The sequence below is a fragment of the Mesorhizobium sp. LSJC285A00 genome (assembly GCF_000503155.1).
Lineage (GTDB): Bacteria > Pseudomonadota > Alphaproteobacteria > Rhizobiales > Rhizobiaceae > Mesorhizobium.
On record NZ_AYVK01000013.1, the window covers coordinates 1 to 54917 of the forward strand.

The window sequence follows — 54917 nt, forward strand, 5'->3', positions numbered from 1 at the left end:
CGGGCTGCTGCCCGTCTACCAGGAGCCGTCGCTGATCCCCGATCTCGACGTTCTCTCCAATCTCAGGCTCACCGGCACGCCGGTCGAGCCGTTCCGCGCCTGGGTGCGCGAGCTCGGCATTGCCGACCTCGATCTGCGCGACACCGCGCGCGACATCCCGCTCGCCGTGCTGCGCGTGCTCGACCTGGCGCGGGCGCTCGCCGTCGAGCCCGACGTGCTGCTGCTTGACGAGATGACGGCGGCCCTGCCCGCCAACCTTGCCGAAAAGGTGCTGGAAGTGGTGCGCCGCCAAGGCGATTCGGGCCGCGCCGTGATCTTCATCTCGCACCGCTTCGTCGAAATCTCGGCGCTGTGCGACCGCGCCACCGTGCTGCGGGACGGCGAGACCGTCGGCGTCGTCGACATCGTGCCGGGCGTGGAAGAAAAGATCGTCGAGCTGATGCTCGGCACCCGCATCGTCAAAACCCATGTCGCGGCCCGCAGCGCTGCCGAGAAGGCCGCGCCCGCGACCACCCGGCCGCGCATTTCGGTGCGAAACCTGCGCGTCGGCGCCAAGCTCAGCGATGTCTCCTTCGATCTCGCCGACGGCGAAGTCGCCGGCGTCGTCGCGCTCGAAGGCCAGGGCCAGGACGAGTTGTTCGCCGCCCTTGCCGGCTCGATCCGGCCCTCCGGCGGCACAATCGAAGTCGATGGCCAGCCGGTGAAATTCTCGCATCCGATCGACGCCATCCGCGCCGGCATTGCCTATGTGCCGGGCGACCGCTCGGAAGCGCTCGCCATGCAGCGCTCGGTGCGCGAAAACATCGCGCTGCCTTTCAGCGCTGCCTTGCGCAACTGGGGTCCGATCAACATGCGCCGCGAACGCGCGACCGTGCTCAGCGCCATCGAGCGGCTGCAGATCGACACCCGTGCGCAAGGCGAGGTGCAGCGCCTGTCCGGCGGCAACCAGCAGAAGGTGACCATCGCCCGCTGGATCGCGGCGGATGCCCGCACCATCCTGTGCTTCGACCCGACGCGCGGCATCGATGTCGGCACCAAGCAGGAGATCTACAAGCTGCTGCGCGAACTCGCCGGCAACAGCAAGTCGGTGCTGTTCTACACCTCGGAACTCGAAGAGGTGCAGCGCGTCTGCGACCGCGTCATCGTCATCTTCGGCGGCCGCCTCGTCGACATTTTTCCGGTCGAGGAGGCCGACGAGCCGGCGCTGATGCGCGCCGCCTACGGCCTGCCGCGCGGCGCCAAGGCCGATATCGGCATATTGGCTGATCCGACCGCGAACACTTCGGCTTCGCCGGAGGCCGCGCCATGAGCCATTTCCTGCGCCGCCAAGGCTGGGTCGTCGGCCTGTTCGCCCTGCTCATCGTCCTGTTCATCGCCACCAGGATCATCCAGCCGGCCTATGGCAGCAATGATTTCGGCTCGCTCGCCCGAGCCGTTCTGCCCTATGCCTTCGCAGTCGCCGCGCAGACCGTCGTCGTCATCGCCGGCGGCATTGACCTGTCGGTCGCCGCCATGATGGCGCTGACCAGCGTCACCGCGGCGTCGATGATGAATGGCGCGAGCGAGGAATACGCGCTGTTCGTGGTGCCCTTCGTGCTGGCCATGGGTTTCGTGCTCGGCGCACTCAACGGCCTGCTCATCGTCGTCACCCGCGTGCCCGACATTGTCGTGACGCTGGCCATGCTGTTCGTGCTGCAGGGTGCAGCCCTGCTGGTACTCGACGCGCCGGGCGGCGGCATCGCCGAATGGCTGAAGGCGCTGATCTCTGGCACCGTACCGATCCCCGGCCTGCCCGACGCCATAGACGCCTGGCTGCCCAAGGCGCTGCTGGTGCTGATCGTGTGCCTCTGCGTCATCTGGATACCGCTGCGGCGCTCGCGCCTCGGCCTCTCCATCTACGCCATCGGCTCTAGCGAACTGGCGGCGTTCCGCTCCGGCGTGCCGGTCAAGCGCACTCGCATCATCGCCTATGCGCTGTCCGGCCTGTTCGCCGCCTTTGGCGGCCTGGCGCTGACCATGAGCACCGGCATCGGCGCCCCCATCCCCGGCCCCTATCTGCTCGCCAGCGTCGCCGCCGTGGTGCTGGGCGGCGTCGCGCTCGGCGGCGGCAAGGGCGGCCTGCTCGGCCCGATCGTCGCCGTCTTCGTGTTGCGCCTGGTGCGCACGGATTTGACGCTGCTTGCCATCGACCCGAATGTCACCGCCATCATCGAGGGGCTGATCATGGTGGCGGTGGTGATGTTCGGGGCGTTTATCACGATGCGGGGGCGGCAATGATGGGTGTGCTGTCGCAGAGAGACGTCGGCGTTCCTTCGCGCCCCCCTCTGTCCTGCCGGACATCTCCCCCACAAGGGGGGAGATTGGATGTCGCGACGACCTTCGCCAATCTCCAACCTTGCAAGAATGAGCGAGGCGCTGAAGCTGCCAATCTCCCCACAAGTGGGGGAGATGGCCGGCAGGCCAGAGGGGGGCGCCGTAGAGCACTGTCCTCGCCAACTTGCCGCACCTTGCAAACCTCATCGCGAGCAAGAGCCGCCCCATGAGCACCACCGCCATCACCCCGGTCCCCTTCGGCCGCCGCATAAAGCGCTTCATGGCCGATCGCCCGCTCATCCCGCTGATCGTCCTGCTCGCCATCCTGGTTATAATCCTGCAGGTCCTGCGCCCCGGCATCGTCAACGAGCGCTGGATCGCCAACACCATCAAATTCGCCATCCCGCTGGCGATCCTCGCGGGATGCCAGACCATGACCATGCTGACCGGCGGCATCGACCTGTCGGTCGGCACGGTGGCAACGATGAGCGCCTTCATCATGGCGACGCAAGTGGTCAACCAGGACCCGGCGGTGGCGTTCCTGCTGGCGATGATGCCGGCGGTGCTGATCGGCCTCGTCAACGGCATCGGCGTCGGTGTCTTCCGCGTCCACCCGCTGATCATGACGCTGGGCACCAGCCTGATCGGCACCGGCTGCCTGCAGGTCTACCAGCGCACGGTGATCGCGTCGGGCGCAAAAATCCCCGACTTCTTGGCTTGGCTCGGCACCGGCGTGACATGGGGCTTCCCCAACGCGCTGCTTTTGTTCGTGCCGCTCGCCGCCCTCATCGTCTTCACGCTCGCCCGGACCGGCTTCGGCCGCCTGCTCTACGCCGTCGGCGACAATGAGCGCGCGACCCGCCTGTCGGGCGTGCAATACTGGCAGGTCATCACCGCGCTCTACGTCACCTCCAGCGCGCTCGCCGGCATCACCGGCCTGCTCTATATCGGCCTGATCAAGGCCCCCTCGCTGTCGCTCGCCGAACCGCTGGTGCTGCCCTCGGTCGCCGCCGCCGTCATCGGCGGCACCTCCATCTTCGGCGGCCGCGGCGGCTACACCGGCACCATCATCGGCGCCCTGATCCTGACCGTGCTGACAACACTGCTGACCATCCTGCAGATGCCGGAGGGGGCACGGCGGATCTTGTTCGGGCTGATCGTGCTGTTCGTGACGGCGGCGTATTTGCGGATTGTGGAGGAGCGGTAGGGGGCTGGCGGCAGTAGTGCCGCCGGTCCGGCGCTGCAAGCCAGGCTTACCCGTCAGAAGCGCAAGGCTATCGCCTACGGCAGCGCCAGCCCCCACTCCGTCTCGGCTTCGCCGAGCCACCTCTACCCCCACGTCCGTGGGGGAGAGGAAATGCCAAGCTTTCATAGGAAGGAAATCCAAGTTTTTCTTGAGGCAGAACCTAAGCCTTTGAAGCCGCGACTTCCAAAATTAGCGTTTCCTCTCCCCCACGAAAGTGGGGGTAGAGGTGGCTCGGCGAAGCCGAGACGGAGTGGGGGACCGACCTACTGATTGCCACCATCCTGGGCGACCTTGCCCACCCAGACGCAACGCCCCTTACTTCAACGAAATCGCCATCCCGCTCAGATCCGCATTCACCTGCAGCCCCACCTGCCGGCCCGTAAGCTCGAGCTGGGCGCCCTTGTCGTTGGTCATGACGATCACCTGCGCGCCCTTGCCGAGCGCGCCGCCACCGCCGGCCGCGCCATAAACCCCGGTCGCATCGCGGACCCTGCGGATGTGCCGCACGGTGCCCCGGAAATACGTCTTGGAAACGCCAAAGGCGAGGCCGCCCGAGACGCCGCCGATCGAGATCGGATAGGTGCGGCCATGGAAGGTAAGCGTGCCCTCGCCGCCCGAGCCGCCGACGAAGAAGGCCGCCTTGTAGACGGCAAAGCGGATCGTGCCGCTATCGGCATGCGCGGCGCTGGCAGCGCTGACGGACACAGTTGTGATGGCCGCAACCGCGAGCGAACGAAAGCTGGACGAGATGGTCATGGTGGGAGCTCCTCAAGTGCGCCGCTCACCCAACCGGCAGGGCTCGTCGGCGTCGTAACCAACTTGAACAGTTTAGGCTTGGATTTGGTTCCAGGGAGAGCCCTCGGTGGGTCAAGGCGCAAAGCTGGTGGGGAGAGCGGAGGAGCGCTTCATACAGAGCTGGCAATGCCAATGCCTCGGGGCAAGGGCTATCGCATATGAGCTTGTACGAAGAGGACCACCACTCTAACTTGCCGGGGCGAGCCAGGGTTTCGCCCGTCCTTCGGACCCTCACAAGGCGGAGGGAACGCTGCCGCACGCCCAGCCCTTTTTTAAGTCGACTTAGACGGTTTTGCGGAAATCAGCGCCAACCTAGTCTCCCTCCCCCTTGTTGGGAGGGATTGAGGGCGGGGGTATTCGTAGGGCGCAAGCCTCCGCTATGGTCCCTGTGCAAACCAATCCCAGCCCTACGGATATTTCCCCGGCTTTGGTGCGTAGATTTGCGGATCGAAGTCCAAATCCTTCGGCAGCGGCAGGCTCGAGCACTGCAGATGCATCTGGCGCGCCAACAGCCTTCGCTGCTGCTGCTCATGCTCCTTGATCGCCGCCACGAGACCCATGCTGTAGGGCCCCAGCACGACGCCGGCGGCCCATCCCGGATGCTCCTTCTCGCGCCGGTCGTAGTTCAAGGCATCCGTGCGGGCCTGCTGGCATTCCGGCGTCGCCCATTTCGGGTCCTGCGGCGAGAGCGAGGCTCCATACTGGACCGGAGACGATACGCACCCTGCCACTGTCGCAGTCAACGCGACGACCATTGCAATTCTCATCCGCAAGCCCCTCCTAATGTAGGAGGCGACTACAAGACGATTCCAGCGGGAAAAAGGCAGCTTCAGGATGCGGATTTTGCAGGGCCGCTCACCCCAGCAGGTTGCGCGCCGTGCGCATGAAGATCTTCGAGCCGATCGGGATCAGATCGTCGGGAAAATCATAGTCGGGATTGTGCAATGACGGGGTGCGCTCGCCCGCGCCGAGGAAGAACATCGCCGACTTCGCCTTGTGGCCGAAAATGCCGAAATCCTCCGAGGCGCGCATCGGCAGGGCTTCCTCGCTGCGCGGCACACCCTCTTCGTCCAACGCGCGGTTGAGATGCTCCACCGCATCGGGCGCGTTGACGCTGGCGACGAAAATCTCATGATAATCGCAGTGCACGGAAAGACGGTGCTCGGCCGCGATCCTGGTGGCCAACGCTTCCGCCGCCGCGACCAGTTCCGCCATGCGCTCGTCGCGCCTTGTACGCAGCGTCGCCCACACCTCGGCGTAGCCGGGCGCGATGCCGAACACGGCCTCGCCCATCGTCGCATGGGTGACGGTGACCATGCTGAAATCATCGTCGGCAAAGGTGCCGCGTCCGAGCGCCGGCAGCAGCGGCATGAGCTCGCTCACCGCCAGCATCGGCGATACGCCGGTTTCGGGCATGGACGAATGCGCGGTCTTGCCGTCCAGCACGATGCGGATGCCGCGCGAGGCGCAGTTGACCACGCCGGGCTTGAGGCGAACCTCGCCGAACGGCACGCCCGGCAGATTGTGCAGGGAGAAAGCAAAATCCGGCGCGATCTCGTCAAAGCGCGCATCGGCGACGACGCCGGCCGCGCCATTGCCGGTCTCTTCCGCCGGCTGGAACATCAAGACGACGCGGCCGCGCGCCGGCCGTTCACGCCCGAGCTGACGGCCGAGTGCGGCCAGGATCGCGGTATGGCCGTCATGGCCGCACATATGCGATTTGCCCGGCACCTGCGAGGCATGGTCGACGCCCGAAAGCTCCTCGATCGGCAGCGCATCGATTTCCGAGCGGAACAGCACCGTAGGCCCTGCCTTGCCGCTGTCATACACCGCTGCCACACCATGGCCGCCAAGCCCGGTCACCACCTTGTCCGGCCCGGTATCGGCGAGAAAGTCGACAACCTCCTTGGCGGTCTTTTCCTCTTCGTTGGAGATTTCCGGCTGCTGGTGCAGCTTGCGGCGCCATGCCGTCAGCTCGATGATATCGCGATTGGTCAGGGTCATGGCTTGGGCTCCGCTTTGGTGCTGCAGGTTACACAAACACGATAGGGTTTTTCTCACGCCGTGCCATACTGATCAATTCCACTAGTCCATCGGCAAATTCCCGAACCCATGGGTCGGTGCTGGATTCGATCAGTCGCAATTCGCGCTCAAGCTCGCCGAAGCTCGGCTCCTCGATGACGTCTCCAACACCGCTGGCTGAAAGGAGGACCATCCGTTCCAGCGCTGACCCTTCGCCGAGAAGACCGGCAATCAGCTCCCCGAGCGCCGCAATGTGGGCTATGTTTCCGACACGCCAGTCACGCGTTATGACATCGTCCCAGGTGAGAGTCACGTCTTCGGGATGGATCACCTCGCATTCGCCGTTTTCCGGATCCCGCTGAAAGCGATAGCCGGGGAATTCCCGCTCCATGGTCGAAACGCTTTTAAAAACCGCCAAGTCGAGACCCATGCTCCCTCCCGCCTAACCGAAGATCATCCTTACATTCGGCTCCAACAATCGGTCAAAGCTCTTTTGGACCTATTCTCGAAACATTGGAGAAGAGATGGCCGACCGGTTGCACACTAAGGTCGTCAATCTCATCTCCGACATCTGGCGGCCAATCCTGAGGGGCATGGTGCTCGAGTCCGTGCCAATCTTCAGCAACTAGGCTCCATCCACCCGAAGGAACGGTTTCGGAGCAACAATGGCCAGGCGGTTTGCGTTTCTCTTGGTTCGCGACTTCACGCTGTCGCCGCTGTCGCTGTTCATCGACACGCTGCGGCTGGCCGGCGATGAAGGCGACCGCAGCCGCCGGATCGAGTTCGACTGGGAGATCGTCGGCGAGCGTGGCCTGCCGATCCGGGCGAGTTGCGGTGTCGAGTTGCTGCCGACCAAGGCGATCGGCAATCCGCAGGAGTTCGACAATGTCGTCGTGGTCGGCCTGCTCGACACCAACCGCAGCCTCAGCTCCGAAAAGGAGGCCTTCCTGTTGCGGGCGGCCGAAAAGGGCGTGCCGCTGACGGCACTCTGCACCGGCAGCTTCGTGCTCGCGCGCTACGGTCTGCTCGATGGCTACAGTGCTGCCGTCAGCTGGTTTCACATCAAGGATTTCCGCAGCCAATTCCCTGATGTGAACGCCCATGCCGACAGCCTGTTTTCCGTCGATAGGGGCCGCTCCGACCTGCGCCGGAGGCACGGGTGCGGCCGACCTTGCCGGCCATTTCGTGTCGCAGTTCATCGGCCGCAAGGCTGCGGAAAAAGCCGCCAAGATCCTCGTGCTCGACCGCATCCGCTCGAGCCTGGATGTGCAGCCCGTCGGCGATCTCTTTCCGGCCGCGTCGAGCCGAGCGGTGAAACGGGCGCTGCTTCTGATGGAAAGCAATCTCCAGGAGACGCTGTCGGTCGCCGAGATCGCGGGCCGGTTGCATTTATCCCGGCGCCAGCTTGAGCGGCTGTTCGGCGCCGAGCTCGGCATCGGCCCGATGGCCGCCTATCTTGCGCTGCGCGTACATCAGGCCAAGTCGCTGCTGGAGGGGAGCGACTTGGCAATCGGCGACATCGCCTACCGCTGCGGTTTTCCCAATGCCGGCCATTTCAGCCGTGTCTTCCGCCATCAGACCGGTATCACGCCGACCCATCTCAGGCATCCGAACCGAATGTCCGGTGTCTTTGCCGACGGCAAGGGGAGCGGTCCCTAAGCCTATATTGGGGCGTGCGATCTCGCCGTTGGTATGATAATATCATACCAACCTGATAGGAGGGATCCATGTCCGCCACCGAAAAACGCACCTTCAGCCTGCCGGCCGAGCAGGCTGCTTTCATCGACCAGCTCGTTCGGTCCGGCACATACGCGACCAGCAGTGAAGTGATCCGCGCCGGTCTTCGCGCATTGCAGGAACGCGACGCCGCCGTGGAGCGCTGGCTGCGTGAGGAGGTCGCGCCGACCTATGATAGGTGGAAGGCAGACCCCTCCCAGGCCATCCCGGCCGACAAGTCTTTTGACAGCATTCGCGCACATCACGCAGCTCGCCTCAAGGGGAACGTGTGAAGCGCCGGCATGTTGTCCTTTTGCCGGAAGCCCAGACGGACCTGTTATGGATATACGATACGGTCGCTCACGCATCCGGCAACCTCACCGCCCTTCGCTACATCGAGCGGATCGAGCGATTTTGCCTGGGTCTCGACTATGCCTCGGAACGCGGAACCCTAAGGGATGATGTGCGGCCGGGGCTTCGCATCGTTGGCTTCGAGCGCCGCCTGACTGTGGCCTTCACCGTAGAAGGCGACCAGGTGGTGATTCTCAGGGTGTTCTACGGCGGCGTCAACTGGGAGGACGAGTTGGCGCCTATCGCTCCGTGAACGCGCGCGCGAACGAGTCCAGCATCGGCCGCGCCAGATATTCGAGGAAGGTTCGGTCGCCGGTGCTGATAAACGCCTCGACCGGCGTTCCCGGGTAAAGCTGCTCGGCTTTCACGCCCTGCGGCAGCGTGTCGGTGATCTTCAGCCTGGCGCGGAAATACGCCTCATGCGTGGTTTCATCGATCAGCCTGTCGGCGGAAATTTGCGTCACCGTAGCCGGGACCTCAGGGGTGAGGCGCGCGTTCAGGGCGGACAGCCTGAGCTTCGCCGGCTGGCCGACGCGAACCAGGTCCACGTCCTTCGGCCGCAGCTTCGCGTCGACGATGAGGCCCGACGCGGTGGGCAGGATCTCCATGATCTTCTGCCCCGGCGCAATCACGCTGCCTTTGGAGTTGTAGATCGAGGATACCACGATGCCGGCTGCCGGCGCCTTGATCGTCGTGCGCCCCAGCACCGCCTCGGCTGCGGTGATCTGTTCGCCGATGTCGGCCAGGCTGGTGCGAACCTCGTCGAGCTTGGTCAGCGCGTCCTCGACGCGCTGCGTGGTCGCGCGCTCGACCTGCGCCTGGGCTTCGACGATCTGCGTCTTGGTCGCTGCGATATCCGCCTCCAGCGCGCCGGCCTGGCCGACCAGATCGGCCTCGCTGCGCAGAAGCTGCGAATATTCGCTGCGGTTGGTGAGACCCTTGTCGAGCAGGCCGGTCTTGATGCCGAGTTCCTTCTTCACGATCTCGGCCTGTTGCTGGATGGCGAGTTTCTGCGCCTCCAGGCCCAGCGCCGACTCACGATGCATGGCGACGCGCTGCGCCAGGATCGACTGCTCGGAGCGGAACCGGGCGAGCCTGGCCTCGAACTCCTTCTGCTGTTCGTGCACCAGATTGTCGAAATCGCGCTGGAACGGCGCGGGTGCTGCTTCGGCGATCGGCGCCAGCCTGTCCGATCCGTCGCGCTCGGCCTCAAGTCGCGCGGCACTTGCCCTGAGCGCGATCGTCTGTCTGGTCAGCCGGTTGAGGTCGGTCTCGGCCGCCCTGCGGTCGAGCAGGACCAGCGGTTCGCCTTTTTGCACGCGGTCGCCTTCATGCACCAGCAATTGCTCGATGATGCCGCCCTCGGGGTGCTGGATGAGGATGTTGCCGCCCGTCGCCGAGATCGTGCCGGAGGTGATCACCGCGCCGGAGAGCGGCGCGTTCGCCGCCCAATAACCGAAGCAGCCGACGAAGAGCGCTATGGCCACGTAGCCGACGACGGCCATGCGGCGGAAGTCGGTGCGCGGTCGACCTTCGAAGGCGAGGCTCTGCTGCATCATCGTCTATGACCCGAAGCGGACGCTGTGCGGGCGCACGGTCGGCACGAACGAGCCTGTCACCACCGCGCTCCCGGCCTTGCCGGCCGCCGGTTGCCTCAGCACCTCGCTCGCAGGGCCGAAAGCTTCGACCATGCCGTTGCGCAGGACCATGACGCGGTCGCAGGCCGCGGCGATCGAAGGGCGATGCGTGATGACGACTGTCGTGACGCTTACACTTCGCGCGGCCGAAAGCATCCCTTCGAGCGCCGCCTCCCCACTGCCGTCGAGATGGGCGTTGGGCTCGTCCAGCACCAGCATGCGTGGCTTGCCGTAGAAGGCGCGCGCCAGCCCTATCCGCTGGCGCTCGCCGCCCGATAGCACGGTATGCGACGGGCCTATCATGGTCTGATAGCCGTCGCGCAGCGTGAGAATCAGCTCATGCGCCTCGGCGCGCCTGGCCGCTTCGACGATCGCGGCGTCATCGGCGTCGGGTTCGAAGCGGGCGACATTTTGCGCGATCGATCCCGGGAAAAGCTCCACCTCCTGCGCGAGATAGCCGATATGCCTGCCAAGCTGGGTTTCGTCCCAGCTCCTCAGGTCGGCGCCGTCGACCCTGACCGCGCCGCCGGTCGGCTGCAGCGCGCCCACAAGCAATTTCGCCAGCGTCGATTTGCCGGCCCCGCTCGGGCCGACGATCGCCACCGCTTCGCCGGCGCCGATGGCAAAATTCAACCGCTTGAGGATGGGCTCCGTGCCGAAAGCCGCAGTCGGCGCGATGAAGAACAGATCCTGCACCGAAATCGCGCCCAATGGATCGGGCAGTGCGAGCTTGCGCCCCTGCGCTGGTTGCGCCGCAAGGGCGGTGTCCAGCCGCTTCCAGCATCGCTTGGCGTCGACGATCTGCCGCCAGGATCCGATCAGCTGGTCGAGCGGCTGCAGCGCGCGCGACGACACCAGCGACGAAGCGAAGATCATGCCGGCGGTCATCTGCCCTTGTAGCACCAGCCACGCGCCGGCGCCGAGGATCGCCAGTTGCAGCATCATGCGCAGCGCCCGCGACGTCGCGCTGAAGATCGCATTGGCGCTTCCGGAACGGTCATGCAGGGTCAGCGCCTCAGCAACGTGCTGTCCCCAGACCGCGGCGGCATTTTGCACCATGCCCATGGCGCGCAGCGTGTCGGTGTTGCGGGCGAAGGCCTGCTCCGCCTGGCTGGCCACCGCCGAGCGTTCCGCCGACATGGCATCGTTCCTGCCGATGGCAAGCTGGTTGGCCACGACCAAGAGAAACAGCAGCACGGCGCCGGCGAGCGTCAGCCAGAACAGGACGGGATGGATGAAATAGAGCAAGGCCAGGAAGACGGGCGCAAACGGCAGGTCGAACAACACCGCCACGCCGCGCGACCTGATGAAGGCGCAAGTCGTGGCAAGGTCGTTCAGCGGCGACAGCCCGCTGCCGGCATGTCTGGCGCCAAGCGAGGCGGCGAATGTCCGCGCGCCCAGTTTCTGGTCGACGGTGGCCGCAACACGTTGCGCGTAGATGGCGCGGACCGCGTCCAGCAGGCCGAGGAAGGCGAGCGCGAGGACCGCCATGGCCGAGAGATAAAGCAGCGTCTCGACGCTGGAGGACGGCAACACCCGGTCATAGACCTGCAGCAGATAGAGCGGGATCACCAGGAGCAGGATGTTGATCAGCAACGAAAAGATGCCGATGTCGGCGATGCCACGCAGGAAGACCGGGCGCAGGCCGATGGCCGCATCGCTGATTGGCGCGCGGTCTCGCGACATCTAGACCGCGTGCTCGGCTGTCGTGCTCAGATGGCTCTGCTGCAAATCGTTCAGCGTATAGGCGTGGATATAGTCGATCTTCATTTGCGCGGGCGTCGCCAGATGGTCGGGCGGCGCGCCGGCTTGACCGCCGACCGCAAGGTCGACCAGCATATACATGGGCTTGTTCATATCGGACGGCGTCGCCGCTTCCGCGACCTGGACGCCATCATAGGTCCAGACCAGCTTGTCCGGCGTCCACAACAGGCCATAGGTGTGATAGCCGTCGGTGTTGGAGACATTCACCGTCGACCCGACCGTGGTGTGGGTTCCCGTCTCATTTGTGTGCGCGGTCATGAGAAGCGCATTCGGGTTCTGCCCATACATTTCGATCACGTCGAGTTCCGGGGGCCATGAACCGTCTTCGGGCAGAAGCCAGAAGGCCGGCCACGCGCCGGCATTTTCCGGGAGATCGGCCCGCATTTCGAAATAGCCATAGGTCTGCGAGAAGGTGTCGTGCGTCGTCAGTATGCCGGAAGTGTATTCGTAATTGTTGATCAGCGGCTTGATGTCGTCGGGCGCATGCGCCGCGGTTATGGTGAGCACGCCGCTTGCGACGCTGAACGGATGGACCGAGCTGGTCGGCGCATAATTGGCGTCGATATACCATTGCAGCTCGCCGTTCTGGGGCTGCGAGCTGCCGTTCTGCGCCCCCCACCAGAAATTGGAATCCCAGATGCCGCTCTGGCCGTTCCACAGGCTCAGCGTGTTGAAATCGTCGTTGAAGGACAGCGTCATGCCGGTCTTGTCGATCGGCAGCTCGAACTGGCCGGGCTGAAATTTGTCGATCGTGGTGTTGTGGAACACCAGCACCTCGCTCGAGCCGAGGTTCAGCTGCACGTTCGATCCCACCTGGACCATATTGGCGTGGACGGCCTCGAACGAGGTGAAGGCATAGCCGTTGAGGCGCACCGTGTCGGTCGCGCCGAAATCGGAGATAAGGTCGCTGCCATTGCCCTTGGTGATGATAAAGGTGTCGGCGCCGGCGCCGCCGATCAGCACGTCATTGCCCTTGCCGCCGTCCAGCGTCTGGCTGCCAGCGCCGCCCGTTATGATGTTGTCCTGAGCATTGCCGAAGGCATAGTGGCCGTCGCCGGTGACGACGAGGTTCTCGAAATTGGCGGGCAGCTTGTAGCTCATCCAGGTATCGATCGTGTCGACGCCCGCGCCGTAGTTCTCGACCGCTTTGTTGATCGTCGAATAGAGATGGTAATAGTCGTCGCCCGCGCCGCCATACATGGTGACCTTGACGTTGGTGTCGCCCCAGAAGGAATCGTTGCCCGAGGTGCCGTAGCGGTAAGGCGCGCCTCCAGTCGCCGAGAACCAATGGGTGGAAGCGCCGGTATACGGAAGTGGAATGCCTTTGGCGTTGAGGACTGTGGTCATTCCGACACTCCTTGCGCGTGCTGCCTTGGTCGTTCGACAACCTTCGAGCGACCATTTCGGATCAACTCTTAAATTGATCCGTCGTTCCAGGGAATCATTCTATAGTACACCAAGGAGATGGTCGCCCATCATTTAATAGATAATGCCGAAGGCGTTAAGCTGACCCTAATACAACTTTGTAGGAGAGACTTACAATTTTAATAAATTGTGAGATCCGCGCCGAAAGTTAGGCAACCTATCAATGATGCATGCAATTTGACGCGACACGACCGCCTGCCTGAGGCCGCGGTCGAAGTCGCGGGCGGATGGCCGCGGGCAAAGGACTCAAGAAAAATTTGACAGGCTATGTCGGACCGGGTGAGGTTCACCCGTCCTTGGGGGATCGAACAACGAAACCACAAAGGATACCGAAGAGATGCCAAGCACCGTACGTTTGCACCGCGTTCTGACGACCAGCCCGGAGAAGGTCTACCGCGCATTCACAGAAGCCGACGCGCTGGCGAAATGGCTTCCGCCGAACGGCTTCACTTGCACGGTACAAAGCTTCGACGCGAAAGTCGGTGGCGCCTTCAAGATGTCGTTCCGAAACTTCACGACGGGCGGCAGCCATTCCTTCGGCGGCGAATATCTCGAACTCGTTCCCGGCGAGCGCCTGCGCTACACCGACAGGTTCGACGACCCCAATTTGCCCGGCCAGATCGAAGTGACCGTGCTCCTGAAGAAAGTGTCGGTCGGCACGGAACTCGACATCACGCAGGCCGGCATTCCGGACGTCATTCCGGCCGAAGCCTGCTATCTCGGCTGGCAGGAGTCGCTGCGCAATCTGGCAAAGCTCGTCGAACCCGAGATCAATCAGTAGAGCCCATCGGATCGGCGGCGCCGCCCAGCCAGTCCGCGCCGCCGACAATGCCGAGCCGAGGACGCATCCCTCACGGCCCGGTGCAGATCGGCAACGGTTGTGGCGGCGGTGGCGGGTTGTCCTTGGCGTATTGCGCGATGATCGGCTCAAGGCTCTTTCGCGGCCAGAATTTCGGCTTGCCGATCTCCTTCAGGCAGGACGCATTCCAATAGGCGCCCGATTTACCAAGGGCGGTGATGTCGCGCGATTCCGGGTAGATATAGAGCGTCGTCGGATTGCCCTTCACCATCGAAATGATCTGGTCGGCGTCGGCCGGCGACCAGCTGGTGCAGCCATTGCTGCGGCCGCCGGCATAATCCACCAGCTTGCCGTATGGCACGAAGCCGTCATGGTCGGCATAGGAGCTGTTCGGGTTCTTGCGCAGGCACATGCCGCGCAACAGCCGCGCCGCGTGGCCGCCGATCACCCGCTGCCTGGCATTCGCCGTCTCCCCCTCACCGTCGAACTGGATGAAGGTGCGCAGCAGCGCCTGGTCCTTTTTTGCGCCGATGCGGTAAAAACCCTTGAATGAGGTCTTTGCCTCGCCGGTCATATAGGCGCCACCGGTCGTCAAGGACGAGTCCAGGGCATTGCCGAAGTTTCTCGCGCAGCGTTTGCCGTTGGAGAAATCGACCACGCCTTTCAAATTGCGGCCGCCGCCATGGCCCGACGAGATCGCCCTGAACGACTGCTTGGCCTCGCAAATGACGTAGTAGCGCCGCCCTAGCACGCCATTGCCGAGATCGCCGGGGCGCGTCGCATCCATGGCGAAATAGCAGCCATTGTGGACCGCGCCTTGCGCGACCTTCTTCAGGTAAAGCGCGCGCGTCCGCTCCAGCACCACTTGCGAAATCTCGCCGTCGTCATTGCCGACATGGGCCTGCAGCCAGGCCGGTATATCGGAGGACGCGGCAAAAGACCGGGCAGACATCGTCAAGGCGATGCCGGCGACGGCGAGGAGGCCAAAGACAAAGACAGCCAGAGATTTCAACCGCACCGGACAACCCTCCCGCCCGAACCGTTCTGCGATTCTCGGAAACCCATCATAAATCGTCGCGCGCCGATCGGCGAAACACATCTTGTTCAGAACCGCGCAAGCAAGTCAGGTAGCTGCCTGTTCGCCTTTCACAGCGCCAGGCTGCCCTGTTCCGCCTCCGCGGCATTGGGGTCGCCCGGCGCCGTCGCCCAGGCGAGCTCGACCAGCGTCACCGTGCGGCGGCCGGTGCCGTCGAGCTGGCAGACGATGAGGCCCTGCTCCTCGATATAGGTGAGCAGCCGCCGGGCGCGCCGCAGCGAATGCGAGCCGTAGGCGCGCGNGAATGCGAGCCGTAGGCGCGCGCGATCGCCGCGTCGCTCGGGCACGGCCAGCCCTCCTTGGCGGCGCGGGCGATCATCATGAACACGCCCTGCATGTCCTCGGGCAGCAGCGAGGCGCGCACGGAAACGTCCTGCCAGGCGTCATCGCCTGCCATGTCGGCGCCGAGCCCGGCGCGGGCACGCGTCAGCATGCGACGGAATTCTGAGAGGTCCGGCACCACCGAAGCGAGGCCTTCGATGCGGCAGCGGACGACGAACTCCTGATAAAGCACGCCGATGACGCGGAAACCCGCATCGGGCTGCGCCAGGATGGCGCGCAGGACACGGTCCACCCGCTCTCGCCGCTCGGCCCTATCCTCGGCGCTTACCGCCGGTTCCGCAGGTTCCGGGCGGATCTCCATCGCCGCCGATTTGGCCGCCATCAGCTGGTCGAGCAGCTCCGGCGACGCCATCCGGCGCGGCGCGCGCATCGTCTCGGGCGGCGGCGCCGCCAGGATGATGGCGCGCGCGTCTTCAAGCGCTGTTTCCGGCATTGCCATCAGCCGCGGCGTACCGTTGCGCGGGCTGGTCTCGGTCTGGCCGATGCGCACGCCGAGCGGACGGCGCGACAGCGCTGGGCCCAACGCCATGAAGTGCCCGCGCTCCAGGTCTCGAAACGCCTCGGCCTGACGCCGTTCCATGCCCAGAAGGTCGGCGGCGCGCGCCATGTCGATATCGAGGAAGGTACGGCCCATGAGGAAATTGGACGCCTCCGCCGCGACATTCTTGGCGAGCTTTGCCAGCCGCTGCGTGGCGATGATGCCGGCAAGGCCGCGCTTGCGGCCGCGGCACATCAGATTGGTCATGGCGCCGAGCGAGAGCTTTCGCGCCTCGTCGGACACTTCGCCGGCCACGGCGGGCGCGAACAGCTGCGCTTCGTCGACCACCACCAGCATCGGATACCAATGCTCGCGGGCAACCTCGAACAACCCGCCGAGAAAGGCAGCGGCGCGCCGCATCTGGTTCTCGGCATCGAGCCCTTCGAGATTGAGCACCGTGGAGACGCGGTGGATGCGCGCCCGCTCGCCGGCTGCCTGCAGGCCACGCTCCGTATGCTCCTCGGCATCGATGACCAGATGGCCGTAATGGTCGCCCAGCGAGACGAAATCGCCTTCCGGGTCGATGATGGTCTGCTGCACCCAGGGCGCGCTCTGCTCCAGGAGCCGGCGCAAAAGGTGCGATTTGCCGGAGCCGGAATTGCCCTGCACCAGAAGCCGGGTCGCCAGCAGCTCCTCAAGGTCGAGCGCCGCCGACGCACCCGCCGTCGTCTGTCCCATCTCGATGGCTACGGTCATGTCACGACTCTCCTTGCGGACAGGGCTTATCAACCCGGCCGCGAGCCGTCGAGCGCGCCATGGCAACTCGCCCGCTGTTCCACACCTATGCTCCCAAAGCGCCACACATCAGCCCATCTGCCCAAAGGGAAGGCACATCAAGCGGAGTTGACCGGCGGCAGAAGCGGCGCTTCCAGCCCGTCGAAGGAATCGCGCCAGGCATCGATGGCTTCGAGCCGGCGATACCAACCCAGAACAGAGGGATAGTCCGCCAGCGGCAGGCCGGCTGCATCGTTGAACGGCAAAAACGTCGCCATGCGGAAATCGGCATAGGAAAGCGACTTGCCCACAAGCCATGGCCGCTTGGCGAGCTCCGCCTCGAGAATCGCTGCCGCGATGCGGAACTCCGCCAGCCCCTCCTCGACCTTGCCCTGGTCGACAGGCCCAATCCCGTAGCGCTGCTTGGTGCCGCGCTCGAAATGCACGATGTCGCAGGCCCGGACGAAATTGTCCTTGCCCCAGCTCAGCCAGCGGATCATGTCGGGTTGGTCATCGCCGCCGCGCCAGAAATCCGAACCCGCTTCGCGCGACAGAAGGCAGGCTATGGCGTCGGCTTCCCACAGGCTGCCGCCCGGCCATGCCAATATCGGCAGGGTAAGATTGGGATTGAGCTGACGAAACCGCTCAGCCTGCCCGGGCGCCATGGGTGCCGCGAACTCACACTCGACCTTGGCCTGCAGATGACGTGCCGTTGCTACCGCAAGGCGCGGATTGGGATTGCGGCTGAAGTACAGTTTCATATCCGGTCCTAGACGCTGTGGGCTCGACCCTATCAAACACGCAAACGTGCCCTCCCGGCAATCTGGTCGGACCACGATTCCGCTGGCACACGCCGTTGTTCGGCGTATTATTTCCTTCGGGAGAGGGTTCTTGGCAGGAGGAAGCCATGAACGTAGTGCCGAGCGTACCTGTCATCGACGTGACAACCCAGAACCTTGTTTCCTCTGCGCTTTCCAGATTCCGCGCTGGCGATACCGTCTCGACTAGAGCGGCGCTCGACGCCATCCGCCGCATGGATCCAACCTGTGTCGACAGCGACGACGATCTCGTCGAACTCGTCGTCATGGCGGCAATTGGTAAGACCATGGCGGTCGTGTTCGACCACCGCTCCCGCTAGCCCTGTGGGACGAACCTGTGCCGTTCAACTCGCTTGAGTTCGAGTGAGTTCGGTTGGCGCCGCGCCGAGCTTTTACAGCCGCAGCCCGGGAAGCGGACGTCTTCGTGCGCGAAGGACGGCAATAGCATGAGCGGCAAGACTCAGATCCCCAAGGGATGTGGCATGTAGCCGACGAAGCCGCCGATCTTCCAGTGGCCCGCCACCTTCCTGCAAAAATACAGCGTCTGCCATTTCAGCTTGTCGACGCTGCCATCGGCCTTGGCCACCGAGCCGTTGAACTTCTTGTGCAGCACGGCGCGGTCGCCATCGACGTCGATGTCGCGCATGTTGGTGACGCGAAACAGCGCCTCGCGCAGCGGCTCGGCGAATCTGGCCGCCGCCGTCTCCTTGGCCTGGCGCAGCCATTCGTCGCGATAGACGGCAAGGCTCGGGAATTGCAGACGCCAGGCGTCGGCATCGCTGAGGAAATGCGCATGCATGCCGAAGAAGCTGTCGGCGAGGAAATCATCCTCGACCATCGACCAGTCCTGACCGATAAAGGCGTCGATGTCGCGCCGCACCAGCATTTCCCAGAGCGCGTGACGATCCGCATCGCCCTCTGGAAACGGGTTCTTGTCGAAGGTCATTGAAATCTCCTGTCGGGAAAATGCGACGCGCAAGATGCTGGCGAGCCTGCGATAAAGCAACACGCGTTTGGAAAAATGTTGCTTTCCAAAAAGCCCCCTATGAGGATCACCGGGACAGGCGTAGAGCGGTCGGCGAAAACGGGGCGCGGCCCGCCATTCTGAACAGGAGTTTCCCTTGCCCAAAGAGTGTTTTGGAACATCCCACGTGCCGCTGTCGCCGGCCGTGCGCGCCGGGGATTTCGTCTACATCTCAGGTCAGGTGCCGGTCGACGGCGACCGCATCGTGGTCAAGGGCGGCATCACCGAGCAGACCGAGCAGGTGCTGCAGAATGTGAAGGCGGCACTCGCGCTGGCCGGTTGCACCATGGACGATGTCGTCAAGACCACGGTCTGGCTCGAGGACGCGCGCGACTTCGGCGCCTTCAATGCCGTCTACGCCAAGCACTTCCCGAAGAATCCGCCGGCCCGCACCACGGTCGAATCGCGGCTGATGATCGACATCAAGATCGAGGTCGAAGCCGTCGCCTACCGGCCGGTTTGACCAGCCGGGGCATGATCCCGAAAAGTGGAGACGGGGTTTTCTCGGACAAACGGAAATCGTTTTGTCCAGAGATCATGCCCCAAAACGAAGAGAGGCAGGCGCCGATGCAGTTCGATCTCCTGATCAAGGGCGGCCGCCTGATCGATCCGGCCTCGGGCCTGGACGCGCCGCGCGATGTCGCCGTTGCGGGCGGACGCATCGTGGCCATCGAGGCGGCGATCGATGCCGAGCACGCCACCAAGATAGTCGACGCTCGTGATTGCATCGTCACGCCCGGCCTCATCGACCTGCATAGCCATGTCTATTGGGGCGGCACCTCGCTGGGCGTCGACGCCGACCGGCTGGCGGCCAAGAGCGGCACCACGACCTTCATCGATGCCGGCAGCGCCGGCGCCGGCAATTTTCTGGGCTTTCGCCGCCATGTCATCGAGCGCTCGAAGGTGCGCATCCTGGCCTATGTCAACATCTCCTTTGCCGGCATATTCGGCTTCTCGCAAAGCGTCTCTGTCGGCGAATGCAGCGATCTCAGGCTCTGCGAGCCACGCGAGACGGTGGCCGCGGTGCGCGAGCACGCCGGTGTCGTCGTCGGCGTAAAAGTGCGCTCCGGCAAGCATGCCGGCGGCACCAGCGGCATCGCGCCGGTGGACCTCGCGCTGGAAGCCGCCGACCGGGCCGGCCTGCCGCTGATGGCGCATATAGACGAGCCGCCGCCCGGCCGTTCCGAGGTGCTGCCGCGCCTGCGCAAGGGTGACATCCTCACGCACTGTTTTCGCCCGTTCCCCAACGCGCCGGTCTTCGCCTCCGGCGCGGTGCGGCCGGACATGCGGCTGGCCCGCGAACGCGGCGTCATCTTCGACATCGGCCACGGCATGGGATCGTTCGACTTCGCCGTGGCGAAAGCGATGCTGGCCGAGGGCCTCGCGCCCGACGTCATCTCCAGCGACGTGCATCTCTATTGCGTCGACGGTCCGGCCTTCGACATACTGGTCTGCATGTCGAAGCTAATGGCGCTGGGCATGCCGCTGGTCGAGGTGCTGCGCGCCGCCACGCAAAGGCCAGCCGAGGCGATCGCCAGGCCGGAGCTTGGGACGTTGAAAGTTGGCGGTGTCGGCGATGTCGCGGTGCTGAGACTGCGCCCCGGGCGCTTTACCTTCGTCGATGCGGTCGGTGCGGCGCTGATCGCGGATCAGCGGCTGGTCTCAGAAGGCATTGTTATCGGCGGTGTCTGGTGGCCGAACGAAGCGCCCGACCACAACGAGACCGAGCGCTTCGCGCCGCATGCGGCACATACGCATGTCGAGGTCGCGGCACGGCATTTCGGGCGTGGATAATCTCCCTCCTTGAGGGGGAGATGGCCGGCAGGCCAGAGGGGGTCGGTTCGACCGGACGCGACCTTCCTTGCCGAGAATGAAGGTCAGCGCTCCACGCGTGGCGACCCCCTCTGTCGCCTTCGGCGACATCTCCCCCTCGAGGGGGGAGGAGATCGCTAGCGCCCTGCGTTACTCACCGCCCCAAACACCGGCGTCGCAATCCCTTCCATCCGCGCCTTGATCTGCAGCGCCACATATTTCGAGTAAAACCGCGACAGCGCCAGATTGCCGCCGTGGAACCACAGCGCGTCCTGCGCCGTCGGCTTCCACATGTTGCGCAGCTCGCCTTGCCAAGGACCGGGATCGCCCTTGACGCCGGAGCCGAGGCCCCAGCATGGCCCGACCTTGTCGGCGACCTCGCGCGAGACGATGGCCGCCACGGTCTCGTTCATCGACTGGTAGCCGGTACAGGCGACGATCGCATCGACGGCCAGCTCGCTGCGGTCGTCGAACAGGATGCCGGTCGGCGTCAATGAACTGATGCCGACGCCGCTCTTCACTTTGATCTCGCCATTGATGATCAGTTCGCAGGCGCCGACATCGATGTAGTAGCCGGAGCCGGTGCGGTAGGCCTTCATCAACAGCCCGGTCTCGTCCTCCCCGAAATCGATGGCGAAGCCGGCGGCGCGTAGCTGGTCGTAGAAGTCTGCGTCGCGTGCCTTGATCACCTCGTAAAGATCCCGCTCGCCCTTGGGTACAAGCGCGAACGGCGTGGACGCGACGATCAGGTCGGCCTTGTCGGTGCTGATGCCGCGCGCCAGAGCCTTTTCCGAGAAGATCTCGAAGCCGACTTCCATCAGAGTGTCGGATTTCACCACTGTCGTCGGCGACCGCTGGATCATGGTGACGTCTGCGCCGCTCTCCCAGAGGTCGACGCTGACATCGTGCCCCGAGCTTGCCGCGCCGATGACAGCGACACGTCTGCCGCGGAATTTCTCGCCGCTTGCATACTGGCTGGAATGCAGGAGTTCGCCCTTGAAGGTCTCGGCGCCGGGCAGCGCGATCTGGCGTGGCGGGCCATAGGCGCCGGTGGCAAAGACAATGTGCTTCGGCTTCAGCGTGATCTGCCGGCCGACGCGGTCGACCACCACAGTCCACACCTTCTCGGCCTCGTCATAGCTGGCGCTGACGCATTTGGTGGCGACCCAGTAGTTGAGCTCCATCACCCTGGTGTACATCTCCAGCCAGTCGCCCATCTTGTCCTTGGGCGTGAACACCGGCCAGTTCTCCGGGAACGGAATGTAGGGCAGATGGTCGTACCAGACCGGATCGTGGAGCACGAGCGAGCGATAACGGTTGCGCCAGGAATCGCCGGGGCGCGCATTTTTCTCGATGATGATGGTGGGCACGCCGAGTTGCCTCAGCCGCGCGCCGAGCATGATGCCGCCCTGCCCGCCGCCGATCACCAGGCAATAGGGCTGCTCGGTGGCGCCGAGGTCGCGCGTCTCGCGCGCCCGCGCCTCCGCCCAGGTTTCGCGCTTCGGATCGGCCTTGTGACGGATGCCAAGCGGCCGCGTCGGTCCCTTTTGTTCCTCGAACCCCTTGAGCTCACGCACCGCCGTGAACAAGGTCCGGCAGCGGCCGTTCGTGAGGCGCACAATCCCTTCGCCCCGCGCGACCGCCGTTTCGAACGTGAACCAGGCCTCGACGGTGCCCTCATCCGAGGTCGCCTCGCCGGACAGCGTCCAGTGTGAGGGCTTCGCTTCCGCCAGCGTCGTTTGCAGCATGTCGCGGATCTCATCGCGGCCTTCCATCGTGGTGATGTTCCAGGTGAAAGCCAGCAGATCGCGCCAGTAGCAGTCGTCGACAAACAGGTTGGCGGCGGCCTCGGCGTCATAAGTTTCCAGCGCCCGTGCAAGCGCGGAAAGCCATGTCGCCGCCTGTTTCGATGGTGCCATGTCGAGCATCTGTTTTTCCCTCACCTTGCCTTCCCATTGTTTCGAAAGACGGCGCCGCCGCAAGGGGGGGTCGCGATATCATGGCGTCGGTTTCTGGCGGCCCGGAACGGAGCCATCTCCCCGAAATCTTTATAGGAACTTTATATCTTTCCTCCGCGGCCCGTCTCGAACCTTTATGGCGATCGGGTCCATATTCCACTTCGAGCAAAACGCTCCGGACACCGTAGCCCTCGAAGCTACGGCGGGTCGTTCTCATGGATTTCTGGCTCGCCAGTCGCTGGGGCCAAATATAAGCAGAAGCAAGGACCAACACAAATGGACATCGTCGTCATCGGGATCGAGGTTTTGTTCTTCGGTCTTTCCCTCGCCTACATCAAAGCTTGCGACGCTCTTTAAGCGGAAGGATCGCACCATGCTTGTCGATTACATCCTCGGTGGCGGCGTGACCTTGTTCCTGCTCGTCTACCTGACATACGCCCTCGTTCGCCCAGAACGCTTCTGAAGCAAGGCACGGAAACCCATGACACTCAACGGATGGATACAGATCCTGGTTTATTGCGGGATCGTCGTTTTGCTGGTGAAGCCGCTCGGCGGCTACATGTACCGCGTCTTCAACGGCGACCGCACATTGCTGTCGCCAATACTCGGGCCCGTTGAGCGCGGCCTCTACCGCATCTCGGGCACCAGCGAACGCGAGGAGCAGCACTGGACCGCCTATGCGGCCGGCATCATCTTCTTCAGCCTTGCCAGCTTCCTGGTGCTGTACTTTGTGCAACGCCTGCAGGGCGTCCTGCCTTACAATCCGGCCGGGATGGCATCGGTTGAGCCCAATCTCGCCTTCAACACCGCCGTCAGCTTCGTCACCAACACCAACTGGCAGAATTACGGCGGCGAAAGCACGATGTCCTATCTCGTGCAAATGGCCGGCCTCACCGTGCAGAACTTCATGTCGGCCGCCGTCGGCATTGCCATCGCGGTGGCGCTGATCCGCGGCTTCGCCCGCGCCTCGGCAAAATCGATCGGCAATTTCTGGGTCGATATGACCCGCTGCACGCTCTACATCCTGCTGCCGCTCAGCATCGTGCTCACCCTCGTCTATGTCTGGCTCGGCATGCCGCAGACGCTCGGGCCTTATGTCGACGCCACCACGCTGGAGGGCGCCAAGCAGACGCTCGCCCTTGGGCCGGTCGCCTCGCAGGTCGCCATCAAGATGCTCGGCACCAATGGCGGCGGCTTCTTCAACGCCAATGCCGCGCATCCTTTCGAAAACCCCGACGCCATCTCCAACATGATCCAGATGGTGACGATCTTCGCGCTGGGTGCTGCACTCACCAACGTCTTCGGCCGCATGGTCGGCAACCAGCGCCAGGGCTGGGCGATCCTGGCCACGATGGGTGTGCTGTTCATCGCTGGCGTCGTTATCTGCTACTGGGCGGAAGCCGCGGGCAATCCGCTGGTCCATGCGCTGGGCGTCGACGGCGCCAACATGGAAGGCAAGGAGAGCCGCTTCGGCATTGCCGCTTCGGCACTATTCGCCGTCATCACCACGGCTGCGAGCTGCGGTGCGGTGAACGCCATGCATGACTCGTTCACAGCACTTGGCGGCCTGATCCCGATGCTCAACATGCAGCTCGGCGAAGTCATCGTCGGCGGCGTCGGCGCCGGCTTCTACGGCATCGTCATGTTCATCGTCATCACCGTGTTCGTCGCCGGGCTGATGGTTGGCCGCACGCCCGAATATCTCGGCAAGAAGATCGAGGCCAAGGAGGTCAAGATGGCAATGCTCGCCATCCTCGCTCTGCCGCTGGTCATGCTGGTCTTCACGGCAATAGCGGTCGTGCTGCCAAGCGCCGTCGCCTCGATGGCCAATGGCGGTCCGCATGGCTTCTCCGAGGTTCTTTATGCCTACACTTCGGCGGCGGCCAACAACGGCTCGGCCTTTGGCGGCCTTTCCGGCAACACGCCCTGGTACAACATCACGCTCGGCATCTCCATGTGGGTGGGTCGCTTCTTCGTCATCATTCCAGCGCTTGCCATTGCCGGCTCGCTAGCGACGAAGAAGACGGTTCCGGCTTCCGCCGGCACCTTCCCGACCGACGGCCCGCTGTTCGTCGGCCTGCTCGTCGGCGTCATCCTGATCGTCGTCGGCCTGACCTTCTTCCCGGCACTGGCGATCGGACCGATCGTCGAGCACCTGGCTGCCATCAACGGCCAGACATTCTGAGGCTTGTCATGTCCTGGTTCTACCCAAAACGCATAAAGGCCCGGCCGCGAGCCGGCCCACGAGCCGGCAATGAGGGGGAGGAAACGCCCCCTCCCTTCCCCGGCGTATCTACCTTCCTCGGCCTCGCGGCAGTCATCATCGTGATCTGGCTGCTGGCCTATGGCCCGCCGCCCCTCTTTTCGGCATCCGATCGGTCGGTGCCGGCCAACAGTTCAGATACTGGAGCCACCAAATGAGCCAGTCCAAATCCGCGAGCATCATGGATGCCCGCATCCTGTGGCCGGCCATCGGCGGCGCCTTCAGGAAACTCGACCCCCGCACGCTGGTCAGGAACCCGGTGATGTTCGTCGTCGCCATCGTCTCGCTTCTTACCACGGTCCTGTTCGTCAAGGATCTCGCCACCGGCGGCGGCGATTTCGGCTTTACGCTGCAGATCATCATCTGGCTGTGGTTCACCGTGCTGTTCGCCAACTTCGCCGAGGCCGTCGCCGAAGGCCGCGGCAAGGCGCAGGCCGATTCGCTGCGCAAGGCGCGCACCGAAACCCAGGCCAAGCTGCTTGCCGGCGAAGACCGCTCCAGGTTCAAGCTGGTGCCCGGCACCAGCCTGAAGGTTGGCGACATCGTGCTGGTCGAAGCCGGCGACATCATCCCGTCCGACGGTGAAGTGGTCGAAGGCGTGGCCTCGGTCAACGAGGCGGCAATCACCGGCGAGTCCGCACCCGTCATTCGCGAATCCGGCGGCGACCGTTCCGCGGTCACCGGCGGCACGCAGGTTCTGTCCGACTGGATTCGCGTGCGCATATCAGCCGCCTCCGGCCACACCTTCCTCGACCGCATGATCTCGCTGGTCGAGGGTGCCTCGCGCCAGAAGACGCCCAACGAGATCGCGCTCAACATCCTGCTCGTCGGCATGACGCTGATCTTCGTGCTGGCCACCGCCACGATCCCGAGCTTTGCCTCCTATTCCGGCGGCTATATCCCGGTGACGGTGCTGGTCGCGCTGTTCGTCACCTTGATCCCGACCACCATCGGTGCCCTGCTGTCGGCCATCGGCATTGCCGGCATGGACCGCCTGGTGCGCTTCAACGTGCTGGCCATGTCCGGCCGTGCCGTCGAAGCGGCGGGCGACGTCGATACGCTTTTGCTCGACAAGACCGGCACCATCACGCTCGGCAACCGCCAGGCCACCGAATTCCGCCCGGTCAAGGGCGTCACCGAACAGGAACTGGCCGATGCCGCGCAGCTCGCCTCGCTCGCCGACGAGACGCCTGAGGGACGCTCGATCGTCGTGCTGGCCAAGGAGAAATACGCCATCCGCGCCCGTGACATGGCAACCTTGCATGCCAGCTTCGTGCCCTTCACCGCGCAGACCCGGATGAGCGGCGTCGACATCGATGGCTCGTCGGTGCGCAAGGGCGCCGTCGATTCGGTTCTCGCCTATGTCAGCCAGTCGACATCGGCCACTCACGGCACGCGCCCTGGCAGCGACACCGTCAAGGATCTCCAGGCGATCGCCGACGAGATCGCCAAGTCGGGCGGCACGCCGCTGGCCGTCGAGCGTGACGGCCGCCTGCTCGGCGTCGTCCACCTCAAGGACATCGTCAAGGGTGGTATCCGCGAGCGCTTTGCCGAACTGCGCAAAATGGGCATCCGCACCGTGATGATCACCGGCGACAATCCGATGACTGCGGCGGCGATCGCAGCCGAAGCCGGCGTCGACGATTTCCTCGCCCAGGCCACGCCCGAGGATAAGCTGAAGCTGATCCGCGACGAACAGGCCAAGGGCAAGCTGGTCGCCATGTGCGGTGACGGCACCAACGACGCGCCGGCCTTGGCGCAGGCCGATGTCGGCGTCGCCATGAACACCGGCACGGTTGCCGCCCGCGAGGCCGGCAACATGATCGACCTCGATAGTGACCCGACCAAGCTGATCGAGATCGTCGAGATCGGCAAGGCGCTGCTGATGACGCGCGGCTCGCTGACGACCTTCTCGATCGCCAACGACGTCGCCAAATACTTCGCCATCATCCCGGCCATGTTTGCCGTCTTCTACGTTGCGCCGGGACATACCATCGGCCCCCTGCAAGCGCTCAACATCATGCATCTGGCGACGCCGCAGAGCGCCATCCTGTCGGCCATCATCTTCAACGCGCTGATCATCATCGCTCTGATCCCGCTGTCGCTGAAAGGCGTCAAATACCGCGCCATCGGCGCCGGCGCGCTGCTCAGCCGCAACCTCCTGGTCTACGGCCTCGGCGGCATCATCGTTCCCTTCGCCGGCATCAAGGCGATCGACATGATCGTCACCGGCCTCTGCCTCGCTTAAGGAAATACGTCCATGCTCACTCAGATAAGACCCGCTGTTATCATGATCGTCTTTTTCACCGTTTTGACCGGCCTGATCTATCCCCTGGGCATGACCGGCATCGCCCAGGCGCTGTTTCCGCATCAAGCCAATGGCAGCCTGATCGAGAAGAATGGCACGGTCATCGGCTCCGAGCTGATCGGCCAGGGCTTTGCCGGCGACACATATTTCCACGGCCGGCCCTCGGCCGCCGGCGACGGCTACAATGCCGCGGCGTCCAGCGGCTCCAATCTCGGTCCAACCAACCCCAAGCTGATCGACCGCATCAAGGCCGACGCCGAAAAGCTGAAGGCGGAGAACCCGAACCAGCCGGTGCCGATGGATCTGGTGACGACGTCCGGCAGCGGCCTCGACCCCGCCATCAGCCCGGACGCCGCCTATTTCCAGGTCGCTCGGGTGGCCAAGGCCAGGGGCTTCGACGAAGCCAAGGTCAAGGCGCTTGTCGACAGCCATGTCGAAGGCCGCGAACTCGGCTTCCTCGGCGAGCCGGTCGTCAATGTGCTGGCGCTCAACCTGGCACTGGACGATACCAAGCAGTGAGAGACAATCTCTGAAGCCAGGGGCCAGGGATCGACACGATCCTCGGCGCCGTTCATGATCGAGCCTGATGCCGGACGCCAGAAGCAACGATACCAGACCCTCTCCGGACGCGCTGCTCGAGCATGCGGAACGGGAAGAGCGCGGCCGCCTGCGGATATTTCTGGGTGCTGCACCCGGTGTCGGCAAGACCTACGAAATGCTGATGGCCGGCCGCGCCATGCTTGCCGACGGCATCGACGTGGTCATCGGCATCGTCGAAACCCACGGCCGCAAGGAAACCCTGGCGCTGGTCCAAGGCTACGAGGTCATCCCGCGCCAGAAGGTCGACTACAGAGGCCGCGTGCTGGACGAGATGGACATCGATGCCATTCTCGCCCGCCGGCCGGCGCTGGTGCTCGTCGACGAACTCGCCCACACCAATGCGCCAGGCAGCCGCCACCCCAAGCGCTATCTCGACGTCCAGGAAATCCTGACGCGCGGCATCGATGTCTACACCACGCTCAACATCCAGCATGTCGAGAGCCTGAATGACGTGGTGGCGCAGATCACCCGGGTCAGGGTGCGCGAAACGGTCCCGGACTCCATCATCGACCAGGCCGATGACATCGAGATCATCGACCTCACGCCCGACGACCTGATCAAGCGGCTGAAAGAGGGCAAGGTCTATTTCCCCAACACTGCCCAGCGCGCAGTCGAAAACTATTTCTCGCCGGGCAATCTGACCGCGCTTCGGGAATTGGCGCTGCGCCGCACCGCCCAGCGCGTCGACGAGCAGTTGCTCAACCACATGCAGTCGCACGCGATTCCCGGCCCTTGGGCGGCGGGCGAAAGGGTGCTCGTCTGCGTCGATGCGCGTCCGGGCGGAGCGTCTCGTGTCCGCTATGCGCGCCGGCTGGCCGACCGGCTGCGCGCACCGTGGACGGCGCTGCATGTCGACACGCCGCGTTCGGCCGCCATGTCGGAGGAAGACAAGGACCGGCTGGCCACACTGTTGCGCCTGGCCGAGCAGCTCGGCGCCGAGGTGACGACCATTCCGGGCCAGAACGTCGCCCAGGACATCGTCCGCCACGCCATGGCCAACAACTTCACCCATATCGTCGTCGGCAGGCCGACCCGCTCGCGCTGGCGCGAACTGATCGAGGGTTCGCTCACCTACGATCTGATCCGCAATGCCGGCGATATCAGCGTCCATGTCATTTCAGGAACGGAGCGCGACAACGAGGCCACGTCGAGGGTCAAGGCGGCGGCCGAGCAGACGCCATTTCAAATCTGGCCTTATCTTTTCTCGACCGTCTATGTCGCCGGCGCGCTTGCCGTCAGCGCCGTCCTCGATCAGTTCCTCGACGTTCGCAACCTTGCCAGCGTGCTGCTGCTGGCGGTGCTGACATCGGCAGTGACCTTTGGCCTGTGGCCGGCGCTGTACGCCTGTTTCCTCAGCGCCATTGCCTTCAACTTCTTCTTTCTCGAGCCGCGCTACACGATGACGATCCGCGATCCGGAGAGCATCGTTGCCTTCGCCGTCTNCCGTCTTCCTCGTCGTTGCCGTCATCGCCAGCAATCTGACGGCGCGTGTGCAGCGTCAGGCAGCCGCCGCCCGTTCACGCGCCCGGGCCACCGAGGACATCTACCTCTTTTCAAAGAAGCTCGCCGGCGCCGGCACGCTCGACGACGTTTTGTGGGCCACAGCCTTCCAGATCGCCTCGATGCTGAAGCTGCGCGTGGTGCTGCTTTTGCCGGAAGAAGGCACGATCACCGTCAAGGCCGGTTATCCCCCCGATGACACGCTGGCCGAGGCCGACATCGCGGCTGCACGCTGGGCTTGGGAACACAACCGGGCTGCCGGCCGTGGCGCCGATACCCTGCCCGGGGCAAAACGCCTCTACCTCCCCTTGCGCACCGCACGCACGGCCGTCGGCGTCGTCGGCCTCGACAATGACAAGCAAGGCCCGCTGCTGACGCCCGAGCAACAGCGCCTGCTCGACGCGCTGGCCGACCAGGCGGCGGTTGCCATCGAGCGCATCCAGCTGGTCGCCGATGTCGACCGCGCCAGGCTGGCGGCCGAGGCCGACCGCTTGCGCTCGGCACTGCTGACGTCGATCTCGCATGATCTGAAGACGCCGCTGGCGGCCATCATGGGCGCGGCCGGCACGCTCAGGGAATTTGCGCCGGCACTGCCCGAGAACGATCGGGCCGAGCTGCTGACCACCGTGCTCGACGAGTCCGAACGGCTGAACCGCTTCATCGCCAATCTGCTCGACATGACCAAGATTGAATCGGGCGCCATGGAACCGAATTTCGCCCTGCACTATGTCGGCGATGTCGTTGGCTCGGCCTTGCAGCGGGCACGCAAGATCACTGCCGGGCACAAGACCGAGGTTGATATTCCGGCCGACCTGCCGATGCTGAAGCTTGATCCCGTGCTGTTCGAACAAATGCTGTTCAATCTGCTCGACAATGCCGCGAAATACGCGCCACAGGGATCGACAATCCGGCTGCAGGGCTGGGCCGACAATGGCTCCGTCGCGCTGCAGATCATGGATGAGGGACCGGGCATTCCGCCCGCCGACCTGGAGCGCGTCTTCGACAGCTTTTACCGGGTGCGCAAGCGCGATCAGGTCCAGGCCGGCACCGGGCTCGGCCTGTCGATCTGCCGGGGCTTCATCGAGGCGATGGGCGGCACGATCATGGCGGCGAACCGCAGCGATCGCCAAGGCGCGGTCTTCACCATCCGCATGCCGAAGCCGGCACGATCGCCCGGCCTGGACGAACGGAACGCGGACGGGCAAAACTCTGGTGATCCGGCATGACAAATTCCAACGTCAGCATACTGGTCGTCGACGACGAGCCGCCGATCCGCAAACTGCTGCGCGTCGGCCTCGGCAGCCAGGGCTATGCGGTCAGCGAAGCGCCCAACGCCAACGCTGCGATCGAACTCGTCGATGCACAAAAGCCGGATCTGATCCTGCTCGACCTCGGCCTGCCCGGCATGGGTGGCCTCGATCTCCTGCGGAAATGGCGCGGCGACGGCCTCGACGTGCCCGTGGTCATCCTGTCCAGCCGCACCGACGAAGCCGGCATCGTCGCGGCGCTCGAACTCGGCGCTGACGACTACATCACCAAGCCGTTCGGCATGAACGAGCTGGTCGCCCGCATCCGCGTCGCGCTGCGCCACAAATTCCAGCAGCAGGGCGAAAAGCCGGTGTTCCACACCGGCGATCTCAGCGTCGACCTGGTCAAGCGCATCGTCAAGGTCGAAGGCAAGGAGATAAAGCTCTCCCCCAAGGAGTACGACATATTGCGTATTATGGTGCAGCATGCCGGCAAGGTGCTGACCCACCATTTCCTTCTGAAGCAGGTGTGGGGCGATTCGACCGACGTGCAGTATCTCAGGGTCTATGTCCGCCAGCTCCGGCAGAAGATCGAAAAATCACCCGACCAGCCGCGCTACATCACCACCGAGACCGGCGTGGGGTACCGGCTGCGCGAAGTTGAGTAGCCGCGCGCTCGCTGCTCAGTCCGCCGAGAGTTCCGCGGTCCGTGCCAGTGCGCCGCCGAAGCCGTTGAGCGGGATGGTGAAACTCACCGCTTGACCGGTGTCGGCCGCGAAGGCGTCGATCTTCAGCGTGGTGGCTGCCTTGAGCAGCGGCGTGACGCTGGCATCGAACGCCACCGGCACCAGGCAGCCGACGGCCTGGCAGGTGTTGAACGGCAGGCTGCCTTCCAGCTTCTGGTCGTCGATGGTCAGGCTGACGCCTTTGGCGAGCGCCAGGCCGAACGGCAGCGCCAGCGTTCCGGCGGCATCCTCGCCGCTCTTGCTCGACAGCTCGATGGCCAGCAGGCGCTGGTTGGACTGCTTGTTGAACTGCTGATGCGACAGGCTGCAAACCTTGGCCGTGCCGGTTACCTGGCAATTGACCGTCCAGTCGCCATGTGTCTCGGACAGCGCCGAGGCGCCGCCAGGCAATGTCGGGCCGGCAGCAGGGGCGGGCGCTGCGGCGGCAGGCGCCGCCTTGTCGGTCTTGGTTTGCGCCGCGACTGCCACCGGGCCAAGAATACAGATGCTGCCCAGTAGCGCCGCGAAATATACTTGCCTGCTTTTCATCAATATGCTCCCGATTGTGCCTCGAGTCAGCCGCGATTGAGGCCGAGATCCGCGCCCGATAGAGCGGTCAATCGATCTTTTCTGTCAAGTGCGGCCGGGCCGCTTCCTCAGGGATTTCGCCAACCCGTGGCAGATCGGCCCATGGCAGACCGGCCCATGGCAGATCGAGACGAACGCCCTATATAGAGAGGAGGTTATATCTGTACGGGAATGAACTGATGTCGACGCTTCGCCTATCGACAGTTCTCATGTCGGCAATGCTGGCGGCGGCAACGCTCGCCGGCATCATGCAATCTGCTGCGGCTCAGTCCGTCAATCCCAGCGCCAACCGGCTGATCCAGCAGAACCAGCTGCAGCAATTGCGCAACAGCCTGCAGCGGCAGCAGTTCCAGCAACAGCAGCAGCAATATCGCGAGCAGGACCGTCGGATCGTGCCGCAGCCGCGCCCCGAAGTGCCCGTCGTCCGGCAAGCTTGTCCGATTCAGATCGTCAACAACCAGATTGTGCGTGTTTGCCGTTGATATCGGTCGCTTGCGATTTACTTAGTCGACTTATTTACTAAAAATGCTCATTGCCTCGCGGGCATATCAGGGTTTGCAGGCGGCGTGCGGCGGTGCGCCCGCCGACCGGATTTTCAGCACATGGCGACGACGAAGAAAAAGGCGGTACGCAAGGCAAGGCGAGGCGAACGCATTCGCCAGGTCGCCGCCATTCCCTTTCGTCTGGACGTTTCAGGCAATTTCGAAGTGATGCTGGTGACGTCGCGAGCGACGAAGCGCTTTATCGTGCCCAAGGGCTGGCCGATGAAAGGAAAGAGCGGGCGCAAGGCCGCCACCATCGAGGCGCGCGAAGAAGCCGGCGTGCTCGGCAAGACCCGCAAGGCGCCTGCCGGCAGCTATTCCTACTGGAAACGGCTGGAGCACAATTTTGTGCGCGTCGACGTCGTCGTCTATCTGTTGGAGGTGTCCGAGGAACTGGCCAACTGGCAGGAGGCCAAGAGCCGCCAGCGGGCATGGCTCAAGCCGCAGGACGCGGCGTTGCTCATCGATGAGCCGGATCTCTCGACGCTGATGGCCAACCTGGCGCCGCCTCAGCCGGCAGTGCCGGACCCGGCCTGACCAACCTCACTTGCCCTCGTCCCCTTCAGCGGGACCCTCATCCCCCTCAGCGGGAAATGGCCGCAGCGGCGTGCCCGTATAGGCCCACAGCCATTCGCGCGGCAGCGGCCCTTTGTTGCGCTCGCTTTGCTGCGACTGTTCCCATGCATGCGCCAGGATGCCGACCGAGCGCGAGAGCACGAACAGGCCGCGCGTCAACGGCGGCGGAAAGCCGAGCTCGCCATAGATGACGGCGGTGGCGCCGTCGATGTTGAGCGGTATTTTCTTCCCCTTGCGCCGTGCCACCTCTGATTCGACGGCCTCGGCGATGTCGGCAAAGCGTCCGCTGACGACGCCGCGCGCGGCAAACTCGCGCGTCACTGCGATCAGGCGCGGCGCGCGCGGATCGACCGGGTGGAAGCGATGGCCAAATCCCGGCACATAGCCTTTCTCCTCGGCGAAGAAACGGTCGAGCCGTGCGGCTACGGCTTGGTCCAGCGCAACACCCTGGTCAAGTGCCACGGCAATGTCGCCATAGAAGGACAGCGCCTGTTCGCCGGCGCCGCCATGCACGTCGCCCAGCACGTTGACGGCGGACGCCATGGCGCTGTTGATGCCGACTCCGCAGGTGATGGCCATGCGGGCAATGGCGATCGACGGCGCCTGCGGCCCGTGGTCGACGGCCGCCCCCAGCGCAATGCCGAGCAGCGCCGCCTGCTCCTCGCTCGGCAATTCGCCACGCAGCATCAGCCAGATCGTGGCCGGAAAGCTGACGCGGCCGATCAGCTCCTGGATTTCATAGCCGCGCAGCCGGATGATGCCGGGACCCATCTCGATGATGCCGGTCTGCCACCACTCCTCGCCGCGCTCGCGGCCGGTTTTTCTCTCGCTCACGCGCTTCTCCTGGCGCGCGGCGGCAGGGTCGAAAAAACCTCGTCCATATGCTCACCCAGCACCGGTGGCGGCAGGACCGGCAAGGGTGCCGCGCCATCGACCATGAAGCCGCCGCGCACCACTGTCAGCGGCTGCTCCATGCCGGGCAGGCCCTGGAAACGCGTGGTCATGTCGCGCTCGACCACCTGGCGCTCGCCAAGCACCTGCGGGATCGTCAGCACCCGGCCCGCCGGAACGCCGGCGCGGTTGAACTTTTCTTCCCAGGCAGCCGCCGAGGCGCTCGCAAGCGCTGTCTCGATCAGCCCTTTCAAGGAGGCACGGTTCTGCTTGCGCGTCTCGCGCTCGGCAAAGCGCGGATCGTCGGCCAGTTCCGGCTGGCCGATCAGCCGGCAAAGCGTGACGAACTGCTCCTGCTTGTTGGCGGCGATGTTGAGCAGGCCGTCGCCGGTGCGAAACGCGCCGGAGGGCGCAGCCGTCATGTTCTCATTGCCCATTGGCTGCGGCTCGACACCGGCGGTCAAATAGTTGGACACCGGCCAGCCCAGCGCCGACAGCGTGCATTCCAGCATCGAGACATCGAGAAACGCGCCCTCGCCCGAGGTCTTCTGCTTGACCAGTGCCGCGGCGATGGCGAAGGCCCCGACCAGCCCGCCCAGCGTGTCGGCGACGGGATAGCCGACCCGCAAGGGTGCTGTCTCCGGCGTGCCGGTGATGCTCATGATACCGGACAGCCCCTGGATGATCTGGTCGTAGGCCGGATTGTCGCGCATCGGCCCGCTCTGGCCGAAACCGGATATGGCGCAATAGACGAGACCGGGGCGGACCGCTTTCAGCACCTCATAGCCGAGACCCAGCCGCCGCATCACGCCCGGTCGAAAATTCTCGACCAGCGCGTCGGCCGAGGCGACGAGATCGAGGAAGCGTTCGCGGTCGGCTTCGCTCTTGAGATCCAGCACCACCGATCGCTTGCCGGCATTCTGCGCCAGGAACGACGCGCCCATCCCCGCCTCGTTGAGCGCCGGCGAGGCGCCGAGCTGGCGCGCCAGATCGCCGCCTTGCGGCGTCTCGACCTTGATGACATCGGCGCCGAGCAGCGCCAGCTGGTAGGCACAATAAGGGCCCGCCAGCACATTGGTCAGGTCGAGGATACGGATGCCGGCAAGCAGATCGGTCATGATGCTCCAGGTTGCTCAGGCATCGCCCGGCACATGCTCCGGCCCGCGCCGGCGCCGGTGCTCGATGAAGGCCCAGATATGCGGCCCGGCTAGGCCGATGAAGGCGAGGATCAGCAGCACCAGCGACAGCTTGTGGGTGTAGAACACCGACCAGTCGCCGTTCGAGATCGTCATCGCCCGGCGGAACTGCGTTTCGGCGAGCGGCCCCAGGATCATGCCGATGATGACCGGCGCGGTCGGGAAATCGAAGCGCCGCATCAGGAAGCCGGCGGCCCCCAGGAGATAGAGGATGACGAGGTCGATCGGCGACTGCGAGATGCCGTAGGTGCCGACGGTCGCGAACACCAGGATGCCGGCATAGAGCTGCGGCGCAGGGATTTTCAACAGCCGTACCCACAGCCCGATCAGCGGCAGGTTGAGGACGACCAGGATGACGTTGGCGATGAACAGGCTGGCGATCAGGCCCCAGACCAGATCGGCCTGCGTCGTCAACAGCAGCGGTCCCGGATTGATGCCGTAGCTCTGGAAGGCCGACAGCATGATTGCGGCAGTCGCCGAGGTCGGCAGGCCAAGGGTGAGCATCGGCACCAGCACGCCGGCGGCAGACGCATTGTTGGCGGCTTCCGGTCCGGCAACGCCCTCGATGGCGCCGACCGTGCCGAACTCCTCCTTGTGCTTCGACAGCTTCTTTTCGATGGCATAGGACAGGAAGGTCGGGATCTCGGCGCCGCCGGCAGGCATGGCGCCGATCGGGAAGCCGATAAAAGCGCCGCGCAGCCATGGCTTCCACGATCGTCCCCATTCGGCCGCTGTCATGTAGAGCGATCCCTTGAGCGGCACGATCTCGTCCTTGCCGGCATAGCGGCGCGAGGCCATGTAGAGCGTCTCGCCGACGGCAAACAGGCCGACCGCGGCAATGATGACATCGACGCCATCGAGCAGTTCGTTCATGCCGAAGGTGAAGCGCGGCTGTCCCGTCTGCAGGTCGACGCCGATCATGCCGATGACGAAGCCGATGAACAGGCTGGTGAGGCCGCGCACGGAGGACGAGCCGAGCACCGCCGAAACCGTGATGAAGGCGAGCACCATCAGCGAGAAATATTCGGCCGGACCAAAGGCCAGCGCGAACTTCACCACCACCGGCGCCAGGAAGGCGACGCCCATCGTGCCGATGGTGCCGGCGACGAAGGAGCCGATCGCCGAGGTCGCCAGTGCCGCGCCGCCGCGACCCGAGCGGGCCATCCTGTTGCCTTCCAGCGCGGTGACGATGGTGGCGCTTTCGCCCGGCGTGTTGAGCAGGATCGAGGTCGTCGAGCCGCCATACATGGCGCCGTAATAGATGCCAGCAAACAGGATGAAGGACGCCTCCGGCGCCACCTGGTAGGTGATCGGCAGCAGCAGCGCGATCGTCAGCGCCGGCCCGAGGCCGGGCAGCACGCCGATGGCCGTGCCGAGCGTGGTGCCGACCAGGCACCACAGCAGGTTCGTCGGCGAGAAAGCGACCGAAAATCCGTGGGCGAGATGGCCGAGCGTCTCCATGGCGTCAGCCCCTTACCGTGGCGATGATCGCGTCGACCACCGTATTCAGCTGGTTTTCGATGAAGCCGGCGCCAATGTTGACGCGGAGCGCCCTGGCAAAGCCGAAATAGGCGGCAAGCGCCAGGATCAAGCCGGTCAGCGCATCGCGCAGCGTGTGCTTGCTGCCGAAGCCATAACAGACGAGCACGAACATGATGACCGAGGCGGCGGTGAAGCCGAGCGGCTGGATCAGCACCAGATTGGCGACCAGGCCGGCAACGACGATGCCCATCGCCTTCCAGTCGGTCGGCGTCTCCTTTTCTTCCTGCGGCTGCCAGCCGCCGCGCAGCGCGGCGACGATGAGCAGCAGCGAAAGCACGATCATGCCGGTCATGGTGATGTAGGGAAAGACGGTCGGCCCGACCTTGGAATAGAGCGGCGAAACCGGGATCGCCAGGGTCTGCCACGCCACGGCCGCGGCACAGGCGAGAAGCCCGATGCCGATCAACAATTCGGGCATGGCAAGGCGCGGGGGCGCCGGCTGCTGGTCGCTGGTGCTCATCGATGTCCTCCCGAGATGGCCGGCATCCTCCCGCCGGCCGCATCCGCAGTTTCACTCCCAGCGCATGATATGTCCATGCCGCAGGCGAATGTCGGAGGGGCGGCCGTGGCCGCCCCTGAAGACATCAGGCGAGGCCGAGATCCTTGAGGATCGCGGTGATGCGGGCGGTGTCGTCGACGAGGAATTTCGCATAATCGTCGCCGGTGAGCAGGATGGGCGTCCAGTTACGGTTCTTGCACTCGGTTGCCCAGGCATCGCTCTTGGCCATGGTCTCGATCATCGTGACCATCGCCGCCTTGTCGGCATCGGAGACGCCTGGCGGTGCGAAGACGCCGCGCCAGTTGAACAGTTCGACGTCAATGCCGGCTTCCTTCATCGTCGGTGCGTCGATGCCGTCCTGGCGCTTGTCGGCGGAGATCGCCAACAGCCGAAGCGCGCCCGCCTTGACCTGCTCGGAGAACTCGCCGAAGCCGGAAATGCCGGCCGCAACCTGGTTGCCGAGCAGCGCCGACAGCGCCTCGCCACCGCCGGCGAAAGGCACATAGGAGAGGTTGGTTGCCGGAACGCCGACCGTCTTGGCGATCAGCCCGAACAGGATGTGGTCGGAGCCGCCGGCCGAGCCGCCGGCCACCGGAACCTTGGTCGGATCCGCTTTGAGCGCCGCAACGAAATCGCCGGCCGTCTTGAACGGCGAATCCACCGGCACCACCAGCGCCTCGAACTCGCCGGTGAGGCGAGCGATGGGCGTGACTTCGGAGAGGTTGTTGGCTGATTTGTTGGCGATGATGGCGCCGACCATGACCATGCCGGCCACCATCAGCGAATTGCCCTTGCCCTTCCATTGGCTGATGAACTGCGGCAGGCCGACCGTGCCGCCGGCGCCGCCGACATTGGTGATCTGCGAGCCGGAGATCAGTTTTTCACTGCGCAGCACCTGGTCGATGGTGCGCCCCGTCTGGTCCCAGCCACCGCCGGGCGCGGCCGGCACGAAGATCTGGATCTGCGGTGCATCCTGAGCGAGGGCGGGCGTCAAATGCGTTGCAACGAATCCGGCAGCGCCTGCGGCCGCGGTGCTCATCAAAAATCTGCGTCTGTTCAGCATGGGATTCCTCCAAATCACGACACCTCCTCCGGTGCCTGCCAGAAACGTAGCCTGAAAACAGACCCGCTCGGCAAAAATTCATGCCGATTTCGGTGCGTTCTGTCAACAGGAACGCTGTTCTACTAGACAGAACCATGGATGTGCGGCACAATCGCTTCGGCCGGCCTTTGTCCGAGCAGGTAAACTGGAATGAAACTGTTCGTGAGATGACCGAAGCGCGATCCCAGCCGTTGCCGGCCGATGGTGTTGCCGCGCTCGACCGCGCGATTGCCATTCTCGACGCGTTCGCGACCGCCGACCGCTCGCTCAGCCTGGCCGAGATCGCGGCGCGCACCGGGCTCTACAAAAGCACCATTTTGAGGCTGGCGAACTCATTGCTGCGCGGGCAGTTGCTGGAGCGGCTCGACGATGGCCGCTACCGCATCGGACCCGCCACCTTTCGGCTTGGCGCGCTTTACCAGCGCTCGGTCGTGGCGGTCGACATCCTGCTGCCGATCATGCGTGATCTTGCCGAACGCAGTTGGGAAAGCGTGGCGTTCTATGTCCGCTCGGGCGACGCCCGCACCTGTCTCTACCGCGTCGAATCCAAGCATCCTATCCGCTACACCATCCGGGAAGGCGACCTGCTGCCGTTGCTCACCGGCTCGGGCGGCCGCGTGCTGGCAGCGTTTTCAGGCCAGCCGGGCGAACCATACGAGACCATCCGCAAGGCCTGCCACTATCTGTCGATCGGCGACCGCGACCCTGAGACGGCGGGCGTCTCGGTGCCGGTGTTCGGACCGGGCCGCGTTCTGCTCGGCGCCTTGACGCTCGCCGGCCCGTCGACACGCGTCGATACGGCGTTCCTGCGCCGCATGACACCGGACCTGCTGGAGGCCGCCGCTCGCGCCACCCGCGCCTTCGGCGAGGATGCCTCGATGCTGGAGCAGGCAGCGCGCCTAGCCGGCGCTGAAACCGTGATCGGCCTCAGTTCGCCTTGACCAGCACCACGCGGCGGTTCTTGGCGCGGCCGGTTTCGTCGTCATTGCTGGCGACGGGCGCCATCATGCCGGCGCCGGCGGCGGTCAGCCGGCCGCCATCGATGCCGTATTTCGAGACCAGCGCCGTCTTTACCGACTGCGCCCGCCGCGACGACAGATCGATATTGTAGTCGAAGGCGCCCTGGTTGTCGGTATGACCGACGACGATCACCGCCATGCCCGGCTCGTTGGTCAGAAGCGTCGAGATCTCCTTCAGCGTCGGTTCCGATTCCGGCTTGATGTCGGCCTTGTCGGTGTCGAAGAAGATGCCGTAGAGCGAGATGGAGCCGGTGGCCGACAGCGAATCCGCCATCTTGGCCGCTTCGACCACCACCATCTTCTTGTCGCGCGCCTTGGGCTCCAGCACCTGAACGACGGCGATGGTGCGGCCGTTGAGTTCCTTGCAGTAGAGGTCGTCGATCAGCGAATAGGCCTGAACCGTGACATAGGCGTCGCCGCCATCCTGCGGCACCTTGGCAGCGAAGAAGCGCTGGTCGTTGATACCGGTGGTTACCGCACAGGCGCCATTGGAAAAGGCCGCGTCCTTGACGTCGCTTTCATGGAAGAAATACATCATCAGGCTCATGTCGCCGCCGCCACCGCTCGACGACCGGTCGGCGGCGCCGCCGCACTCTTCCTTCTTGCATTCGAACAGGACTTCGCCGCCGGCGGCCGCGATCACATCCTGGTAGTTGCGCAGCACTTCGAGCGGGGAGCGCTCGGCCGGCAGCACATAGGCGATGCGGGTCAGCGCGCCTTCGACCTCAGCCTTCTTGTCCGGCGCGAACACACGGTTGTTCATCGTGTCACGGGCATCCGGATCGGCGCTCGGCTTCAGCGGCGACAGCGGCACTGTAAAATCGGTATAGGCGAATTTTTCGTAGGAGACGATGAACGACCCCTCGTAGCGCTTGGCCAGATGATTGTCGGCACCGCCCTCGATGTCGGCGGTCGGCACCGTCGCATCGGCGCCCGCCAGTCGCACGGCCGCCAGGAGCAGCAGCCCCGCCCAGAAAAGCTTCAGAAATATCGCATTGATCGCACGCATGGTCGGCTCCCCCAAAGGGCAATTCCAGGAAAAGTGTGAGCGGTTTTCCCACAGGAATTGCGTAGCTAGATTAGAATAGCCAACCCTGGCAGAACGTGGAAATTGCGTCGATGAAGCGCTTCACACCCGCCGTTCGAGCAGGATCGTCAGCCCGTCGTGATAGGTCGTTTCCAGGACCTTGGTGTAGCCGCACTTTGCCGCAACGTTCAACGAGCCGGTGTTTTCCGGATCGATGATGCAGACGGTTCTCGCGCCGGCAAAGGTTTCGTCGCCCCAGGCCAGGGCCCTTCTGACGACTTCGCTGGCAAGACCCTTGCCATGTGCTTGCGGCGCCAGCGCCCAGCCGGCTTCCGGAATGCCCTCGAGCGACGGCTCGATGTCGCGCTTCAGATCGTGGAATCCGGCCTCGCCGATGAAGCGACCGCTGGCCTTGTCCTCGACCGCCCAGAAGCCGTAGCCAAGCAGCGACCACAGGCCGGCATGCCGCAGGAACCGCATCCAGCTTTCCTCCCGCGTCCGCGGCTTGCCGCCGATGAAACGGGTGGTGACGGGGTCGGCCCACATGACAGCATAGTTGTCGAAGTCTTCGATCCGGTGCGCCCGCATGATGGTCCGTTCCGTTTCGAGAACCGGGACGCCGGCTGTTTTTGGACTGCCCATGAAACTCTGCCTCCGTTGACGGTCAGCGCTTAGCAAACCAGCGCGCCCGGACAAGGGCCAAGCCGGATCATCATTCAGCCAGGGAAGCTTCCGAACGGCCTGGCGCGACCAGGCGGTCGAAGCGAACAGCGTCGGCTTACTTTCAGCCGTGCCAGACCATCTTCATGTAGAGCCCACCGCGCCGCAATTCGTCCAGCATCTGGTCGAGCCGCTTCTGCCTGGTGTCGCTGCGTTTGGCGCGGGCGACCCAGCCGAGATAATCGTTCTTCTGGTAGTCCGGCCGCGCCTCGTAGGCCGCTGTCAGTCCTTTTTCGGTCAGGGCGATGCGGATGTCGTCCGGCATCGGGTACAGGGCGCGCTTCAGTCCGGTCATTTCAGAAAACCCCAGCTGTCAGGATGGCGACGCCGATGGTCCAACCCAGATCCGCCTCTGGGAATTCTGCCGAACGATGCTACCTTTCGCAACCGGTCCGGCAAGGGCCGGTCTCGATACCGCCAATGGGAGGAGAACGCCATGGACACCACCGATCTCGTGCTTGCCATTTTCCATCATCTGCTGGTGTTCTCGCTGGCCGGCATCATTGGCGCCGAATTTGTCCTGATCCGCGGCGACCTCTCCGCCGCCACGCTGAAGCGGCTTGCCGGCATCGACCGCCACTACGGCATCCTCGCGATGTCGATCATCATCGTCGGCATCGGCCGCGTCGTCTACGGCCTGAAGGGCTGGGAGTTCTATGTCTACAACTGGGTGTTTTGGACCAAGATGGCGGCATTCGGCATCGTTGGCCTGCTGTCGATCATCCCGACCATCCGCTTCATCTCCTGGAACCGGCAAGCCAGTGCAAATCCCGGCTTTCAGGTGCCGGTTGCGGAACTCGCCTCGGTGAAGACCTATGTGCGCGCCGAAGCCTTCATCTTCCTGCTGATCCCGATCTTCGCGGCGGCGATGGCGCGCGGCTACGATTATTGAAGCAACGCCAACACCAAACCCATCTCCTCCGGGCATACTCCCCACTGATCGCCATGGTTGCGCACGACTGTATTTTGCAGTTTGCGTCAGGCGACAATCTGTTAGCTTGCCTTTGTTGCACCCTCGCTGCCTGACCTGCACAGCGATCGGAGATTGATATCCTGGGAGGAGAATTACGATGAGGAAAATTGTAGCCGCCCTGGCCGCCGCCGCGGCCGTCACGCTTTATTCGTTCACCGCCAGCGCACAGACCTATCCCGAGCGCACCATCACCGTCGTCGTGCCGTTTGCGGCCGGCGGTCCGACCGACACGGTTACGCGGCTCGTCGCCGAAGCCATGTCGAAGGATCTCGGCCAGCAGATCATCGTCGAAAATGTCGGCGGCGCCGGCGGCACGCTGGGCGCCGGCCGCGTCGCCAACGCCGACCCGGATGGCTACACGCTGCTCCTCCATCACATCGGCATGGCGACCAGCGCGACCCTCTACAGAAAACTCGCCTACGACACGCTGAACGCCTTCGAGTATGTCGGCCTCGTCACCGAGGTGCCGATGGCCATCGTCGCCCGCAAGGACCTGGAGCCGGCCGACCTGAAAGGGCTGGTCGAATACGCCAAGACCAACAAGGACACCATCACCGTCGCCAATGCCGGCATCGGCGCTGCCTCGCATCTGTGCGGCATGCTGTTCATGAGCGCCATCGGCACGCCGCTGGTCACCGTGCCCTACAAGGGCACCGGTCCGGCCATGACCGACCTTCTCGGCGGCCAGGTCGACATCATGTGCGACCAGACCACCAACACCACCAAGCAGATCCAGGGCGGCACGATCAAGGCCTATGCCGTCACCACGCCGGAGCGCCTCGACGTGGTGAAGGACGTGCCGACGACCATCGAAGCCGGCCTGCCCGCGGTTCAGGTCGGCATCTGGCACGGCCTCTATGCGCCGAAGGGCACGCCGGCCGAGATCACCGGCCGACTGTCGAAATCGCTCCAGGTCGCGCTGAAGGACCCCAACGTCATCGCCCGCTTCGCCGAACTCGGCACCAAGCCGTCGTCCGAGGCCGACGCGACGCCGGCAGCGCTGAAGGCCAAGCTGGAAGGCGAGATCACGCGCTGGAAGCCGATCATCGAAGCCGCCGGCCAATACGCCGACTGAGGCTTGAACGGGGCGCTGCCGGCGCCCCGTTTTCGCTTCGACGTCCGTTTTCACATTTGCAACGGCAAGCCCGTTGCAAGGGTCAGGGGAGGACCGCCATGAAACCTTTCGCCATCGACAGGACAAACGGCCTGTGCGCCGCGCTGTTCATCTTTTTCGGCGCCTTTTTCGCGATACAATCGCTCGGCCTCGAAATCGGCACCGCCTTCCGCATGGGACCGGGTTATTTCCCGCTGGTGCTGGCGACCGTGCTGATCGTGCTTGGCGCCATCATCCTCGTCCAGGCGGTGCGCGTCGAGGGCGAACCCATCGGCCCGATCGCCTGGCGCGGCATGCTGTTCATCCTGCCGGCGCCGATCTTCTTCGGCCTGACGGTGCGCGGCCTCGGCTTCGTCCCGTCGATCTTCCTGGCGGCGCTGATCGCCTCTTTTGCCAGCGCCCGCATGAAGCCGCTGACGGCACTTCTGCTGTCGGCCGGCCTGACGCTGTTCTCAGTGCTTGTCTTCAGCTACGCGCTCGGGCTGCCGTTCCAGCGCTTCGGCCCCTGGTTGCCCCAATTGCTGGCATTGTGAGGCGCTGAGATGGACCTCCTCAGGAACCTCGAACTCGGCTTTTCGACGGCCACCACGCCGGCCAATCTGGGTTTTTGCCTCATCGGCGTTCTGCTCGGCACGCTGATCGGCGTCCTGCCCGGCATCGGCGCCACCGCAACCATCGCCATGCTGCTGCCGATCACCTTTCAGATCGGCGACCCGGTTTCGTCCCTCATCATGCTGGCCGGCATCTACTACGGCGCCCAGTATGGCGGTTCGACCACCGCCATTCTCATCAACATGCCCGGCGAATCCTCCTCGGCCGTGACCGCCATCGACGGCTACCAGATGGCCAGGAACGGTCGCGCCGGGGCGGCTCTGGCGATCGCCGCGATCGGCTCGTTCTTCGCCGGCACGGTGTCGACCTTTCTCGTCGCCGTCTTTGCCCCGCCGCTGACGGCAATAGCCCTGCAATTCGGCGCGGCCGAATATTTTTCGCTGATGATCGTCGGCCTCGTCTCGTCCATCGCGCTCGCCCACGGCTCGATCGTCAAGGCGCTGGCGATGGTCGTGCTCGGCCTGCTGCTCGGCATTGTCGGCACCGACATCTACACCGGCACGCAGCGCTTCACGCTCGGCATCCGCGAATATGCCGACGGGCTGAACTTCGTCGCGGTGGCGGTCGGCGTCTTCGGCGTTGCCGAGATCCTGCGCAATCTCGAAAACGAGCACGAGCGCTCGGTGATGATCAAAAAGGTCTCCGGCCTGATGCCGACCCGCGACGACTTCAAGGCGATGGCCGCGCCCATCGTGCGCGGCACGATCATCGGTTCGGCGCTCGGCATCCTGCCCGGCGGCGGCGCGGTGCTTGCGGCCTTTGCCTCCTACACGGTCGAAAAGCGCGTGTCGAAACACCCGGAGGAGTTCGGCAAGGGCGCCATCGCCGGCGTCGCCGGCCCGGAATCGGCCAACAATGCCGGCGCCCAGACCTCCTTCATTCCGATGCTGACGCTGGGCATTCCGGCCAATCCGGTCATGGCGCTGATGATCGGCGCCATGATCATCCAGGGCATCGTGCCCGGCCCCAATGTCGCGATCGAGCAGCCGGCGCTGTTCTGGGGCATCATCGCCTCGATGTGGATCGGCAATCTGATGCTGATCGTGCTGAACCTGCCGCTGATCGGGCTGTGGGTGAAGCTGCTGACGATCCCCTATTATGTGCTCTTCCCGATCATCATGGCGTTCTGCTCGATCGGTGTTTACAGCGTCAACACCAACGCCTTCGATCTCTACGCGGTCGCATTCTTCGGCCTGCTCGGCTACATCCTGACCAAGCTGCGCTGCGAACCCGCACCCCTGCTGCTCGGCTTCGTGCTTGGCCCGCTGCTCGAGGAAAACCTGCGCCGCGCCATGATCCTGTCGCGCGGCGACCCCTCGACCTTCGTGACGCGGCCGATCAGCGCCGGCCTGCTGCTCGTCGCACTGGCCGTGCTCGTCGTCGTCTTCCTGCCGTCGGTCAAGAAGAAGCGCGAAGAGGTGTTCGTGGAGGAAAGCTAGTTGTCGGGACGCCGGGCGCCGCGATTTCCACCAGCGGCGCCGGCACATCGGTCGTCTTCACTTCGGCCTTGCAGAGATCGGCGATGACGCAGGCCGGGCAATCGGGTTTGCGCGCCTTGCAGACATAGCGGCCATGCAGGATCAGCCAGTGATGCGCGTGGCGCATATACTCATCCGGAATGATCCGCAGCAGCCCTTGCTCGACCTGCTCCGGCGTCTTGCCTGGCGCCAGGCCGAGGCGGTTGCCGATGCGGAAAATATGGGTGTCGACCGCCATCGTGTGCTGGCCGAACGCCATGTTGAGCACGACATTGGCGGTCTTGCGCCCGACCCCCGGCAGCTTGACCAACTCATCGCGCTCGCTGGGCACCTCGCCGCCGTAATCGCGTATCAGCGCCTCCGAGAGCGCCACGACATTCTTGGCCTTGTTGCGCCAGAGTCCGATGGTGCGGATGTACTCGCCGACCCTGGCTCCGCCCAGCGCCAGCATCTTTTCAGGTGTGTCGGCGACCTTGAACAACGCCCGCGTCGCCTTGTTGACGCCGGCATCGGTCGCCTGCGCCGACAGCACCACGGCCACCAGCAGCGTGAAGGCGTTGACGTGCTCGAGCTCGCCCTTCGGCTCGGGCCGCTGCACCGAAAACCGCCGGAAGATCTCATGCACCTCGGCGGCGCTGTAGAGCGAACGGAGCCGCGCCGGCCGCGGTCGCGGCTTGGCATTCGAGCCGTCGCGCCGCCCGGGCTGCAGTTCACTTTTGGATAGGGAAAGATTTTTGGACTTGGGGCTGGCCATATCCCTCCTATAATATCCTGGGATGAGCGACACAAACGCCTCGTTTCAGGCCGACGAGCCATTCTTCCAGGCGCTGCTGACACCGCACCGCTCGCTGGGCCGCACCGGCTTTGCCGTGCTGATGGGCGCGCTGCTGTTCGGCTGGGTGGTGACCGGGGCGTTTTTCCTGTCGCGCGGCGCTTGGCCGGTGTTCGGCTTCTTCGGCCTCGACGTCATCGCCGTCTACATCGCCTTCCGCGCCAACTATCGTGCCGCCCGTGCCCGCGAGGAAGTGTCGGTGTCGCGCACCAGCCTCGACATCCGCAAGACGGCGCCCTCGGGAAAGTCGGAAGCGCATCGCTTCAACCCGTTCTGGGCACGCTTTTCCGTCGCTCGCCATGCCGAGATCGGCATCACCAGGATGACGGTGGAAGCACAAGGACAGAATGTGCCGATCGGGTCATTCCTGGACCCTGACTCCCGCGAGAGTTTTGCCACTGCATTTTCACGTGCTCTGACAAAAGCCAGGACGCGTTAGAGCCGGCGCGTCAGAACCGGTAGCGTAAAATCCTGCCGACCTTGCGCAATGCGGGAATGTGTCTCCAGAGCCCGATGAACAGTTTTGCGGACCAGCTCATATGCGCTGTGCGTTCCGCGCTGTAGGCCGAGATATCGTCGACAAAGCGCAGCTTCGGAACGGCAGGCTCCAGTACCTGCGGGTCGTCGATCGCCCAGTGAACCTCGGCGCCCGTCGCCCTGATGGTCGGATTGAGGCGCAGCATCTTCAGGCCGAAGTGGCTGTAGGCGTCGAACATCAGCTCGCCGCCGGCAAGATGCGCGACAAGGCGTGACAGCAGCCGTGACCCCTCCTCTACCGGGAGATAAGGCGTCAACCCCTCCATCACCACGACGGCCGGACGATTGCGCGGCACTTCTGCCAGCCAGTCTGGGTCGGTTACCGAAGAGCCGACGAGGTGGTAGTGGTCCCGGGACGGGTAAAGCTTGCGCCGGAGCGCGATGACATCCGGAAAATCGACATCGAACCACTCCACGCCTTCGGGTGGATCGACACGGAAAATGCGCGTATCGAGCCCGCAGCCGAGATGCAGCACGATGGCGCCGGGATTTCTGGCGATGAAGTCTTGAACTCGCACGTCGTAGGTCTTGGCTCGAATCGCCAATCCGATGCCGAGATTGGTGTCCACCTTGAGGTGCGAGAAATCATATTCGATCTTGCGCACGGCCTCGTCGGCGAAGCGATCCCCGAGCAGCGAATGCGGCAGCCGGCTTTCCAGCGCCTTGCCATAAAGCGTCATCAGCAAGGTCTCCCTTGCTCCGCTCAGATTCACCCTTTCGCCGGCCATCGGCATCTCCCGGGGCGCAATCCAGTATTTAGCTGGGAACAGGCGGCAACAAGGCAAGTTTCGGGTGGTTGCAAGGGGCGGAAAGACCGATATTCGCGGTCAAGGAGATATTGCCATGAACGCCCAGATGACCATGAATACGCAGATGAAACCGACAGCGATCCTGCAGCACGACATCACCCCCGAGGGCAGCGACTACGAGGTCGTGCGCCGCGCCATCGAGAAGATCAGCCTCGACTATCGCGACCAGCCCTCGCTGGAAGCCCTGGCAGCCGATGTCGGCGAGACACCCACGGGCCTGCAAAAACTGTTCACCCGCTGGGCCGGCCTGTCGCCAAAAGCCTTCCTGCAGGCGGTCACCCTCGACCATGCCCGCAAACTGCTCGATTCCGGCATGCCGCTCCTCGAAACATCGTTCGAACTCGGCATGTCCGGCCCCGGCCGGCTGCACGATTTGTTCGTCACCCACGAGGCGATGTCGCCGGGCGACTACAAGACGCGCGGCGCCGGCCTGACCATCCGCTACGGCTACCACATCTCGCCCTTCGGCATCGCCCTGATCATGGTCACCGACCGTGGCCTTGCGGGGCTCGCCTTCAACGATCCGGGCGGCGAGCGGGCGGCTTTCGCCGACATGTCGGGCCGCTGGCCGAACGCCACCTATGTCGAGGACATGAGCGCCACCCAGCCCTATGCGGCGCGCATCTTCGATCCGACATTGTGGCGCGCCGACCAGCCGCTGCGCGTGGTGATGATCGGCTCCGACTTCCAGCTGCGCGTCTGGGACGCGCTGCTCAGGATCCCGATGGGCAAGGCCTGCACTTATTCTTCGATCGCCTCCAGGATCGGCGCGCCAAACGCCAGCCGGGCGGTGGGAGCGGCGGTCGGCGCCAACCCATTGTCCTTCGTCGTCCCTTGCCATCGGGCGCTGGGCAAGTCCGGCGCACTCACCGGCTACCACTGGGGCCTGACCCGCAAACGCGCCATCCTCGGTTGGGAAGCGGGCCAGACCGCGTCCTGAAGCTGCCCGCATCAAACAACACCGGCGAAATCCCCTCGCCGGTGTTGTTCTTTTTGCGAGCTCCCGGCGCAAAACATCCGCACGCTCTGGCAAGCCGCCGGCTTACAGGTTAGCTTCCCGCGCATTCCGCAGGAGGCTTTCTTGATCATCGTTGTCGGCTCGATCAACCTCGACCTTATCGCCAATGTCGACCGCCTGCCTTCGCCGGGCGAGACGGTCCGCGGCTCCGGCTTCGTCACCGCGCCCGGCGGCAAGGGCGCCAACCAGGCGTTGGCTGCGGCGCGAGCCGGCGCCAAGGTGCGCATGGTCGGCGCCGTCGGCAAGGACAATTTCGCAACCGAAGCCCTCGCTTTGCTCGTGGCCGGCAAGGTCGATCTCTCCGGCGTCGGCCAGAGCTTCGCCTCCACCGGCACGGCGCTGATCCTCGTCGGCGCCGACGGCGAGAATGTCATCGCCGTCGTGCCGGGCGCCAATGATTCGGTGCTGCCCGGCGATCTCGCCAAGGCTTTCCTTGCGAAGGGCGACGTCGTCCTGCTTCAGCACGAGATCCCGCTGCAGACCGTCGATGCAGCGCTTGACGCCGCACGCGCCGCCGGCGCCGTCACCGTGCTCAACACCGCGCCGTTCCGTAGCGAGGCGGCAGCGTTGCTCGGCAAGGCCGACTACGCCGTCGCCAACGAAACCGAATTCGACCTTTACGGCGAGGCGCTGTCGCTGAAAGGCCGCGACCGCCCGGCGCGCATGCGCGACTTCGCCGGCAAAACCGGCCGCACCATCGTCGTCACGCTCGGCGGCGACGGCGTGCTGGCGGCGACCCCGGAGGATTTCCTGACCGTGCCGGCGCTGAAAATCACGCCGGTCGACACGGTCGGGGCTGGCGATACTTTTTGNCTCGCCTGCCTGAAGCCCGGCGCCCAGCCGGCCATCCCGCTGGCCGCGGATGTGGACACCGCCCTGCGCAACAACGCCGGATGACTGCCCTGCGCCCTACAACGAAGCACGCCGTGCCCCCCGCCGGCGACATCTGCCGGATGTCCGCTGTCGACCTGGCCGAGGCGATCCGGCTGCGCCGCCTGTCCGTGCGCGAGTTGGTCGCCGCATTCCTCGACCGCATCGACGCGGTAAACCCGCTGGTCAACGCCATCGTCTCGTTGCGCGAGCGCTCCGACATCCTGCGCGAGGCCGACGCGGCGGACGCGCATCTAGCGCAAGGCGGGCCGGCCGGCTCGCTGTTTGGCCTGCCGATGGCGATAAAAGACCTCGCCATGACGCGCGGCTTGAGGACCAGTTTCGGCTCGCCGATCTTTGCCGATTTCGTGCCGCAGGAGGACGATTTCTTCGTCGAGCGCATCCGCAAGGCCGGCGCCATCATCATCGGCAAGACCAATGTTCCCGAATTCGGGCTGGGATCCAACACCTACAACAACGTGTTCGGCCCGACGCTGAACGCCTTCGATCCGGCGCTCACCGCAGGCGGGTCGAGCGGCGGCGCTGCGGTCGCCCTTGCACTCGACATGGTTCCGGTCGCCGACGGCAGCGATTTCGGCGGCTCGCTGCGCAATCCGGCGGCGTGGAACAATGTCTATGGCTTCCGCCCGTCGCAGGGCCTTGTCCCCGGAGGGCCGGACCTGGAAGTCTTTCATGCTCAGATGGGCATAGACGGGCCGATGGGCCGCAGCATCAGCGACATGGCGCTGCTGCTCGACGTGCAGGCGGGCTACCATCCGCATGCGCCCTTGTCCTGGGAAAAGCCTGGTTCATTCCTCGAAGGGCTGGCAACGCCGGCAAGCGGCGGCCGCGTCGGCTGGCTCGGTGATCTCGGCGGTCACCTGCCGGTAGAGCCTGGCATCCTCGATCTGTGCGAGGCCGCACTCGGCCGCTTCGCGGAGGCATCCTTCCTGACCGAGCCCTTGCTGCCGGATTTCGATTTCGAGGCACTGTGGCAAGCCTTCGTGACGCTGCGGCAGGCGAGCAGCGGCTCGGCGCTGAAAGTCCATTATGACGACCCGCACAAGCGCGCCCTGCTGAAGCCGGAAGCCGTCTGGGAGGTGGAGAACGCCATGCGGCTGACGGCGCCGCAGATCCGCGCGGCCTCGGTCATCCGCACCTCCTGGCACCGGACGCTGCTGTCGCTGTTCGAGCACTTCGATCTCATCGCGCTGCCGACGGCGCAGGTCTTTCCTTTCGAAGTCGGCACGCATTGGCCAAGTGAGGTCGCCGGACGGACGATGGACAGCTACCATCGCTGGATGCAGGTTTCGGCCTTCGCCACGCTCGGCGGCTGTCCGGCGCTCAACGTGCCCGTCGGCTTCGACGACAAAGGCCGCCCCTTGGGCATGCAGCTGATCGGCCGGCCGCGCGGCGACCTCGCCGCGCTCAGGGCCGGAGCGGCCTATGAGGCGACCCTGCCTTGGCAGGTGGGGGCGTCCTGACGCGAGGGGCGGCACGGTCTGCGACCGGCTTGCACCAGCCCCGCCGCCATGCATTGATTGCAGCCAGCCGCCTAAGCGCATCCTCGAGGAAATCCCCATGTCGCTGGAACTCTACGCCGCCTATGTCCTTGCCTGCATCGTCATCATCCTGGTGCCCGGTCCGACTGTCACGCTGATCATCGCCAACAGCATCCGCCATGGCTACCGCGCCGGCCTTGCCAATGTCGCCGGCACGCAGGCTGGGCTCGCCGTGATGATCGCCATTGTCGGCATCGGCCTCAACACGCTGATATCGGGCATGGGCCACTGGTTCGAATGGGTACGCCTGATCGGCGCCGCCTATCTGATCTGGATGGGGGTGCAGATGTTCCGTTCCAAGGGCGCGCTGAATGCCGACGGCACCGCGAGAAAGCCGCGCGGCGGCTTCTTCCTGCAGGGCCTGCTCGTGGCGCTGAGCAACCCCAAGACCCTGGTGTTCTTCGGCGCCTTCTTCCCGCAATTCATCGCCCCGCAGGGCAATTACACCCTGCAGATCGTCGTCATGGGCCTTACCGCCATGATCTTTGCCGCCGTCTCGGACTCGACCTACGCGCTCGCCGCCAGCCGCGCCGGCCGCCTGCTCTCGGCCAGCCGCATCAAGCTGATGTCCAGGATCAGCGGCAGCTTTCTGGTCGGCGGCGGCCTGTGGCTGGCGTTTTCCAAGGCGAAGTGACGACCGCCAACGGTCGTTCCCAACGGAGCCGGTACGTGAAGGCTGATTGAAAGTCAGTCTTCACGCCACCACATGAATCGGCGTGGGGGGATTCACGTCGATGTCATGGACTTACGCTGGCATAAAAAGGGACGCGCCCGGCGTGATCCTGATCGTCGTCCTGTTTGCGGTGATGGTTCCTTCGGCTCTCTACAAATGGACGAATGATGCGAGCCCCATCCGGTCGGTCGAGCCAATCGACGCAACGGTCAAAAGTACCCATTCAGACAACGGCCGCACGCTTTATCTGGTTGCACTCGAAACCGGTTCGTCCATTCTTGTCGAAGACGACCTCCCGCATCTGATCGGCGCGCCGGCAAGATTGGAGCGCGTCACGCGCGAGAATGGATCGACCTTCTACAGGTTCGCAAATTGAACTACCGCCGGTCACGATACCAATGAAACGCAGCGTCCTTGCTGTCAGGTGATACGCATTGGCCAAGGCTCGGCATTCCCTTGCCTGGATGACCCTGCAGGAGAACCTCAGGGGCATCCTCATCACCATCCTCGTCGTGGGCGTTTGCGCCCTTGCAATTGGCATCCCGATTGCGAGGCAAAGCAGCCCCATCGTCAATGTCGAACGCCTGACCGGTACAGTGGTCAACGTTCTCAACGCTCCTGCAAGTCCCGAGGTCGCGATCGGCAGCGGGTTCCGTTACTTGTATGGAATTCGCCTCGATGAAAATGACGGCCTGGTGTTTGCATATGACAACACGACAGTGCCGAGAGCCATTGGCTCCAAGGTTTCGATCGAGCGGCAGCGTCGCCGCAACGATACCGAAACATACCGCCTGCTTCGCGAATAAGTGCACAGGTATCGCCCAGAAGCGCTAAGCCCCTGGGCGAACGATCTGTATCAAGGCAGGCTTAAAGCCGAGCCAACCGCTCCACCAGCAGCGCAAAGAACGCGTCATGGTCGATGTCGCGCATCACCATGGCGTTCTTCGGCCGCTTGGTCACGCCCCACCAGTCGATCACGGTCATGCCCATGGTGAGTTCGGAGGCGGTTTCGACGGTGACGTTGCAGTTGCGGCCCTTGAACAGCTCCGGCTTCAACAGATAGGCGATGACGCAGGGGTCGTGCAGCGGGCCGCCATCGGTGCCGTATTTCTCCTCGTCGAAGCGCTCGAAGAACTCCAGCATCTCGGCCGTCGCGGTGCCGACCCGGGTGCCGAGCTGGCGGATGGCCTGCGTGCGCTTGGCCGTGGTCAGCGCCTTGTGGGTAACGTCGAGCGGCATCATGACGATCGGAATGCCGGATTTGAACACCAGGTCGGCGGCTTGCGGATCGACATAGATGTTGAATTCTGCGGTCGGCGTGACATTGCCGCCTTCGAAGAAACCGCCGCCCATCAGTACGATTTCCTTGATGCGCGGCGCGATCTTCGGCTCACGGATCAGCGCCAGCGCGACATTGGTGAGCGGGCCGAGCGCGCACAGCGTGATCGTGCCGGCCTCTTCCTTCATCAGCGTCTCGACGATGAAGTCGACCGCATACTGGCCCTGCAGCTTCATCTTCGGATCGGGCAGTTGCGGGCCGTTGAGGCCGGTCTTGCCATGCACTTCCTCGGCGGTGACCAGCTCGCGCGCCAACGGGCGGATGGCGCCTGCATAGACCTTGATGTCGGGCCGGCCGGCCAGTTCGCAGATTTTCCTGGCGTTCTTTTCGGTCAATTTCAGCGGCACGTTGCCGGCAACAGCAGAGATGCCGACGATCTCCAGCTCGGCGCTGCCGAGCGCCAGCAATATGGCGACGGCATCGTCCTGGCCGGGATCCGTGTCGATGATGATCTTGCGGGTCTGGGGCATTTCATTTCCTTATGCGGGGGAGTCTTTTTGGCGGGGGTGTTCGGCGGCTTGAACTTGGCCGCGGCGCGGACCATATCAAGACCATCGGGAAAAATGCCATCCGGGTTTTTCCAGTTTATGTCGCTCCAAAGAGGACAGTGTAACATGAGCCGAATGACGCCCTTCTCCAGCCCGCTTCTCCTTGGTTTCGATGCCATGGAAAAGACCCTGGAACGACTGGCGAAATCCGGTGACAGTTATCCTCCCTACAACATCGAGCGCCTCAGCGGTGCTGACGGCAAGGCCGAAAGGCTGCGCATTACGCTGGCTGTCGCGGGTTTCGCCGAAAGCGATCTCGATGTCACCACGGAGGAAAACCAGTTGGTCGTGCGCGGCCGTCAAACCGACGACACCGAGCGCGAATTCCTCCATCGCGGCATCGCCGCGCGCCAATTCCAGCGCTGTTTCGTGCTGGCCGACGGCATGCGGGTGATCGCAGCGGAACTGAAGAACGGCCTTTTGTCGATCGATCTCGATCGGCCGGATACCGAACGGCTGGTACGGAAAATAAATATATCGGTGAAAGACTGATCTTTACCGATGGCTCTCATGCGGGATGGCCTTGAGCGGCGTCCTCGCGCCAAGGAGGCTTGAAATGACCAGAACTGACGAAACCATCACCATGACCAGCGGCGAATTCGCCCATCTCGGCGAAGGCTCGGTCGCTTATCTCCGGAAGGTCTCGAGCGACGAGCTGCTCGGGCGCTTCCCCAACCTCGGCGAAATAGCGCCTGGTATGGTCCTGTGGGCCCTGTTTGCCGCCAACGGCCAGCCGATCCTGCTTTCGGATGCGAAAGACCGGGCTTTGGCCGGCGCCATGGAAAACGACCTGACCACTGTCGCCATTCACTAAGGCGACTGCTGGCGGTTGAAATGGAGAGGGCCGCCTTCGGCGGCCCCTGGAAGACTTAATTCCAAAGAACTTCAGGCGGCGTGCGAGGCTTGCGTGTCCGACAGCAGAGCGTGGATGGCGACCGCGTCGCGCGTGCCCCTGATCTTGGCCACCGTGTCGGCGTCGCGCAAAACCCTGGCGATGCGCGACAGTGCCTTGAGGTGATCGGCGCCGGCGCCTTCCGGGGCCAGCAGCAAGAACACCAGATCGACCGGCTGGTCATCCAGGGCCTCGAAATCGACCGGCGTCTCCAGCCGGGCAAAGACGCCGGCGATGCGCTTCACCCCGGCGAGCTTGCCGTGCGGAATGGCGATGCCGTTGCCGACGCCGGTGGAGCCCAGCCGTTCGCGCTGCAGGATGGTGTCGAACACTTCGCGCTCCGGAATGCCGGAAATCGCCGCCGCTCTCTCGGACAGCAACTGCAAAAGCTGCTTTTTGGAGTTCGCCTTCAACGCCGGCAAGATCGCCGGAACGTTGAGAAGATCGCTCAGATCCATGTTTGAAATCCCTTATTCGCCTGCCGTCGCCAGTCCTCGCCCCTCGCGCGGCTGGCTATTATCCCTGTGCGACCATTGTCGTCACCTGTGCGACCATTGTCGTTGTCGTCACGCCTGTGCGACTTTGGTCGTCGACGGGTCGATCCAGCCGATATTTCCGTCCGGCCGCCGATAGACGATGTTGAGGTGGTCGTTTCCGGCGTTGCGGAATACGAAAACCGGGCTGTCCTTGGTGTCGAGTTCGATAACCGCCGACGCCACCGACATGGTCTGCAGCGTCATGGTTGATTCGGCGACGATGGCCGGGGCGTAGTCCTCCGGAATGTCCTCATCATCATCGGTCAGCGGCGCCATCACCGTATAGGCGATGTCGGTGATTTCACCATTTCCAGTGCCTGAATTGTGCGATTTCAGACGGCGTTTGTAGCGCCGCAGCCTGGTTTCGAGGCGGTCCGCGGCCGCCTCGAAGGCAAGTGTCGGATCCTGG

Annotated in this window: 57 protein-coding genes and 3 pseudogenes (1 of these 60 running past the window's edge); 34 read left to right on the forward strand and 26 right to left on the reverse strand. The window is 64.3% G+C overall.

The window, feature by feature from the left end:
• The 3 genes from X726_RS155995 to X726_RS155985 form a co-directional block, all read left to right on the forward strand.
• Positions 1 to 1309: sugar ABC transporter ATP-binding protein (locus X726_RS155995; RefSeq protein WP_023669685.1), on the forward strand; the 1309-nt coding region annotated here is incomplete at its 5' end.
• A complete protein-coding gene (locus X726_RS155990) occupies positions 1306 to 2277 on the forward strand; it encodes an ABC transporter permease (protein WP_023669686.1) in 972 nt (323 codons plus the stop codon). The genes X726_RS155995 and X726_RS155990, both read left to right, overlap by 4 nt.
• 262 nt (positions 2278 to 2539) lie before the next feature.
• Positions 2540 to 3520, forward strand: coding sequence for an ABC transporter permease (locus tag X726_RS155985; RefSeq protein ID WP_023669687.1), 981 nt, complete (start codon positions 2540 to 2542; stop codon positions 3518 to 3520).
• Between the two features lie 354 nt (positions 3521 to 3874).
• Here the strand turns inward: X726_RS155985 and X726_RS155980 are convergent, their stop codons facing one another.
• The 4 genes from X726_RS155980 to X726_RS155965 form a co-directional block, all read right to left on the reverse strand.
• Positions 3875 to 4315 (reverse strand): hypothetical protein, encoded by a 441-nt coding sequence (locus tag X726_RS155980; protein ID WP_023669688.1) that lies wholly within the window; start codon positions 4313 to 4315, stop codon positions 3875 to 3877.
• A gap of 446 nt (positions 4316 to 4761) precedes the next feature.
• Positions 4762 to 5121 (reverse strand): hypothetical protein, encoded by a 360-nt coding sequence (locus X726_RS155975; protein ID WP_023747059.1) that lies wholly within the window; start codon positions 5119 to 5121, stop codon positions 4762 to 4764.
• 88 nt (positions 5122 to 5209) lie between these two features.
• Entirely contained in the window at positions 5210 to 6358 is a 1149-nt protein-coding gene (locus X726_RS155970) for an amidohydrolase (RefSeq protein WP_023669690.1), read from the reverse strand.
• 28 nt (positions 6359 to 6386) lie between these two features.
• Positions 6387 to 6806, reverse strand: coding sequence for a hypothetical protein (locus X726_RS155965; RefSeq protein ID WP_023669691.1), 420 nt, complete (start codon positions 6804 to 6806; stop codon positions 6387 to 6389).
• A 235-nt stretch (positions 6807 to 7041) separates the two neighbouring features.
• Here X726_RS155965 and X726_RS1000000171645 point away from each other — a divergent pair.
• From X726_RS1000000171645 to X726_RS155955, 4 genes and pseudogenes are all read left to right on the forward strand, one after another.
• A pseudogene (locus X726_RS1000000171645) lies at positions 7042 to 7380 on the forward strand (GlxA family transcriptional regulator); the annotation flags it as partial.
• 97 nt (positions 7381 to 7477) lie between these two features.
• Complete coding sequence (locus X726_RS1000000171650) at positions 7478 to 8035, forward strand: helix-turn-helix domain-containing protein (RefSeq protein ID WP_023669693.1); 558 nt, start codon at positions 7478 to 7480, stop codon at positions 8033 to 8035.
• A gap of 68 nt (positions 8036 to 8103) precedes the next feature.
• A complete protein-coding gene (locus tag X726_RS155960; RefSeq protein ID WP_023669694.1) occupies positions 8104 to 8385 on the forward strand; it encodes a type II toxin-antitoxin system ParD family antitoxin in 282 nt (93 codons plus the stop codon).
• Positions 8382 to 8696, forward strand: coding sequence for a type II toxin-antitoxin system RelE/ParE family toxin (locus X726_RS155955; RefSeq protein WP_023669695.1), 315 nt, complete (start codon positions 8382 to 8384; stop codon positions 8694 to 8696). Before X726_RS155960 ends, X726_RS155955 begins: the two co-directional genes overlap by 4 nt.
• Here the strand turns inward: X726_RS155955 and X726_RS155950 are convergent.
• The 3 genes from X726_RS155950 to X726_RS155940 are packed head-to-tail and all read right to left on the reverse strand — an operon-like array spanning position 8683 to position 13191.
• Complete coding sequence (locus X726_RS155950; RefSeq protein ID WP_023669696.1) at positions 8683 to 10002, reverse strand: HlyD family type I secretion periplasmic adaptor subunit; 1320 nt, start codon at positions 10000 to 10002, stop codon at positions 8683 to 8685. The genes X726_RS155955 and X726_RS155950 overlap by 14 nt on opposite strands.
• Before the next feature lie 3 nt (positions 10003 to 10005).
• Entirely contained in the window at positions 10006 to 11766 is a 1761-nt protein-coding gene (locus tag X726_RS155945; RefSeq protein WP_023669697.1) for a type I secretion system permease/ATPase, read from the reverse strand.
• The gene (locus tag X726_RS155940; RefSeq protein ID WP_023669698.1) at positions 11767 to 13191 is read right to left on the reverse strand and encodes a family 16 glycosylhydrolase; all 1425 of its coding nucleotides are present in this window, start codon (positions 13189 to 13191) and stop codon (positions 11767 to 11769) included.
• 415 nt (positions 13192 to 13606) lie between these two features.
• Here X726_RS155940 and X726_RS155935 point away from each other — a divergent pair, with 415 nt between their 5' ends.
• Positions 13607 to 14050 carry an SRPBCC family protein gene (locus X726_RS155935; RefSeq protein WP_023669699.1) on the forward strand — a complete coding sequence of 148 codons (444 nt, stop codon included), beginning with the start codon at positions 13607 to 13609 and terminating at the stop codon, positions 14048 to 14050.
• Between the two features lie 70 nt (positions 14051 to 14120).
• On the opposite strand, the gene X726_RS155930 is transcribed toward X726_RS155935, so the two are convergent.
• From X726_RS155930 to X726_RS155925, 3 genes and pseudogenes are all read right to left on the reverse strand, one after another.
• Positions 14121 to 15086 (reverse strand): hypothetical protein, encoded by a 966-nt coding sequence (locus X726_RS155930; protein ID WP_031214883.1) that lies wholly within the window; start codon positions 15084 to 15086, stop codon positions 14121 to 14123.
• Positions 15087 to 15214: 128 nt separating this feature from the next.
• Positions 15215 to 16740, reverse strand: a pseudogene (locus tag X726_RS19010) (ATP-binding protein).
• Positions 16741 to 16877: 137 nt separating this feature from the next.
• Positions 16878 to 17519, reverse strand: coding sequence for a glutathione S-transferase family protein (locus tag X726_RS155925; RefSeq protein ID WP_023669702.1), 642 nt, complete (start codon positions 17517 to 17519; stop codon positions 16878 to 16880).
• Positions 17520 to 17665: 146 nt separating this feature from the next.
• Here X726_RS155925 and X726_RS155920 point away from each other — a divergent pair, with 146 nt between their 5' ends.
• Positions 17666 to 17896 carry a hypothetical protein gene (locus tag X726_RS155920; protein WP_023669703.1) on the forward strand — a complete coding sequence of 77 codons (231 nt, stop codon included), beginning with the start codon at positions 17666 to 17668 and terminating at the stop codon, positions 17894 to 17896.
• A gap of 140 nt (positions 17897 to 18036) precedes the next feature.
• On the opposite strand, the gene X726_RS155915 is transcribed toward X726_RS155920, so the two are convergent.
• A complete protein-coding gene (locus tag X726_RS155915; protein WP_023669704.1) occupies positions 18037 to 18522 on the reverse strand; it encodes a hypothetical protein in 486 nt (161 codons plus the stop codon).
• 175 nt (positions 18523 to 18697) lie between these two features.
• Between X726_RS155915 and X726_RS155910 the strand changes: the two genes are divergently transcribed.
• Both X726_RS155910 and X726_RS155905 read left to right on the forward strand, forming a co-directional pair.
• A complete protein-coding gene (locus X726_RS155910; RefSeq protein ID WP_023683098.1) occupies positions 18698 to 19063 on the forward strand; it encodes a RidA family protein in 366 nt (121 codons plus the stop codon).
• Between the two features lie 104 nt (positions 19064 to 19167).
• A complete protein-coding gene (locus tag X726_RS155905) occupies positions 19168 to 20394 on the forward strand; it encodes an amidohydrolase/deacetylase family metallohydrolase (protein ID WP_023704185.1) in 1227 nt (408 codons plus the stop codon).
• Between the two features lie 155 nt (positions 20395 to 20549).
• Here the strand turns inward: X726_RS155905 and X726_RS155900 are convergent, their stop codons facing one another.
• On the reverse strand, positions 20550 to 22340 hold the full coding sequence (locus X726_RS155900) for an NAD(P)/FAD-dependent oxidoreductase (protein ID WP_023669707.1): 1791 nt from the start codon (positions 22338 to 22340) through the stop codon (positions 20550 to 20552).
• Positions 22341 to 22743: 403 nt separating this feature from the next.
• Between X726_RS155900 and X726_RS18975 the strand changes: the two genes are divergently transcribed.
• The 7 genes and pseudogenes from X726_RS18975 to X726_RS155880 all read left to right on the forward strand — a co-directional run bounded on the left by X726_RS18975 (position 22744) and on the right by X726_RS155880 (position 30956).
• Positions 22744 to 22833, forward strand: coding sequence for a K(+)-transporting ATPase subunit F (locus X726_RS18975; protein ID WP_023669708.1), 90 nt, complete (start codon positions 22744 to 22746; stop codon positions 22831 to 22833).
• Positions 22834 to 22851: 18 nt separating this feature from the next.
• Positions 22852 to 24555 carry a potassium-transporting ATPase subunit KdpA gene (gene kdpA / locus X726_RS155895; RefSeq protein ID WP_023669709.1) on the forward strand — a complete coding sequence of 568 codons (1704 nt, stop codon included), beginning with the start codon at positions 22852 to 22854 and terminating at the stop codon, positions 24553 to 24555.
• Positions 24556 to 24563: 8 nt separating this feature from the next.
• Positions 24564 to 24791, forward strand: a complete 228-nt coding sequence (locus X726_RS1000000168875; protein ID WP_084630726.1) for a hypothetical protein — start codon at positions 24564 to 24566, stop codon at positions 24789 to 24791.
• Positions 24788 to 26881 (forward strand): potassium-transporting ATPase subunit KdpB, encoded by a 2094-nt coding sequence (gene kdpB / locus X726_RS155890; protein WP_023669710.1) that lies wholly within the window; start codon positions 24788 to 24790, stop codon positions 26879 to 26881. The genes X726_RS1000000168875 and kdpB overlap by 4 nt, the downstream gene beginning before the upstream one ends.
• A gap of 12 nt (positions 26882 to 26893) precedes the next feature.
• Entirely contained in the window at positions 26894 to 27460 is a 567-nt protein-coding gene (gene kdpC / locus X726_RS155885) for a potassium-transporting ATPase subunit KdpC (protein ID WP_031214884.1), read from the forward strand.
• Between the two features lie 67 nt (positions 27461 to 27527).
• Positions 27528 to 30267: pseudogene (locus X726_RS01000000166880) on the forward strand (sensor histidine kinase KdpD).
• Positions 30264 to 30956: a response regulator transcription factor gene (locus tag X726_RS155880; RefSeq protein WP_023669714.1), complete on the forward strand. Its 693-nt coding sequence runs from the start codon at positions 30264 to 30266 to the stop codon at positions 30954 to 30956. The pseudogene X726_RS01000000166880 and the gene X726_RS155880 overlap by 4 nt, the downstream one beginning before the upstream one ends.
• 15 nt (positions 30957 to 30971) lie before the next feature.
• Here the strand turns inward: X726_RS155880 and X726_RS155875 are convergent, their stop codons facing one another.
• Positions 30972 to 31562, reverse strand: coding sequence for an invasion associated locus B family protein (locus tag X726_RS155875; protein WP_023669715.1), 591 nt, complete (start codon positions 31560 to 31562; stop codon positions 30972 to 30974).
• A 248-nt stretch (positions 31563 to 31810) separates the two neighbouring features.
• On the opposite strand from X726_RS155875, the gene X726_RS155870 reads away from it, so the two are divergent.
• Positions 31811 to 32083, forward strand: coding sequence for a hypothetical protein (locus tag X726_RS155870; protein WP_023669716.1), 273 nt, complete (start codon positions 31811 to 31813; stop codon positions 32081 to 32083).
• Positions 32084 to 32203: 120 nt separating this feature from the next.
• On the forward strand, positions 32204 to 32680 hold the full coding sequence (locus tag X726_RS155865) for an NUDIX hydrolase (protein WP_023669717.1): 477 nt from the start codon (positions 32204 to 32206) through the stop codon (positions 32678 to 32680).
• 6 nt (positions 32681 to 32686) lie between these two features.
• Here the strand turns inward: X726_RS155865 and X726_RS155860 are convergent, their stop codons facing one another.
• From X726_RS155860 to X726_RS155840, 5 genes are all read right to left on the reverse strand, one after another.
• On the reverse strand, positions 32687 to 33553 hold the full coding sequence (locus X726_RS155860) for a citryl-CoA lyase (RefSeq protein ID WP_023669718.1): 867 nt from the start codon (positions 33551 to 33553) through the stop codon (positions 32687 to 32689).
• The gene (locus X726_RS155855) at positions 33550 to 34728 is read right to left on the reverse strand and encodes a CoA transferase (RefSeq protein ID WP_023669719.1); all 1179 of its coding nucleotides are present in this window, start codon (positions 34726 to 34728) and stop codon (positions 33550 to 33552) included. Before X726_RS155855 ends, X726_RS155860 begins: the two co-directional genes overlap by 4 nt.
• Positions 34729 to 34743: 15 nt before the next feature.
• Positions 34744 to 36267, reverse strand: coding sequence for a tripartite tricarboxylate transporter permease (locus X726_RS155850; protein ID WP_023669720.1), 1524 nt, complete (start codon positions 36265 to 36267; stop codon positions 34744 to 34746).
• A gap of 4 nt (positions 36268 to 36271) precedes the next feature.
• On the reverse strand, positions 36272 to 36808 hold the full coding sequence (locus tag X726_RS155845; RefSeq protein WP_023669721.1) for a tripartite tricarboxylate transporter TctB family protein: 537 nt from the start codon (positions 36806 to 36808) through the stop codon (positions 36272 to 36274).
• Between the two features lie 124 nt (positions 36809 to 36932).
• Positions 36933 to 37910 carry a tripartite tricarboxylate transporter substrate-binding protein gene (locus X726_RS155840; protein ID WP_031214886.1) on the reverse strand — a complete coding sequence of 326 codons (978 nt, stop codon included), beginning with the start codon at positions 37908 to 37910 and terminating at the stop codon, positions 36933 to 36935.
• Between the two features lie 206 nt (positions 37911 to 38116).
• On the opposite strand from X726_RS155840, the gene X726_RS155835 reads away from it, so the two are divergent.
• Entirely contained in the window at positions 38117 to 38890 is a 774-nt protein-coding gene (locus tag X726_RS155835) for an IclR family transcriptional regulator (protein ID WP_023683085.1), read from the forward strand.
• On the opposite strand, the gene X726_RS155830 is transcribed toward X726_RS155835, so the two are convergent.
• The 3 genes from X726_RS155830 to X726_RS155820 all read right to left on the reverse strand — a co-directional run bounded on the left by X726_RS155830 (position 38877) and on the right by X726_RS155820 (position 41010).
• Positions 38877 to 39977, reverse strand: a complete 1101-nt coding sequence (locus X726_RS155830) for an OmpA family protein (protein WP_023669724.1) — start codon at positions 39975 to 39977, stop codon at positions 38877 to 38879. The genes X726_RS155835 and X726_RS155830 overlap by 14 nt on opposite strands.
• A 120-nt stretch (positions 39978 to 40097) precedes the next feature.
• Positions 40098 to 40637, reverse strand: a complete 540-nt coding sequence (locus X726_RS155825; protein WP_023669725.1) for a GNAT family N-acetyltransferase — start codon at positions 40635 to 40637, stop codon at positions 40098 to 40100.
• A gap of 142 nt (positions 40638 to 40779) precedes the next feature.
• Positions 40780 to 41010: a YdeI/OmpD-associated family protein gene (locus X726_RS155820; protein ID WP_023669726.1), complete on the reverse strand. Its 231-nt coding sequence runs from the start codon at positions 41008 to 41010 to the stop codon at positions 40780 to 40782.
• A gap of 141 nt (positions 41011 to 41151) precedes the next feature.
• On the opposite strand from X726_RS155820, the gene X726_RS155815 reads away from it, so the two are divergent.
• The 4 genes from X726_RS155815 to X726_RS155800 all read left to right on the forward strand — a co-directional run bounded on the left by X726_RS155815 (position 41152) and on the right by X726_RS155800 (position 44853).
• The gene (locus tag X726_RS155815; protein ID WP_023669727.1) at positions 41152 to 41607 is read left to right on the forward strand and encodes a DUF2214 family protein; all 456 of its coding nucleotides are present in this window, start codon (positions 41152 to 41154) and stop codon (positions 41605 to 41607) included.
• A 178-nt stretch (positions 41608 to 41785) separates the two neighbouring features.
• On the forward strand, positions 41786 to 42763 hold the full coding sequence (locus X726_RS155810) for a tripartite tricarboxylate transporter substrate-binding protein (RefSeq protein WP_023669728.1): 978 nt from the start codon (positions 41786 to 41788) through the stop codon (positions 42761 to 42763).
• Positions 42764 to 42861: 98 nt separating this feature from the next.
• A complete protein-coding gene (locus X726_RS155805) occupies positions 42862 to 43335 on the forward strand; it encodes a tripartite tricarboxylate transporter TctB family protein (RefSeq protein WP_023669729.1) in 474 nt (157 codons plus the stop codon).
• 9 nt (positions 43336 to 43344) lie between these two features.
• Positions 43345 to 44853: a tripartite tricarboxylate transporter permease gene (locus X726_RS155800; RefSeq protein WP_023669730.1), complete on the forward strand. Its 1509-nt coding sequence runs from the start codon at positions 43345 to 43347 to the stop codon at positions 44851 to 44853.
• Here X726_RS155800 and nth read toward each other — a convergent pair.
• Positions 44813 to 45646: an endonuclease III gene (nth, locus tag X726_RS155795; RefSeq protein ID WP_023669731.1), complete on the reverse strand. Its 834-nt coding sequence runs from the start codon at positions 45644 to 45646 to the stop codon at positions 44813 to 44815. The two genes, X726_RS155800 and nth, sit on opposite strands and share 41 nt — an antisense overlap.
• Positions 45647 to 45668: 22 nt before the next feature.
• Between nth and X726_RS155790 the strand changes: the two genes are divergently transcribed.
• A complete protein-coding gene (locus tag X726_RS155790; protein ID WP_023669732.1) occupies positions 45669 to 46163 on the forward strand; it encodes a DUF2244 domain-containing protein in 495 nt (164 codons plus the stop codon).
• A 10-nt stretch (positions 46164 to 46173) separates the two neighbouring features.
• Here the strand turns inward: X726_RS155790 and X726_RS155785 are convergent, their stop codons facing one another.
• Positions 46174 to 46989, reverse strand: coding sequence for a class I SAM-dependent methyltransferase (locus tag X726_RS155785; protein WP_031214890.1), 816 nt, complete (start codon positions 46987 to 46989; stop codon positions 46174 to 46176).
• 115 nt (positions 46990 to 47104) lie between these two features.
• Here X726_RS155785 and X726_RS155780 point away from each other — a divergent pair, with 115 nt between their 5' ends.
• The 6 genes from X726_RS155780 to X726_RS155755 all read left to right on the forward strand — a co-directional run bounded on the left by X726_RS155780 (position 47105) and on the right by X726_RS155755 (position 51999).
• Positions 47105 to 48010 (forward strand): methylated-DNA--[protein]-cysteine S-methyltransferase, encoded by a 906-nt coding sequence (locus X726_RS155780; protein WP_023669734.1) that lies wholly within the window; start codon positions 47105 to 47107, stop codon positions 48008 to 48010.
• A 141-nt stretch (positions 48011 to 48151) separates the two neighbouring features.
• Positions 48152 to 48985, forward strand: coding sequence for a ribokinase (locus X726_RS155775; RefSeq protein WP_023669735.1), 834 nt, complete (start codon positions 48152 to 48154; stop codon positions 48983 to 48985).
• The gene (locus X726_RS155770) at positions 48982 to 50442 is read left to right on the forward strand and encodes an amidase (protein ID WP_031201317.1); all 1461 of its coding nucleotides are present in this window, start codon (positions 48982 to 48984) and stop codon (positions 50440 to 50442) included. Before X726_RS155775 ends, X726_RS155770 begins: the two co-directional genes overlap by 4 nt.
• Positions 50443 to 50539: 97 nt before the next feature.
• A complete protein-coding gene (locus X726_RS155765; protein WP_023669737.1) occupies positions 50540 to 51154 on the forward strand; it encodes a LysE family translocator in 615 nt (204 codons plus the stop codon).
• 142 nt (positions 51155 to 51296) lie between these two features.
• Positions 51297 to 51569 carry a hypothetical protein gene (locus tag X726_RS155760; RefSeq protein ID WP_023712342.1) on the forward strand — a complete coding sequence of 91 codons (273 nt, stop codon included), beginning with the start codon at positions 51297 to 51299 and terminating at the stop codon, positions 51567 to 51569.
• Between the two features lie 58 nt (positions 51570 to 51627).
• Complete coding sequence (locus tag X726_RS155755; protein WP_023712341.1) at positions 51628 to 51999, forward strand: hypothetical protein; 372 nt, start codon at positions 51628 to 51630, stop codon at positions 51997 to 51999.
• Positions 52000 to 52060: 61 nt separating this feature from the next.
• Here the strand turns inward: X726_RS155755 and X726_RS155750 are convergent, their stop codons facing one another.
• Positions 52061 to 53002: a nucleoside hydrolase gene (locus tag X726_RS155750; protein ID WP_023669740.1), complete on the reverse strand. Its 942-nt coding sequence runs from the start codon at positions 53000 to 53002 to the stop codon at positions 52061 to 52063.
• A gap of 144 nt (positions 53003 to 53146) precedes the next feature.
• Here X726_RS155750 and X726_RS155745 point away from each other — a divergent pair, with 144 nt between their 5' ends.
• Entirely contained in the window at positions 53147 to 53572 is a 426-nt protein-coding gene (locus tag X726_RS155745; RefSeq protein ID WP_023669741.1) for an Hsp20 family protein, read from the forward strand.
• A gap of 64 nt (positions 53573 to 53636) precedes the next feature.
• A complete protein-coding gene (locus X726_RS0135080; RefSeq protein WP_023683072.1) occupies positions 53637 to 53894 on the forward strand; it encodes a DUF1150 family protein in 258 nt (85 codons plus the stop codon).
• 71 nt (positions 53895 to 53965) lie between these two features.
• On the opposite strand, the gene ptsN is transcribed toward X726_RS0135080, so the two are convergent.
• Both ptsN and raiA read right to left on the reverse strand, forming a co-directional pair.
• Positions 53966 to 54430, reverse strand: a complete 465-nt coding sequence (gene ptsN / locus X726_RS155740) for a PTS IIA-like nitrogen regulatory protein PtsN (protein ID WP_023669743.1) — start codon at positions 54428 to 54430, stop codon at positions 53966 to 53968.
• A gap of 108 nt (positions 54431 to 54538) precedes the next feature.
• Positions 54539 to 54917: the 3' portion of a ribosome-associated translation inhibitor RaiA gene (gene raiA, locus X726_RS155735; protein ID WP_023683071.1), read on the reverse strand. Its footprint extends 206 nt past the window's final position; the window shows 379 of its 585 coding nt (coding positions 207-585); its start codon lies beyond the right edge, outside the window — the gene reads right to left on this strand; it ends in the stop codon at positions 54539 to 54541.

What these genes read in the sequence shown, in the direction of transcription:
- X726_RS155875 (WP_023669715.1), bottom strand. Translation starts at nt 31,562, where the DNA reads ATGAAAAGCAGGCAAGTATATTTCGCGGCGCTACTGGGCAGCATCTGT.
- X726_RS155945 (WP_023669697.1), bottom strand. Translation starts at nt 11,766, where the DNA reads ATGTCGCGAGACCGCGCGCCAATCAGCGATGCGGCCATCGGCCTGCGC.
- X726_RS155855 (WP_023669719.1), bottom strand. Translation starts at nt 34,728, where the DNA reads ATGACCGATCTGCTTGCCGGCATCCGTATCCTCGACCTGACCAATGTG.
- X726_RS155770 (WP_031201317.1), top strand. Translation starts at nt 48,982, where the DNA reads ATGACTGCCCTGCGCCCTACAACGAAGCACGCCGTGCCCCCCGCCGGC.
- X726_RS155785 (WP_031214890.1), bottom strand. Translation starts at nt 46,989, where the DNA reads ATGGCCGGCGAAAGGGTGAATCTGAGCGGAGCAAGGGAGACCTTGCTG.
- X726_RS155780 (WP_023669734.1), top strand. Translation starts at nt 47,105, where the DNA reads ATGAACGCCCAGATGACCATGAATACGCAGATGAAACCGACAGCGATC.
- X726_RS155900 (WP_023669707.1), bottom strand. Translation starts at nt 22,340, where the DNA reads ATGCTCGACATGGCACCATCGAAACAGGCGGCGACATGGCTTTCCGCG.
- X726_RS155790 (WP_023669732.1), top strand. Translation starts at nt 45,669, where the DNA reads ATGAGCGACACAAACGCCTCGTTTCAGGCCGACGAGCCATTCTTCCAG.
- X726_RS18975 (WP_023669708.1), top strand. Translation starts at nt 22,744, where the DNA reads ATGCTTGTCGATTACATCCTCGGTGGCGGCGTGACCTTGTTCCTGCTC.
- X726_RS155870 (WP_023669716.1), top strand. Translation starts at nt 31,811, where the DNA reads ATGTCGGCAATGCTGGCGGCGGCAACGCTCGCCGGCATCATGCAATCT.
- X726_RS155880 (WP_023669714.1), top strand. Translation starts at nt 30,264, where the DNA reads ATGACAAATTCCAACGTCAGCATACTGGTCGTCGACGACGAGCCGCCG.
- X726_RS155745 (WP_023669741.1), top strand. Translation starts at nt 53,147, where the DNA reads ATGAGCCGAATGACGCCCTTCTCCAGCCCGCTTCTCCTTGGTTTCGAT.
- X726_RS155985 (WP_023669687.1), top strand. Translation starts at nt 2,540, where the DNA reads ATGAGCACCACCGCCATCACCCCGGTCCCCTTCGGCCGCCGCATAAAG.
- X726_RS155810 (WP_023669728.1), top strand. Translation starts at nt 41,786, where the DNA reads ATGAGGAAAATTGTAGCCGCCCTGGCCGCCGCCGCGGCCGTCACGCTT.
- ptsN (WP_023669743.1), bottom strand. Translation starts at nt 54,430, where the DNA reads ATGGATCTGAGCGATCTTCTCAACGTTCCGGCGATCTTGCCGGCGTTG.
- kdpB (WP_023669710.1), top strand. Translation starts at nt 24,788, where the DNA reads ATGAGCCAGTCCAAATCCGCGAGCATCATGGATGCCCGCATCCTGTGG.
- X726_RS155845 (WP_023669721.1), bottom strand. Translation starts at nt 36,808, where the DNA reads ATGAGCACCAGCGACCAGCAGCCGGCGCCCCCGCGCCTTGCCATGCCC.
- X726_RS155820 (WP_023669726.1), bottom strand. Translation starts at nt 41,010, where the DNA reads ATGACCGGACTGAAGCGCGCCCTGTACCCGATGCCGGACGACATCCGC.
- X726_RS155920 (WP_023669703.1), top strand. Translation starts at nt 17,666, where the DNA reads ATGAACGTAGTGCCGAGCGTACCTGTCATCGACGTGACAACCCAGAAC.
- X726_RS155815 (WP_023669727.1), top strand. Translation starts at nt 41,152, where the DNA reads ATGGACACCACCGATCTCGTGCTTGCCATTTTCCATCATCTGCTGGTG.
- X726_RS155800 (WP_023669730.1), top strand. Translation starts at nt 43,345, where the DNA reads ATGGACCTCCTCAGGAACCTCGAACTCGGCTTTTCGACGGCCACCACG.
- kdpC (WP_031214884.1), top strand. Translation starts at nt 26,894, where the DNA reads ATGCTCACTCAGATAAGACCCGCTGTTATCATGATCGTCTTTTTCACC.
- X726_RS1000000171650 (WP_023669693.1), top strand. Translation starts at nt 7,478, where the DNA reads ATGCCGACAGCCTGTTTTCCGTCGATAGGGGCCGCTCCGACCTGCGCC.
- X726_RS155835 (WP_023683085.1), top strand. Translation starts at nt 38,117, where the DNA reads ATGACCGAAGCGCGATCCCAGCCGTTGCCGGCCGATGGTGTTGCCGCG.
- X726_RS155950 (WP_023669696.1), bottom strand. Translation starts at nt 10,002, where the DNA reads ATGATGCAGCAGAGCCTCGCCTTCGAAGGTCGACCGCGCACCGACTTC.
- X726_RS155805 (WP_023669729.1), top strand. Translation starts at nt 42,862, where the DNA reads ATGAAACCTTTCGCCATCGACAGGACAAACGGCCTGTGCGCCGCGCTG.
- X726_RS155990 (WP_023669686.1), top strand. Translation starts at nt 1,306, where the DNA reads ATGAGCCATTTCCTGCGCCGCCAAGGCTGGGTCGTCGGCCTGTTCGCC.
- X726_RS155940 (WP_023669698.1), bottom strand. Translation starts at nt 13,191, where the DNA reads ATGACCACAGTCCTCAACGCCAAAGGCATTCCACTTCCGTATACCGGC.
- X726_RS155975 (WP_023747059.1), bottom strand. Translation starts at nt 5,121, where the DNA reads ATGAGAATTGCAATGGTCGTCGCGTTGACTGCGACAGTGGCAGGGTGC.
- X726_RS155960 (WP_023669694.1), top strand. Translation starts at nt 8,104, where the DNA reads ATGTCCGCCACCGAAAAACGCACCTTCAGCCTGCCGGCCGAGCAGGCT.
- X726_RS155850 (WP_023669720.1), bottom strand. Translation starts at nt 36,267, where the DNA reads ATGGAGACGCTCGGCCATCTCGCCCACGGATTTTCGGTCGCTTTCTCG.
- X726_RS155830 (WP_023669724.1), bottom strand. Translation starts at nt 39,977, where the DNA reads ATGCGTGCGATCAATGCGATATTTCTGAAGCTTTTCTGGGCGGGGCTG.
- X726_RS155865 (WP_023669717.1), top strand. Translation starts at nt 32,204, where the DNA reads ATGGCGACGACGAAGAAAAAGGCGGTACGCAAGGCAAGGCGAGGCGAA.
- X726_RS155825 (WP_023669725.1), bottom strand. Translation starts at nt 40,637, where the DNA reads ATGGGCAGTCCAAAAACAGCCGGCGTCCCGGTTCTCGAAACGGAACGG.
- X726_RS155840 (WP_031214886.1), bottom strand. Translation starts at nt 37,910, where the DNA reads ATGCTGAACAGACGCAGATTTTTGATGAGCACCGCGGCCGCAGGCGCT.
- X726_RS1000000168875 (WP_084630726.1), top strand. Translation starts at nt 24,564, where the DNA reads ATGTCCTGGTTCTACCCAAAACGCATAAAGGCCCGGCCGCGAGCCGGC.
- X726_RS155970 (WP_023669690.1), bottom strand. Translation starts at nt 6,358, where the DNA reads ATGACCCTGACCAATCGCGATATCATCGAGCTGACGGCATGGCGCCGC.
- nth (WP_023669731.1), bottom strand. Translation starts at nt 45,646, where the DNA reads ATGGCCAGCCCCAAGTCCAAAAATCTTTCCCTATCCAAAAGTGAACTG.
- X726_RS0135080 (WP_023683072.1), top strand. Translation starts at nt 53,637, where the DNA reads ATGACCAGAACTGACGAAACCATCACCATGACCAGCGGCGAATTCGCC.
- X726_RS155925 (WP_023669702.1), bottom strand. Translation starts at nt 17,519, where the DNA reads ATGAAACTGTACTTCAGCCGCAATCCCAATCCGCGCCTTGCGGTAGCA.
- X726_RS155935 (WP_023669699.1), top strand. Translation starts at nt 13,607, where the DNA reads ATGCCAAGCACCGTACGTTTGCACCGCGTTCTGACGACCAGCCCGGAG.
- X726_RS155915 (WP_023669704.1), bottom strand. Translation starts at nt 18,522, where the DNA reads ATGACCTTCGACAAGAACCCGTTTCCAGAGGGCGATGCGGATCGTCAC.
- X726_RS155965 (WP_023669691.1), bottom strand. Translation starts at nt 6,806, where the DNA reads ATGGGTCTCGACTTGGCGGTTTTTAAAAGCGTTTCGACCATGGAGCGG.
- X726_RS155765 (WP_023669737.1), top strand. Translation starts at nt 50,540, where the DNA reads ATGTCGCTGGAACTCTACGCCGCCTATGTCCTTGCCTGCATCGTCATC.
- X726_RS155905 (WP_023704185.1), top strand. Translation starts at nt 19,168, where the DNA reads ATGCAGTTCGATCTCCTGATCAAGGGCGGCCGCCTGATCGATCCGGCC.
- X726_RS155750 (WP_023669740.1), bottom strand. Translation starts at nt 53,002, where the DNA reads ATGCCCCAGACCCGCAAGATCATCATCGACACGGATCCCGGCCAGGAC.
- kdpA (WP_023669709.1), top strand. Translation starts at nt 22,852, where the DNA reads ATGACACTCAACGGATGGATACAGATCCTGGTTTATTGCGGGATCGTC.
- X726_RS155980 (WP_023669688.1), bottom strand. Translation starts at nt 4,315, where the DNA reads ATGACCATCTCGTCCAGCTTTCGTTCGCTCGCGGTTGCGGCCATCACA.